The organism is Sphaerisporangium sp. NPDC004334 (assembly GCF_053602655.1).
The window spans coordinates 170,399-226,568 of record NZ_JBSGDZ010000012.1; the positions used below are offsets into that span (position 1 = coordinate 170,399).

At 72.7% G+C, this 56,170-nt stretch carries 51 protein-coding genes (2 of these 51 cut by a window edge); 18 read left to right on the forward strand and 33 right to left on the reverse strand.

Annotated elements, in window-relative coordinates; translation table 11 throughout:
* Together ACWEN6_RS17585 and ACWEN6_RS17590 are read right to left on the reverse strand one after the other, a co-directional pair.
* Window positions 1–182, reverse strand: the 5' end (the start) of a protein-coding gene (locus tag ACWEN6_RS17585) for a ribonuclease activity regulator RraA (protein ID WP_452571129.1). Its footprint begins 592 nt before the window's first position; 182 of the gene's 774 nt are visible here — the first part of the coding sequence; it begins with the start codon at window positions 180–182; the stop codon falls past the left edge of the window.
* Between the two features lie 62 nt (window positions 183–244).
* Window positions 245–1,156, reverse strand: a complete 912-nt coding sequence (locus tag ACWEN6_RS17590; protein ID WP_452571130.1) for a dihydrodipicolinate synthase family protein — start codon at window positions 1,154–1,156, stop codon at window positions 245–247.
* A 172-nt stretch (window positions 1,157–1,328) separates the two neighbouring features.
* Here ACWEN6_RS17590 and ACWEN6_RS17595 point away from each other — a divergent pair, with 172 nt between their 5' ends.
* From ACWEN6_RS17595 to ACWEN6_RS17610, 4 genes are read left to right on the forward strand one after another with little or no spacing between them, the layout of a single operon-like run.
* Window positions 1,329–2,540 (forward strand): extracellular solute-binding protein, encoded by a 1,212-nt coding sequence (locus ACWEN6_RS17595; RefSeq protein WP_452571131.1) that lies wholly within the window; start codon window positions 1,329–1,331, stop codon window positions 2,538–2,540.
* A complete protein-coding gene (locus ACWEN6_RS17600) occupies window positions 2,537–3,766 on the forward strand; it encodes an ABC transporter ATP-binding protein (RefSeq protein ID WP_452571132.1) in 1,230 nt (409 codons plus the stop codon). Before ACWEN6_RS17595 ends, ACWEN6_RS17600 begins: the two co-directional genes overlap by 4 nt.
* Entirely contained in the window at window positions 3,766–4,665 is a 900-nt protein-coding gene (locus ACWEN6_RS17605) for an ABC transporter permease (RefSeq protein WP_452571133.1), read from the forward strand. The genes ACWEN6_RS17600 and ACWEN6_RS17605 overlap by 1 nt, the downstream gene beginning before the upstream one ends.
* A complete protein-coding gene (locus tag ACWEN6_RS17610) occupies window positions 4,662–5,510 on the forward strand; it encodes an ABC transporter permease (RefSeq protein WP_452571134.1) in 849 nt (282 codons plus the stop codon). Before ACWEN6_RS17605 ends, ACWEN6_RS17610 begins: the two co-directional genes overlap by 4 nt.
* Window positions 5,511–5,632: 122 nt before the next feature.
* On the opposite strand, the gene ACWEN6_RS17615 is transcribed toward ACWEN6_RS17610, so the two are convergent.
* A complete protein-coding gene (locus ACWEN6_RS17615) occupies window positions 5,633–6,571 on the reverse strand; it encodes a LysR family transcriptional regulator (protein WP_452571135.1) in 939 nt (312 codons plus the stop codon).
* 115 nt (window positions 6,572–6,686) lie between these two features.
* Between ACWEN6_RS17615 and ACWEN6_RS17620 the strand changes: the two genes are divergently transcribed.
* Window positions 6,687–7,811 carry an NAD(P)H-binding protein gene (locus tag ACWEN6_RS17620; protein ID WP_452571136.1) on the forward strand — a complete coding sequence of 375 codons (1,125 nt, stop codon included), beginning with the start codon at window positions 6,687–6,689 and terminating at the stop codon, window positions 7,809–7,811.
* Between the two features lie 137 nt (window positions 7,812–7,948).
* Here ACWEN6_RS17620 and arfA read toward each other — a convergent pair whose 3' ends face one another.
* Complete coding sequence (gene arfA / locus ACWEN6_RS17625) at window positions 7,949–9,451, reverse strand: arabinosylfuranosidase ArfA (RefSeq protein WP_452571137.1); 1,503 nt, start codon at window positions 9,449–9,451, stop codon at window positions 7,949–7,951.
* Window positions 9,452–9,708: 257 nt separating this feature from the next.
* On the opposite strand from arfA, the gene ACWEN6_RS17630 reads away from it, so the two are divergent.
* Window positions 9,709–10,899, forward strand: a complete 1,191-nt coding sequence (locus tag ACWEN6_RS17630; RefSeq protein ID WP_452571138.1) for a TIGR03118 family protein — start codon at window positions 9,709–9,711, stop codon at window positions 10,897–10,899.
* Between the two features lie 366 nt (window positions 10,900–11,265).
* Here the strand turns inward: ACWEN6_RS17630 and ACWEN6_RS17635 are convergent, their stop codons facing one another.
* From ACWEN6_RS17635 to ACWEN6_RS17655, 5 genes are all read right to left on the reverse strand, one after another.
* Window positions 11,266–12,309 carry a LacI family DNA-binding transcriptional regulator gene (locus tag ACWEN6_RS17635; RefSeq protein WP_452571139.1) on the reverse strand — a complete coding sequence of 348 codons (1,044 nt, stop codon included), beginning with the start codon at window positions 12,307–12,309 and terminating at the stop codon, window positions 11,266–11,268.
* 64 nt (window positions 12,310–12,373) lie between these two features.
* Entirely contained in the window at window positions 12,374–13,267 is an 894-nt protein-coding gene (locus ACWEN6_RS17640) for a hypothetical protein (RefSeq protein ID WP_452571140.1), read from the reverse strand.
* The gene (locus ACWEN6_RS17645) at window positions 13,267–14,034 is read right to left on the reverse strand and encodes a bestrophin-like domain (RefSeq protein ID WP_452571141.1); all 768 of its coding nucleotides are present in this window, start codon (window positions 14,032–14,034) and stop codon (window positions 13,267–13,269) included. The genes ACWEN6_RS17640 and ACWEN6_RS17645 overlap by 1 nt, the downstream gene beginning before the upstream one ends.
* A gap of 563 nt (window positions 14,035–14,597) precedes the next feature.
* Entirely contained in the window at window positions 14,598–16,112 is a 1,515-nt protein-coding gene (locus ACWEN6_RS17650; protein ID WP_452571142.1) for a PQQ-dependent sugar dehydrogenase, read from the reverse strand.
* 357 nt (window positions 16,113–16,469) lie between these two features.
* On the reverse strand, window positions 16,470–17,675 hold the full coding sequence (locus ACWEN6_RS17655) for a phosphotransferase enzyme family protein (RefSeq protein WP_452571143.1): 1,206 nt from the start codon (window positions 17,673–17,675) through the stop codon (window positions 16,470–16,472).
* A 223-nt stretch (window positions 17,676–17,898) separates the two neighbouring features.
* On the opposite strand from ACWEN6_RS17655, the gene ACWEN6_RS17660 reads away from it, so the two are divergent.
* On the forward strand, window positions 17,899–18,645 hold the full coding sequence (locus tag ACWEN6_RS17660) for an SDR family NAD(P)-dependent oxidoreductase (RefSeq protein ID WP_452571144.1): 747 nt from the start codon (window positions 17,899–17,901) through the stop codon (window positions 18,643–18,645).
* A 25-nt stretch (window positions 18,646–18,670) separates the two neighbouring features.
* On the opposite strand, the gene ACWEN6_RS17665 is transcribed toward ACWEN6_RS17660, so the two are convergent.
* The 12 genes from ACWEN6_RS17665 to ACWEN6_RS17720 form a co-directional block, all read right to left on the reverse strand.
* A complete protein-coding gene (locus ACWEN6_RS17665) occupies window positions 18,671–19,495 on the reverse strand; it encodes an HpcH/HpaI aldolase/citrate lyase family protein (RefSeq protein WP_452571145.1) in 825 nt (274 codons plus the stop codon).
* A gap of 38 nt (window positions 19,496–19,533) precedes the next feature.
* Window positions 19,534–20,706, reverse strand: a complete 1,173-nt coding sequence (locus tag ACWEN6_RS17670) for a CaiB/BaiF CoA transferase family protein (protein ID WP_354839637.1) — start codon at window positions 20,704–20,706, stop codon at window positions 19,534–19,536.
* Window positions 20,707–20,983: 277 nt separating this feature from the next.
* A complete protein-coding gene (locus tag ACWEN6_RS17675) occupies window positions 20,984–21,859 on the reverse strand; it encodes a ribokinase (protein WP_452571146.1) in 876 nt (291 codons plus the stop codon).
* A 172-nt stretch (window positions 21,860–22,031) separates the two neighbouring features.
* Window positions 22,032–23,465 (reverse strand): ADP-ribosylglycohydrolase family protein, encoded by a 1,434-nt coding sequence (locus ACWEN6_RS17680; protein WP_452571147.1) that lies wholly within the window; start codon window positions 23,463–23,465, stop codon window positions 22,032–22,034.
* On the reverse strand, window positions 23,462–24,634 hold the full coding sequence (locus tag ACWEN6_RS17685; RefSeq protein ID WP_354839631.1) for an ADP-ribosylglycohydrolase family protein: 1,173 nt from the start codon (window positions 24,632–24,634) through the stop codon (window positions 23,462–23,464). The genes ACWEN6_RS17680 and ACWEN6_RS17685 overlap by 4 nt, the downstream gene beginning before the upstream one ends.
* Window positions 24,631–25,656: an ADP-ribosylglycohydrolase family protein gene (locus tag ACWEN6_RS17690; protein ID WP_452571148.1), complete on the reverse strand. Its 1,026-nt coding sequence runs from the start codon at window positions 25,654–25,656 to the stop codon at window positions 24,631–24,633. Before ACWEN6_RS17690 ends, ACWEN6_RS17685 begins: the two co-directional genes overlap by 4 nt.
* Window positions 25,657–25,692: 36 nt before the next feature.
* Window positions 25,693–26,679: an ADP-ribosylglycohydrolase family protein gene (locus tag ACWEN6_RS17695; RefSeq protein WP_452571149.1), complete on the reverse strand. Its 987-nt coding sequence runs from the start codon at window positions 26,677–26,679 to the stop codon at window positions 25,693–25,695.
* Entirely contained in the window at window positions 26,676–27,983 is a 1,308-nt protein-coding gene (locus tag ACWEN6_RS17700) for an ABC transporter substrate-binding protein (protein ID WP_452571150.1), read from the reverse strand. The genes ACWEN6_RS17695 and ACWEN6_RS17700 overlap by 4 nt, the downstream gene beginning before the upstream one ends.
* A 78-nt stretch (window positions 27,984–28,061) precedes the next feature.
* Window positions 28,062–28,880 (reverse strand): carbohydrate ABC transporter permease, encoded by an 819-nt coding sequence (locus ACWEN6_RS17705; RefSeq protein ID WP_452571151.1) that lies wholly within the window; start codon window positions 28,878–28,880, stop codon window positions 28,062–28,064.
* Between the two features lie 3 nt (window positions 28,881–28,883).
* Window positions 28,884–29,816 carry a carbohydrate ABC transporter permease gene (locus tag ACWEN6_RS17710; RefSeq protein ID WP_452571152.1) on the reverse strand — a complete coding sequence of 311 codons (933 nt, stop codon included), beginning with the start codon at window positions 29,814–29,816 and terminating at the stop codon, window positions 28,884–28,886.
* Window positions 29,813–30,940 (reverse strand): LacI family DNA-binding transcriptional regulator, encoded by a 1,128-nt coding sequence (locus tag ACWEN6_RS17715; protein WP_452571153.1) that lies wholly within the window; start codon window positions 30,938–30,940, stop codon window positions 29,813–29,815. The genes ACWEN6_RS17710 and ACWEN6_RS17715 overlap by 4 nt, the downstream gene beginning before the upstream one ends.
* Before the next feature lie 164 nt (window positions 30,941–31,104).
* Window positions 31,105–31,962 carry a helix-turn-helix transcriptional regulator gene (locus ACWEN6_RS17720; RefSeq protein ID WP_452571154.1) on the reverse strand — a complete coding sequence of 286 codons (858 nt, stop codon included), beginning with the start codon at window positions 31,960–31,962 and terminating at the stop codon, window positions 31,105–31,107.
* Window positions 31,963–32,064: 102 nt separating this feature from the next.
* On the opposite strand from ACWEN6_RS17720, the gene ACWEN6_RS17725 reads away from it, so the two are divergent.
* Complete coding sequence (locus tag ACWEN6_RS17725) at window positions 32,065–33,465, forward strand: MFS transporter (protein ID WP_452571155.1); 1,401 nt, start codon at window positions 32,065–32,067, stop codon at window positions 33,463–33,465.
* On the opposite strand, the gene ACWEN6_RS17730 is transcribed toward ACWEN6_RS17725, so the two are convergent.
* A complete protein-coding gene (locus ACWEN6_RS17730) occupies window positions 33,462–34,448 on the reverse strand; it encodes a GNAT family N-acetyltransferase (protein ID WP_452571156.1) in 987 nt (328 codons plus the stop codon). The two genes, ACWEN6_RS17725 and ACWEN6_RS17730, sit on opposite strands and share 4 nt — an antisense overlap.
* A gap of 94 nt (window positions 34,449–34,542) precedes the next feature.
* Between ACWEN6_RS17730 and ACWEN6_RS17735 the strand changes: the two genes are divergently transcribed.
* Complete coding sequence (locus tag ACWEN6_RS17735) at window positions 34,543–34,872, forward strand: spore germination protein GerW family protein (RefSeq protein WP_452571157.1); 330 nt, start codon at window positions 34,543–34,545, stop codon at window positions 34,870–34,872.
* Window positions 34,873–34,895: 23 nt separating this feature from the next.
* On the forward strand, window positions 34,896–35,870 hold the full coding sequence (locus ACWEN6_RS17740; RefSeq protein ID WP_452571158.1) for a magnesium transporter CorA family protein: 975 nt from the start codon (window positions 34,896–34,898) through the stop codon (window positions 35,868–35,870).
* A gap of 174 nt (window positions 35,871–36,044) precedes the next feature.
* On the opposite strand, the gene ACWEN6_RS17745 is transcribed toward ACWEN6_RS17740, so the two are convergent.
* Window positions 36,045–37,190, reverse strand: a complete 1,146-nt coding sequence (locus ACWEN6_RS17745) for an ROK family protein (protein WP_452571159.1) — start codon at window positions 37,188–37,190, stop codon at window positions 36,045–36,047.
* 112 nt (window positions 37,191–37,302) lie between these two features.
* On the opposite strand from ACWEN6_RS17745, the gene ACWEN6_RS17750 reads away from it, so the two are divergent.
* From ACWEN6_RS17750 to ACWEN6_RS17765, 4 genes are all read left to right on the forward strand, one after another.
* Complete coding sequence (locus ACWEN6_RS17750) at window positions 37,303–38,271, forward strand: glutamate ABC transporter substrate-binding protein (RefSeq protein ID WP_452571160.1); 969 nt, start codon at window positions 37,303–37,305, stop codon at window positions 38,269–38,271.
* A gap of 12 nt (window positions 38,272–38,283) precedes the next feature.
* On the forward strand, window positions 38,284–38,928 hold the full coding sequence (locus tag ACWEN6_RS17755; RefSeq protein WP_452571161.1) for an amino acid ABC transporter permease: 645 nt from the start codon (window positions 38,284–38,286) through the stop codon (window positions 38,926–38,928).
* 106 nt (window positions 38,929–39,034) lie between these two features.
* A complete protein-coding gene (locus ACWEN6_RS17760; protein ID WP_452571162.1) occupies window positions 39,035–39,886 on the forward strand; it encodes an amino acid ABC transporter permease in 852 nt (283 codons plus the stop codon).
* A gap of 44 nt (window positions 39,887–39,930) precedes the next feature.
* Window positions 39,931–40,869 carry an asparaginase gene (locus ACWEN6_RS17765; protein ID WP_452571163.1) on the forward strand — a complete coding sequence of 313 codons (939 nt, stop codon included), beginning with the start codon at window positions 39,931–39,933 and terminating at the stop codon, window positions 40,867–40,869.
* On the opposite strand, the gene ACWEN6_RS17770 is transcribed toward ACWEN6_RS17765, so the two are convergent.
* Window positions 40,870–41,217, reverse strand: coding sequence for a hypothetical protein (locus ACWEN6_RS17770; RefSeq protein ID WP_452571164.1), 348 nt, complete (start codon window positions 41,215–41,217; stop codon window positions 40,870–40,872).
* Between the two features lie 189 nt (window positions 41,218–41,406).
* Complete coding sequence (locus tag ACWEN6_RS17775; RefSeq protein WP_452571165.1) at window positions 41,407–41,898, reverse strand: glyoxalase; 492 nt, start codon at window positions 41,896–41,898, stop codon at window positions 41,407–41,409.
* Between the two features lie 164 nt (window positions 41,899–42,062).
* On the opposite strand from ACWEN6_RS17775, the gene ACWEN6_RS17780 reads away from it, so the two are divergent.
* From ACWEN6_RS17780 to ACWEN6_RS17790, 3 genes are all read left to right on the forward strand, one after another.
* Window positions 42,063–43,037: an aldo/keto reductase gene (locus ACWEN6_RS17780; protein WP_452571166.1), complete on the forward strand. Its 975-nt coding sequence runs from the start codon at window positions 42,063–42,065 to the stop codon at window positions 43,035–43,037.
* 139 nt (window positions 43,038–43,176) lie between these two features.
* On the forward strand, window positions 43,177–44,862 hold the full coding sequence (gene polX, locus ACWEN6_RS17785) for a DNA polymerase/3'-5' exonuclease PolX (RefSeq protein ID WP_452571167.1): 1,686 nt from the start codon (window positions 43,177–43,179) through the stop codon (window positions 44,860–44,862).
* Window positions 44,863–44,978: 116 nt separating this feature from the next.
* Window positions 44,979–46,196: a sulfite oxidase gene (locus tag ACWEN6_RS17790; protein WP_452571168.1), complete on the forward strand. Its 1,218-nt coding sequence runs from the start codon at window positions 44,979–44,981 to the stop codon at window positions 46,194–46,196.
* Window positions 46,197–46,338: 142 nt separating this feature from the next.
* On the opposite strand, the gene ACWEN6_RS17795 is transcribed toward ACWEN6_RS17790, so the two are convergent.
* From ACWEN6_RS17795 to ACWEN6_RS17825, 7 genes are all read right to left on the reverse strand, one after another.
* A complete protein-coding gene (locus ACWEN6_RS17795) occupies window positions 46,339–47,949 on the reverse strand; it encodes a solute symporter family protein (RefSeq protein ID WP_452571169.1) in 1,611 nt (536 codons plus the stop codon).
* Window positions 47,942–48,274, reverse strand: coding sequence for a DUF485 domain-containing protein (locus ACWEN6_RS17800; RefSeq protein WP_354839570.1), 333 nt, complete (start codon window positions 48,272–48,274; stop codon window positions 47,942–47,944). The genes ACWEN6_RS17795 and ACWEN6_RS17800 overlap by 8 nt, the downstream gene beginning before the upstream one ends.
* Before the next feature lie 240 nt (window positions 48,275–48,514).
* Window positions 48,515–50,218 (reverse strand): sodium/solute symporter, encoded by a 1,704-nt coding sequence (locus ACWEN6_RS17805; RefSeq protein ID WP_452571170.1) that lies wholly within the window; start codon window positions 50,216–50,218, stop codon window positions 48,515–48,517.
* A 70-nt stretch (window positions 50,219–50,288) separates the two neighbouring features.
* Window positions 50,289–50,831 carry a hypothetical protein gene (locus ACWEN6_RS17810; RefSeq protein WP_452571171.1) on the reverse strand — a complete coding sequence of 181 codons (543 nt, stop codon included), beginning with the start codon at window positions 50,829–50,831 and terminating at the stop codon, window positions 50,289–50,291.
* Entirely contained in the window at window positions 50,828–51,601 is a 774-nt protein-coding gene (locus tag ACWEN6_RS17815; protein ID WP_452571221.1) for a LytR/AlgR family response regulator transcription factor, read from the reverse strand. Before ACWEN6_RS17815 ends, ACWEN6_RS17810 begins: the two co-directional genes overlap by 4 nt.
* 150 nt (window positions 51,602–51,751) lie before the next feature.
* A complete protein-coding gene (locus ACWEN6_RS17820; RefSeq protein WP_452571172.1) occupies window positions 51,752–52,945 on the reverse strand; it encodes a sensor histidine kinase in 1,194 nt (397 codons plus the stop codon).
* A 352-nt stretch (window positions 52,946–53,297) separates the two neighbouring features.
* Window positions 53,298–54,380 carry a radical SAM protein gene (locus ACWEN6_RS17825; RefSeq protein WP_452571173.1) on the reverse strand — a complete coding sequence of 361 codons (1,083 nt, stop codon included), beginning with the start codon at window positions 54,378–54,380 and terminating at the stop codon, window positions 53,298–53,300.
* A 584-nt stretch (window positions 54,381–54,964) separates the two neighbouring features.
* On the opposite strand from ACWEN6_RS17825, the gene ACWEN6_RS17830 reads away from it, so the two are divergent.
* Entirely contained in the window at window positions 54,965–55,912 is a 948-nt protein-coding gene (locus ACWEN6_RS17830) for a helix-turn-helix domain-containing protein (protein WP_452571174.1), read from the forward strand.
* Between the two features lie 114 nt (window positions 55,913–56,026).
* Here the strand turns inward: ACWEN6_RS17830 and ACWEN6_RS17835 are convergent, their stop codons facing one another.
* On the reverse strand, window positions 56,027–56,170 hold the end of the coding sequence (locus tag ACWEN6_RS17835; protein WP_452571175.1) for a hypothetical protein. Its footprint extends 438 nt past the window's final position; only the last 144 of its 582 coding nucleotides appear in the window; the start codon falls outside the window, past its right edge; its stop codon occupies window positions 56,027–56,029.

Sequence of the window (56,170 nt, forward strand, 5' to 3'; positions counted from 1 at the left end):
CCGGCCAGGAAGGTGTTGCGCAGGCCGCGGCCGAAGAGCTGGGTGGTGATCGTCGCCGTCGACACCCGCCTCAGCGCCTCGAAGACCTCGGGCGCGATCACCTCGCGGCCGTCCTGCCCCCCCGTCGCCCCCGCGCCCTTCGCCCCCGCGCCCTCCGCGCCGTTCCGCCGTTCCTCGCCCACGTTCTCCGCTCCTGTCGCCTCGGTACCGCTCCGCCGGTCATGTCCATGATCTCCTGGCCGCGTCACCCCGTGCCGGCCGGGAGGTCCAGGGAGCGCAGGATGGCGGCGACCTCCTCGCGCTCCGCGGCCCGCAGCGGGGAGATGGGAGGGCGGACGTCCCGGCGGCACAGGCCGAGCTGGGCCAGCGCCTCCTTGAGCACCGAGACGTTGCCGGCGTTGCCGTGCCGGGCGCGCAGGTCCTCGATGGGCTTGAGCCGCGCCCACAGCCGCATCGCGCCCCGGGCGTCGCCGGCCTCGAGCAGGCGGTGCAGGTCGAGCGACAGCTCAGGGACGATGGCGGCCAGGCCGGAGGTGAACCCGCGAGCCCCGCCCATCCAGTAGAACGGCGCCCAGCTCTCGGCCAGCCCGCACACCCAGGTCACCTCGGGCACCCCGGCCGCCATCTCGGCGAAGCGCACCGGGTCGGGGTGCGCGTACTTGACCCCGGTCACGTTGGGGCACGCGCTCACCAGTGCCCGCAACGTCCCGGCCGTGATCAGGGGCGAGCGCAGGTAGCAGACGACCGCGAGCTCGGGGACGGCCTCGGCGACGGCCCGGTGGTAGTCGACCCAGCCCTCTTCCGACTGGTAGGGATGCACGGGCTGGTGGACCATGACGGCGTGCGCCCCGAGCCGGGCGGCGCCGGCGGCGAGCAGGGCGGCCTGCCGGGCGTCGTGCCCGACCCCGGCGATGACGCGCGCCGGGCCCGCCGACTCCACCGCGAGCGCGACCGCGCGGTCGAGCTCCTGCGGTGACAGCGAGTAGAACTCCCCGGTGTTGCCGTTCGGCGTGACGGCGGCGATGCCCGCCGCGGTCATCCGCGAGACCACGGCGGCGTAGGCCTTCTCGTCGATGCGGCCGGTGTCGTCGAACGGGGTGACCGGTACGGCCACCACCGACGCGAGCGCCCGCCTGACGTCATCCAGCATCGCCATCTTCCCTTTCATGAGCGCGTGGCACGGCTCCCGGCACCAGTCCTGGTATATCAGTACATCGACGTGCCGACCTATTGACATATTTCATCAGACGTTTTCATTCTGGTGTGCGCCCTGAAACGTCGCCTCCGAAAGTCCCGGCGCTCCCCGGCCCACTAAGGAGGATCACCCCATGAGATCTCCCCGACTCACCGTCCTGGCCGGCTGTCTCGTCCTGGGCCTGGTCGCGTGCGGCGCGCCCGACGCGGGCCAGGCCTTCGCCCCCGAGCCCGCCGCGGCCGACGTGAAGATGCCGCAGTCACCGGTGACACTGAACATCGTGGACGTCGCCGGAAACCTGCAGCTCACCCAGCAGATCTTCGACAACTACAAGGCTTCGCACCCCAAGGCCGTCAGCAAGATCACCTACTCCAAGGTGACCGCCCCGGAACTGGCCGGCAAGATCAAGGCGCAGCAGGACGCGCAGCGCCTGGACATCGACCTGGTGCTCACCGGCACCGACGGCCTGTCCGCCGGGCTGGAGCAGAACCTGTGGGTGGACCTGGCAGGGAAGTACGGCGACAAGCTGCCCGACCTCGGCGCCTACCTGGAACCGGCCGCCAAGATGCAGGAGCTCGCGCGGGGCAAGGGCGTCGTCGTCACCTACTACCCCTCCGGGCCGCTCATCGAGTACAACCCGGCCAAGGTGCCGAACCCGCCCAAGACCGCCGAAGAGCTGCTCGCCTGGGCCAAGGCGCACCCGAAGAAGCTGGAGTACGCCCGGCCGGCCAACTCCGGGCCCGGCCGCACCTTCCTCATGGGCCTGCCGTACATCCTCAAGGACCGCGACCCCAAGGACCCGGTCGACGGCTGGGCCAACACCTGGAAGTACCTCAAGGACCTCGGCCGGTACGTCGAGTACTACCCCACCGGCACCTCCCAGACGATGCAGGAGCTCGGCGAGGGCACCCGCGACATCATCGTCACCACCACCGGCTGGGACATCAACCCGCGGGTGCTCGGCCAGGTGCCCAAGGACTTCCAGACCGCCACGCTGGAAGGCTTCACCTGGGTGACCGACGCGCACTACATGGTGGTCCCCAAGGGCGTCACCGGCGAGAAGCTGGCCGTGGTCCTCGACCTGATGAAGTTCGCGCTCACCCCGCAGCAGCAGGCCATCACCTACGACAAGGGCTACTTCTACCCCGGGCCGGCGGTGAAGGGCGTCACCATCGACATGGCTCCGCCGGAGAGCCGGCAGGCGATCAAGGACTTCGGCCGGCCGGAGTACGACCGGCTCATCGAGCAGAACCCCAAGGCCGTGCCGCTGGAGGCCAAGGCGCTGGTGACGGCGTTCGACAAGTGGGACAAGGAGATCGGCGGCGACAAGGTGCGCAAATCATGACCGGCGCCGCACCGGCCGCGGGCACCGGCGAGGCGGCGCCGGCCGTGCGGGGGCGGGGAGCGTTCGGCACGCTGCGCATGGAGGGGGTGTCCCGGCGGTTCGGCTCGGCCACCGCCCTGGACCGGCTGGACCTGACCATCGAGGGGGGCGAGTTCCTCGCCCTCCTCGGGCCCTCCGGCTGCGGCAAGTCCACCGCGCTCAACTGCCTGGCCGGGCTGCTGCCGCTGAGCGGCGGCAGCATCCGGCTGGACGACGAGCGCATCGACACCCTGCCGCCCGAGAAGCGCGGGTTCGGCATGGTGTTCCAGAACTACGCGCTGTTCCCGCACCTGACCGTGCGCAAGAACGTCGGCTTCGGGCTGGCCGTCCGCGGCACGCCGAAGGCGGAGATGGCGCGGCGGGTGGACGAGGCGCTCGCGCTGGTCGAGCTGTCCGACCACGCGCACAAGCTGCCCGGCCGGCTGTCCGGCGGCCAGCAGCAGCGGGTGGCGATCGCCCGCGCCGTGGTGATCCGCCCGCGGCTGGTGCTCATGGACGAGCCGCTGTCCAACCTCGACGCCAAACTGCGCCTGCAGATGCGCACCGAGATCCGCAAGCTGCACCAGTCACTCGGGCTGACCACCGTCTACGTCACCCACGACCAGGAGGAGGCGCTGGCGCTGGCCGACCGCGTCGTCGTGCTGCGCCACGGCGTGGTGGAGCAGATCGGCACGCCCGAGCAGGTCTACACCTTCCCGCGCAACACCTACGTGGCGGGCTTCATGGGCTACCGCAACCTGCTGGAGCTGCCGGTGGCCTCCCGCGAGGGCCGGCGCGTGGTGCTGGAGGAGCCGGGCCTGCGGCTCACGGGCGTGGCGCAGGAGGACCTGGACGGGACGAGCGCCGTGGCGGCGGTGCGGCCCGACGACTTCACGGTGGGCCGCGGCGGGCCGAACACGGTGCGGGTGAGCGTGGAGGTCGCCGAGTTCCACGGCAGGGAGATGGCGGTGGAGGGCGTCACCGAGTCGGGGCGGGTGGTCCACTTCCGCTCCCCCGAGCGGATGGCGCCCGGCGACAAGGTGGACCTCGGCGTCCCGGCGGACCGCGTCCTGGTGTTCGCCACCGGCGGCGCTACCGGCGGCACGTCAAGGGGCGCTTCCGATAGCGCTACCGGGGGCGGTTCCGATGGCGCTTCCGGGGGCACGTCCGGCGGCGTGTCCGGGGGCGTGTCCGGGGGCGAGGGGTGATGGCGGTCACCGAGGCGCCGCGGCTCGTGCTGCGGCACCGGCTGGCCGAGCGCGGCATCGACCGGGTGCTGGTGCTGCTCGTCCCGGCGGTGCTGGTGCTGGTCGCGCTGTTCCTGTACCCGATGCTGTACGGGGTCGGCCTGTCGTTGCAGCCGCGTTCCGGGGGCGGCATGCTCGCCAACTACCGGGCCTTCTTCGGCGACGCCTACCAGAGTTCGACGATCTGGAAGACCACGCGCCTCGCGCTGCCGGCCGCGCTGCTCAACGTGGGGCTGTCGGTGCCGATCGCCTACCGGCTGCGCGGCCGGTTCCGGGGGCGCAGGCTGCTGACCGCCGTCCTGGTGCTGCCGGTGACGCTGGGCACCGTGCTGGTGGCCGACGGGCTGCTGCGCTACCTCGGGCCCAAGGGCTGGTTCAACCGGGTGCTGCTGGACCTCGGCCTGGTGGACGAGCCGGTCCGCCTGATCTACAACTACTGGGGCGTGCTGTTCTCGCTGCTCATCACCGGGTTCCCGTTCGCCTTCCTGCTCGTCATGTCGTACATGTCGGGCATCGACCCGACGTTGGAGCGGGCCGCGGCGACGCTGGGCGCCGGACCGTGGCAGCGGGTCAGGCACATCACGCTGCCGCTGCTCGCGCCCGGCCTCGCCACCACGTTCATCCTGGCGTTCGTGCTGGCCTTCTCGGTGTTCCCCTCGGCCAACCTCGTCGGCGAGCCGGCGGGCGAGACGCGCGTGATGGCCATCGCGGCCTACCAGGCGGCCTTCGAGAAGTACGACTACTCGATGGCCTCGACCATCGCCGTCCTCATGGGCGTCTTCGAGCTGCTGGTCATCGGCCTGGTGATGCTGTGGCGGGGACGGTTCTACACCGGTTCGACGGGAGGCAAGGGCGCGTGACCGTTCTCACTTCCCTGCGCGGACGGTGGCGGCCGCGTGCCTGGATCGTCCCGATCGGGGTTGGCTTCTTCCTGCTCAACCTGGCCGCGCTGATCGTGTCGGTGCTGGTCAACTCCTTCGCGGTGAACTGGTTCGGCACCTGGCTGCCGTCGGCGTTCACGGCGTCCTGGTACGGGGACGCCTGGACGGAGTTCGGGCTGGCCGAGGTGCTGCAGGTGACCCTGCTGGTCGCCCTGGCCGTGGTCGGGCTGGCCCTGCTGCTCGGCGTGCCGGCCGCGTACGCGCTCGCGCGGCGCGACTTCGCGGGCAAGCGGGCGGTGACGCTGCTGCTCCTGCTGCCGGTGCTGCTGCCGCCGATCACCTACGGCATCCCGCTGGCCACCGTGCTGTACAAGTTCCATCTGGCCGGGACGATGGCCGGGGTGATCGCCGCCAACCTGGTGCCGGCGCTGCCGTTCGTCGTGCTGGTCATGACGCCGTTCATCGAGCAGATCGACACCGACATCGAGTCGGCGGCCCGCATGTGCGGCGCCGGCACCCGGCAGGTGTTCACCCGGGTGCTGATCCCGCTGCTCATCCCCGGCATCCTCGCGGCCGGCGTCCTGGTGCTGGTACGCACGGTGGCGATGTTCGAGCTGACGTTCCTGGTCGCCGGCCCCGACAGCCAGACGCTCATCGTCGCCCTCTACAGCGCGGCCTTCACCCCCGGCATCCGCGCCTCCCAGGCGATCGACGCGATGGCCGTCATCTACACGCTGCTGTCGTCGGCCCTGCTGGTGCTCGCCCTGATGTTCGTCAACCCCACCCAGATCGTCGCCCAGGTCAAGGAGGTCGCTCCCGACTAGGCGACGAACATGTCGCCCTGCCAGGCGCCGGTGGCGACGACCGGGCGGCCGAGCGGCGAGCACTCCCGCCATTCGCGGTGGCCGACGGCGACCTTGAGGGACGGCCCGACCGGCGCCGTGGGCTATTCCTCCCGGGCCGGACGGAGTACCCGGCGCACGGCGCCGCGCAGCCACTGGTGGGCCCCGTCGGCGGTGTGGCGCGGGTGCCAGGCCATGCCGATCGTCAGTGGTGGCAACGGCAGCGGGATGTCCAGCAGGCGTAGTCCCAGCGCGTACGCCGCGTTGCTGAGTGGCGAAGGGGGCTCGCCCGGCAGCGCGGTCGGCACCAGGCAGACCACGTCCCCGACAGCGGCCAGCGCCATCGCCGCGAGATGTCCGGGCAGGACGGCGCTGACCCGCCGGCTGAGTCCTTGCTCGGCCAAGGCCGCGTCCAGCGGGCCGGTGAAGCGTCCCCGGCGGCTGACCGCCACGTGCTCGGCCGCGGCCAGGCCGGCGGGCGTCAGGGGTCCTTCGGCGAGCGGGTGCCCGGCCCTGACGCCGGCCGCCATCCGTAGCGTGACCAGCTCTTCGACCCGGGTCTCCGGGTCGACGTGGTCGATGGCCCCGATCTCCAGATCGATCCGGCCCTCGCGCAGCGCGGGACCCGCTTCCCATTCCTCGGCCAGCACTCGCAGACAGACGCCCGGCGCCCGGCGCCGGGCCAGCCCGAGCAGTCCCGGCGCCAGCGCCGCGCCGGCCAGGTCCGAGGCCTGGACGGTGAAGGTGCGCCGCAGTGCGGCGGGGTCGATCCCGCCGCTCGGGGTGAGCAATGCCTCCAGCCGGCGCACCACCGCGGCGGCCTCGTCTCGCAGCGCCTCGGCGCGGGGGGTAGGCACCATCGCCTGTCCTGCCCGCACCAGCAGCGGGTCCTGGAGCACACGGCGCAGCCGGGCCAGGGTACGGCTCATCGCCGCGGGAGAGGTACGCAGCCGCGCGGCGGCACGGGTGACGCTCTGCTCGGTCAGCAGGGCGTCGAGGGCTACGGCGAGGTTGGCGTCGAGGCTCGGGTCTAGGCTGCTCACGGGCATTATTCCATTTCAGGCAATGATTGGATGCTCAAGTTCCCATTGTGGCAATGCGGTCCGGGCCGCACCATCAAGGAGCCGTACCGATCCGACACAAGACCTCGAGGTTCTCATGATCGTCATTACCGCCCCCACCGGGAACATCGGCCGGCAGCTGCTCTCGCTGCTGGTCGAGGCCGCGCCCGCACGCGGAGAGGAGGTACGGGTCGTGGTCCGCGACCCTGCCCGGCTCCCCGAGTCCGTGCAAGGACGGGTCGAAGTGGTCACCGGCTCGCACGGCGACGCCGCGACCGTCGAGCGCGCCTTCACCGGGGCCGACGCCGTCTTCTGGCTCGTGCCGCCGGACGCCTCGGCCACGCCCGACGAGGCGTTCAGCGGCTTCACCCGCCCGGCCGCGCGGGCGTTCGCCGCCGGCGGCGTCGGCCATGTCGTCGGCGTCTCGGCGCTCGGCCGCGGCACCCCGTACGCCGCCCAGGCCGGGCTGGTCACCGCCTCCCTGGCCATGGACGACCTGATCGCCGGTTCCGGCGTCGCCTACCGTGCCCTGGCCTGTCCGTCCTTCTTCGAGAACCTGCTGGAGGAGGCCGGCTCGATCCGCGAGAACGGCGTCTTCACCGACACCGTCGCCGCGGACCGTCCGGCCCCGCTGGTGGCCGTCGCCGACATCGCCGCGACGGCGGCAGGGCTGCTGCTGGACCGCTCCTGGACCGGCGTCGGCAGTGTTCCGGTGCTCGGCCCGCAGGCCCTGTCGCCCGACGACCTGGCCCGCATCATGACCGAGGAGCTGGGCCGTCCGGTCCGCTACCAGCGCCAGCCGCTCGACGAACTGCGGTCCACCCTGCTCGGCTACGGCCCCATCACCGATCTACGAGAACGCGCCCAGGCGTACCCGCCCGCGCTGAGCACGGCGCTCGTGGACGGGCTGTGGGAAGCGATCTTCTCCGTGGACCTGGCGCGGTGCGGAGCCGCCGGCACCGACCCTGCCTATGCGGCGGGCTGCCTGTTCCGCGCCATCGGCGTCGCCTGCCAGGCACTGCACGGTCACGCGGACCAGTGGCTGATCAACGAAAAGGGCATGCTCACCTCGGCCGACCGGCTGCCCGTGGCCCCGCGGAACTTCGCCGCCCGCGCTCAGAGGCTGCTCAGCCACATCGGCGAGTCCGCCCAGCGGATCGAGCACACCGTCAACGAAGCGGCCACCCTGGTCGATGAGGTCAAGACAGCCCTCGGCCGCTGATCTCCATGGAGCCGGCGTTGGACATGGCGGACGCGGACGCCTGGGATGGCGCCGAACGGGCCATCCGCCGCGACCTCAAGCCCTGGACCCGGGCATCGCCCGCGGCCCGGGTCCAGAAGGCCGCCTTGGCCGCCGGATCAGAGGGCGAGGCGGATGACGTTCCAGGAGACCGGGGGCAGGACGACGCGCAGGGGGTCGGTGTCGACGTCCGGGTTCGGGCGGGGGGCGATGCGGTCCGGGTCGTCGGCGGAGTTGTAGGCATAGACGTCGGAGTCGGTGAGGGTGGTGGCCTCGACGACGCGGACGTCGCCGAGGGCGCGGGCGTCCAGGGTGAGCTCCAGCGGGCGGTCGGTGGACCGGTTGACCGCGAAGACCGTGGTGGCCTCGTCGTCGTGGGTGGCGACGGCGTGCAGCAGCGGGACCTCGCCGTACTGGGCGGTCTCGTGCACCGGGGAATCGGGCTCCAGCCGCAGCACGTCCCCCGAGGCGTACCGGGACGCCTGGGCGAAGGGGTGGAAGATGGTCTGGCGCCAGGCGCGGCCGCCCGGCTCGGTCATGATGGGGCCGATGACGTTGACGAGCTGGGCCTGGCAGGCGGCGGTGACCCGGTCGCTGTTGCGCAGCAGCGTGATGAGCAGCCCGCCGACGGCCACGGCGTCGGCCAGGTGGTAGCGGTCCTCCAGCAGCGGCGGGGCGACCGGCCAGTCCTTCGGCGGCTCGCTGGACTGCTCGGCCTGGAAGCGGCTGAGGTACCAGACGTTCCACTCGTCGAAGGACACGTTGATGCGCTTGGTGCCGCGCAGCTTGGCCCGCACGTGGTCGGCGGTGGCGACGACCGAGGCGATGAAGCTCTCCATGTCGGTGGAGCAGGCGAGGAAGCTCGCCAGGTCGCGGTCCTTCTCCTCGTAGTAGGCGTGGCAGGAGATGTAGTCGACCTGCTCGTAGGCCTCCTCCAGGACCTCGGCCTCCCAGGCGCCGAAGGTCGGCATGGAGGAGCCCGAGCTGCCGCAGGCCACCAGTTCCAGACCCGGGTCGATCATGCGCATGGCGCGGGCCGTCTCGGCGGCGAGCCTGCCGTACTCGCGTGCGGTCTTGTGGCCGATCTGCCAGGGGCCGTCCATCTCGTTGCCCAGGCACCACATCCGGATGCCGTGCGGTTCCTTGGACCCGTTGGCGGCGCGCAGGTCCGACCAGTGCGTGCCGGAGTCGAGGTTGCAGTACTCCAGAATGTCCAGGGCCTCCTGGACGCCGCGGGTGCCCAGGTTGACGGCCATCATGGGTTCGACGCCCGCCTTGCGGGCCCAGCGGGCGAACTCGTCCAGGCCGACCTGGTTGGGCTCGGTGCAGTGCCAGGCCAGGTCGAGCCGGGCGGGGCGCGAGGAGACGGGCCCGATGCCGTCCTCCCAGCGGTAGCCGGAGACGAAGTTGCCGCCTGGATAGCGCACGGTGCTGACGCCGAGCTCGCGGGTGAGCTCGAGGACGTCGCGGCGGAAGCCGTCCTCGTCGGCGGTGGGGTGGCCGGGCTCGTAGATGCCGGTGTAGACGCAGCGGCCGAGGTGCTCGACGAAGGAGCCGAACGTGCGGCGCTGTACGGGGGCCACACGGAAGGCGGGGTCGATCGTGAGGGATGCCTGGTGCACGGTGCTCCTGCCCGCCTTCGCGGAGGTCGGTGACGCCGGGTTCGGTTGCGCCGATTGTCAGCACTCCCATGCCCGCAGTCAAGGACGGGCATGGGGACGATCGGATCCGCCCCGAGCCATGCTCGTCGGCCCCGCCCTCACCTGGGAGCCACAGCGCCGTTCCGCCGCCAAAGGAAGATTACAAATCGGTTTGAACCGGGTCTGGGGCCGCCGCGTACCTCCGTCCGTACGCACATGCAGACGACATAGGAGGCCTGATGCGGTCGCGCATCGTCACGCTCTGCGCTGCGGCACTCGTCCTGGGCATTTCCACCGGCACGATCCCGGCGCACGCTGAGTCCACGCAGTCCAAGGAGTCCACCAGGTCCACCACTCATAACAAGAACCGATTCGCCGAGATCCCCCTCATCTCGGACGTGGCCGGCAAGGCGGACGTCACCGACGCCAAGGTGGTCAACCCCTGGGGCCTGGCGATGGGCAAGACGCTGTGGGTCTCCAACGCGGGCACCGGGACGGCGACCGTGTACTCGGGCGGCGCGAGCCAGCTCACCAAGGAGAAGACCGAGGTCTGGATCCCCGGCGGCACACCGACCGGCCAGATCTTCAACGACTCCGGCGAGGGCTTCGAGATCTCCAGCAAGGGGGCCTCCGGCCCGGCGACGTTCATCTTCGCCAGCCCCAGCGGCGCCATCACCGGCTGGAACGCCGAGGTGAACCCGAGCAACGCCATCATCGCGGCCTTCACCCGTCACGCCGACTACAAGGGCCTGGCCCTGATGCCGACCAACCGGGGACGCTTCCTGCTCGCCGCCGACTTCGCCCACAACCGGGTCGACGTCTTCGACGACGACTTCAGCAGGGTGCGGCTGTCGAAGTGGGCTTTCCGCGACCGCGGCCTGCCGCGTGACTACTCCGCCTTCAACGTCGAGATCGTGGGCAACGCCGTCTACGTCGCCTACGCCAAGCGCGACCCCGAAACCGGCAAGTCGGTCGCGGGACGCGGCTTCGGCTTCATCAGCCGCTTCACCGCCTCGGGTCGCTTCGCCGGCCGCGTGGCCGCCCGCGGCGCCCTGAACGCGCCCTGGGCGATGATCAAGGCCCCCGCGAGCTTCGGCGCCTATGCCGGCGCGCTGCTGGTGGGCAACTTCGGTGACGGCTGGATCAACGCCTACCGCAACGGCCGCTACCTCGGCCCGCTGCGCAAGGCCGACGGCAAGGCGATCGCCATCGAGGGCCTGTGGGACCTTGAGCCCGGCACCGCGGCCATCGGCGGCGAGAACGCCCTGTGGTTCTCCGCCGGCGTCCAGAAGGCGCAGCACGGCCTGATCGGACTGATCATGCCGGCCGACGCCGCCGGCGGCTCCTCCACCCCCGCGCCGAGCGCGTCGGCCAGCCCGTCGGCCTCGCCGACCTCCAACTCCAATTCCAACAACAACTCCGGCTACTGATCACGACGGGAGGTGAGCGACCACCGGGCCCTGCGATGACCGAGGGCTCCCGCGAAACGAGGATTCACCATCTTTTCTGAAGATCAACACGACCCGCCCGAATGAGCGGAAGTCGGCTGCGGGGTGGCGCGCCCCGCAGCCGGCTTTCGGTTGTTCGAACATCCCCGCCCCCTCGGCGGGGAGGTCCGTCCCGGCGCCTCCCCGCCGGGTGCGCCCGTCTCATGGCCCGGACACATCCTGCGCCCCCGGGCCATGAGACGGCGCCCGGTCAGGCCACCGAGCCCCGGGGCTATGAGACGGCGCCCCGTCTGGCCACCGAGCGGACGGTCCCGCCGGGAGCGTACGGGTGTGGCCGCGAGGTCGCGCTCACGCGCGGGAGGGCGGGGCGGTGCTCTCGCGGACGATCAGCTCGGTCGCCAGTTCGACCCGGTGGTGCTCGAGTCGCTCTCCCGCGGCCAGGGCGGCGATCATGCGGGCGGCGGTGGCGCCCATCTGGACCAGCGGCTGGCGCACGGTGGTCAGCGGCGGGCCGGCCCACTGGGTGAACGGCAGGTCGTCGAAGCCGATCACGCTCAGGTCGTCGGGAATGCGCGCGCCCGCCCGCCTCGCCGCCTCGTAGACGCCGAACGCCTGCAGGTCGTTGGCGGTGAAGATGGCCGTGGGCGGGTCGGGCAGCCTCAGCAGCTCGGCGCCGTCCTGCAGGCCGCCCTCGACGTACAGGGTGCTGACGCGGACCAGGTCAGGGTCCACCGGGACGCCGGCGGCGTCCATCGCGGCGCGGAAGCCGTCCAGCCGCGCCCGGCAGCACGGCCACTGCGTCGGCCCGCTCAGCATGCCGATGCGGCGGTGGCCGAGGTCGAGCAGGTGGCGGGTGGCGGCCATCCCGCCGCTCCAGTTGGTGGCGCCGACGGAGGGCGTCTGGTGCAGCGGCTCGCCGGTCGGGTCGATGACGACCAGCGGGATCGAGCGGGTGGCGAGCTGCGACTGCTGCTGCACGGTCAGCTCGGAGAACACCGTGATGACACCGCTCGGACGCCGGGCGAGCACCTGCTCGGTCCAGGCCTTTCCAGGAGTGAGCCTGCCCTGCATCTCGGTGAGCACGACGGCCAGCTCGCGCTCGCGGGCGGCCTGCTCGACGCCGCGGATGATCTCCAGGGCCCACAGGCTCTCGAGGGCGTGGAAGACCAGCTCGACGATGGCGATGGAGGTGTTGGTGTCGCGGCGGCGGTAGCCGTGCTCACGGAGCACCGCCTCGACCCGCTGCCGCGTGCCGAGCGCGACCCCGGCCTGGCCGTTGATCACCCGGGACACCGTGGGCGCCGACACCCCGGCAAGTTTCGCGATCTTCGCCACCGTCAGGTCATGGCGCGCTGAATCGCCTGCGGCGAGCCCGGCATCCGTCGCGGTCACCGCCCCAGTCTACGCACCTTCCCCTCATTCACAGGGATACCGGCCCCACCCCGGCCCTCATGGGTCAGCGGACGGTGCCGAAGGCGAGGCCGGCGGCGAGGGCGATGATCAGCGACAGGACCACCATGACCATCACCGTCGCCAGCGGCTGCGGACGGCGCGGCCGCGGGACCTCCGCCCGGAGCCGGCGCTCGACGGCGGACGGGACGGCGGACGGGACGACGGCCGGTGGCGTGGGCCTGCCCGTCGGCGGTGAGGGCGTCGGTGTGACCTCCGTCCGGGACGGCGCCGGGCGAGGCGCCGCCTGGGGCCGGCCGGGTGGGACCGCGGGGGCGGAGGGCCGGGACGACGGCGCCCGGGAGGACGTGACGGCGGGGGTGGGAGCCGGCGAGGCCGGCGTGCGCGGGGGCGGCGTTGGCGGTGTGCGCGTGGGCGGCGGGGCCGGGGTGGGGGGCGGCGTGGGAGCGGGGGCGGGTGCGGGCGGGGCGGCCGGACGCCGGCAGACGGGCGGGCCGCCGATGGTGATGCCGACCCGCAGGCTCACCACCAGGTCGACGTCCAGGCAGAGACCGACGCCCGGGAGGACGCCGAGCCGGTCGCCGTCGTCGTCCGACAGGCGCAAAGCGGCGTCGGCGACCCCTGGACCGGAACGCGCCCCCGCCCCGGCCTCGACTTCGACGCCGACCCCCCTCGCGGTACGGGACGTCCTGCTCGGCATGGCCGGTGCGCTGGGTCTCGACGCTTCCGGTGCATGGTTCGGGGCTTCGGCCGGGGGCCGGGGTGTGGGGTACGGCGTGGGGGTGGGGTGGTGGGAAGGCTTCTTCAAGGAGTCGGGCGGGGCGGGGTGGACGGCTTCGGCGCTGGAGGGAGGGGTGGGGGCGGCGATGAGGACGCCCGCGAGCGACGCGGTGGCGAGCGGCACCGCCAGCAGGGCGGTGGCGCGGGAACCCGGCGCCATCATCCGCTCCACGGGATGCGCTGGAACTCGTCCAAAGCGGACCGGAACGCCTCGGGACCCACCGACAGGCCACTGGAGAACACGTGGGAGATCTGCCAGGTGAGGTAGATGCCGAACCCGAGCAGCCCGGCCATGATGAACAGCGGCACGAGCGTCTTGCCGCGCGGACGGGCGCCGGCCAGGAACGGGTAGAGGATGACGATCGACCCGGTCAGGATCGTCAGCGGCAGCACACCGGCGGGCGGTCTGGCCTGGGCGTCCGCACCTCTCTGGCGTCGCGCCGCCGACACCTCCCTCAGTTCGTCCAGGGTCGCGCTCTTCGCGGCCCTCGCGTCGTCACCGGTGACGATCAGGCCCACCACTTGAGTGCGCAGCGCGTCCAGCCGCGAGGCGCCCTCCAGGCTGAGCCGCCCGTCGGCCATGAGCGGCCATTCCTTCTGCACGACGTACTGGACGTAGTCGCGAACCTGCTGCTGCACCTGGGCGCCCACTGGGACCGGAAGCCCGGCCGCGGCCCAGTAGGTCTCCACGGCGGCGCGGCTCTCGGTGTAGGTGTTCTGCCGGGCGGAGTCGGCCGTGGTCCACGGCACCACGACCGCGATGGCGAAGACCAGCAGGAACAGGGACGACAGCATGGAGCCGGCGTGGCCGGCGGCGGGGCCGTTGGGGAGCACGTCGTCGGTGCCGTGATCGAGCTTGCGGAAAAGAAAGGCGGCGGCGGCCACCACCCCGACCGCGGCCGCAACCGCCAGGACGCTGACGAGCATTACCATCTCCATAGCGTTGTGCGGGCGGTCGCACACCACCCGTTACCGATCGCATGCCGTCACATAGCTATCACATTACGTGACCATGGCGGGCATTGATCGAAAAGGTGGCTCCAGCTTCCTTGCCGAAGGCCGCCACGGCAGGAGCCAGGCCCACGGAACGCCGACAGGGCAGCGGTTCGCGGCCCGTTCGCGGCCCGCACGGCGTGGAGCGCGCACGCCCGGCACGCCTCTCAGAGATACCCGCGGGCCCGGAAGGCGGGTGGAGGTCCGTTCGGCCGCCGAAGACGCCATTCGTCCCACCGGCGCCGTCCCGGGCCTGATCGGTCGGCGCGGTGGGCGAAGGACCGAACGACCATCACCGGCGGCGACCACGGGACCGTGAGATGCCGCGGATGCCGCCGGTGTCCGGAGGATGACGGCGGAGGCGGCGTCGCGGGACGCCGCCTCCGCGAGTGTGGTCCAGGGAGTTCAGTGACCGCTCGCAGGCGCCGAGCCCGCCTGGTCAGCCCACCCGGCGCCTGCTTTCAGCGCATCAGGTCACCCCCTATCACCGCACCAGGTCAGCCGGCGGAGCAGGTCAGGGTGGCCGGCACGCCGTTCGCCCCGGTCCAACCGGCGTTGAAGCCGGCGGTGGTCGACCCGTTCGGCTGAAGCGTGCCGTTCCAGGACTCGTTGCGCATCGTCACGGCGGAGCCGGACTGGGTGTACCGGCCGCCCCACGCCTGGCTGATGGTCTGCCCGTTGGGGAAGGTGAAAGTGACCGTCCACGACGCGATGGCGGAGGTCCCCGAGTTGCGCACCGCGATCTCGCCCTGGAACCCGTTCGACCACTGGTTGACGACCCGGTAGGTGGCCGCGCAGGCGCGTCCCACCGTGGGAGTGGGAGTGGGCGTGACCGTGGGCGTGGGGGTGGGGGTCGGCGTCACCGTGGGCGTCGGCGTCACCGTCGGGGTGGCGGTCGGCGTCGGGGAGGGCGTGGTGCCCGACGGAGGGACGCGGATGATGCGGTCGTCGGTGCTCGCCGGGGTCCCCCGGCCGTCACGGTTGCTCGTGGTCACCCACAGCCAGCCGTCGGGGCCGACCGCGACCGCGCGCAGCCGTCCGTAGGTCCCCTGCAACTCGGCGACCGGGGAGCCGACGGTCGAGCCGCCGTTGACCCCGACCGTCCACAGTCGCGTGCCCCGCAGCGCCGCGGCGAACAGCGTGCCGTTGGCGTAGGCCAGGCCGCTCGGCGACGCCTGGTCCGTGGTCCAGGTCACCAACGGGTTGCGGAAGGAGGAGTTGTTGCACATGCCCTCGCAGGTGGGCCAGCCGTAGTTGCCACCGGCGACGATGTAGTTGAGCTCGTCGTAGGTGTCCTGGCCGAACTCGCTGGCGTACATCCGCCCCTGCGGGTCCCAGGCGATGCCCTGGACGTTGCGGTGCCCCAGCGTGTAGACGAGCGAGTTGGGGAAGGGGTTGCCCGACGACGGCACCCCGCCGGTCGGCGTCATGCGCAGGATCTTGCCGCCGAGGCTGTTCTGGTTCTGGGCGTTGGAGGTGGTCCCGCCGTCGCCGGTGGTCACGTACAGCATGCCGTCGGGACCGAAGGCGAGACGCCCGCCGTTGTGGTAGCTGTTCTTCGGGATGCCGGAGACGAGCACCTGCTGGGTGCCCGGCGCGTTCAGACGGAAGCGGACCACGCGGTTGTCGGCGCTGGCCGAGTAGTACGCGTAGATGTACTGGTCCTGCGCGTAGGTGGGTGAGACCGCGATGCCGAGCAGGCCGCCCTCGCCGGACGGCACGACGTTCGGCACGGTGGCCACGGCCGTGGGCGTGGCCCCGGGGCGCACCTGCATGATGCGGGCGGTGCCGCGCTCGGAGACCAGCCCGCTGCCATCGGGCAGGAAGGCCAGCCCCCAGGGCACCTGCAGCCCGGTGTTGGCGACCGTCGCGCGGGTGAAGTCGAAACCGCCGGTCGCGAGGGCTCCGGCGGGGATCGGGCGGGTCACGACGAGAACGGCGGCCGCGGCGACGGCGGCGGTGACGGTCAGGATGGAGGTAAAGCGCCTGCGCTTCACCGGTACAACGGTCATCACGTGCTCCCTACGCCGTGTAAGGCACGGTGTCAAAGCCTGGTCCACGACCGTATGCGGCTGGCGCGAGGGCGGGCAATCATGGTCGCAGCGCGGACGCGCGAGCCACCGCCCTGGCCTGCGCGTAGGCCCGGCGGCCCCGCGCCGGCGTTCCCGTCCGGCTGGAAACTTTCATCGTACGTCTGCAACTTTCCGCCGCCCGGCGGCCCCCGGCCGTCCATGGTCGCGGTGCGCCGACGCCCCCGTTCGCGGCGGCCGGCGGCGGATCCACCGCGATCGCGGGCGGGAGGTGCGCACGGTCCGGGTCCGGCCGTGGGGCAGGCCGCCGGTTCGCTTCGCCTTGCTCGAAGCCGGGTGTCAGATCGAGGCGAGGTAGCGCTCGGCCAGGGCGCAGGTGCCCTCGGTGTACCCCGCGCCCAGCTCGCGGGCGATGTCCACGGCCGGGTGCGAGCCGATCCAGGCGACCAGCAGCAGCCGGCGCAGCATGATGAAGGTCCAGATCTCCCGCTCGTCCTCGCGCGGCAGATCGAGGACGGTGCGGTAGCCGCCCGCCCACGACTCGGCCATCTCGGGGACGTCCGGGTGGTGCTCGATGAAGCTGAGCGCGGCCCCGAGGTCGTACAGATACCACCCGAAGCCACAGTCGTCGAAGTCGATGACCGTCACGCCCGCCGTTCCCGGGTCGACCGGCCGAGCATCGGGGGACGGTACGGCCGCCCCGGCGGTGGACTCTCCGGGGTGACCCGCGCCGCCGGGCGGTGCGGCCGTGGCCGCCCGTCCCCCGCTCGCGGCGCCGCCTACCAGGAGGTTGGCCAGGCGCAGGTCGGCGTGGATCAGTCCGTACCGTTCGGGGCCCTTGCCGAACCGGGTCAGCCGGTCGCGCAGGGCGGCCTCCAGCCTGCCGAGCACCGCGTGCTCCTCACGGCCGACGCCGGCGCCGTCCTGCCAGCGGCCCCAGCGGGGGCGCGGGCCGAAGGCGGCGTCCTCGTCCCAGTGGAACCGGGTGAACGAGGCCGGCCGCCGCCAGCGGCGGGCGTGCAGGTGCATGCGCGCGGTGATCGCACCGAGCGGCCCGAAGTGCTCGCCCAGGCGGTGCTCGGCGGGTTCGGCGCCGGGAACATGGGCGAACATCACGCAGTCGCGCGGGGCCGCGCCCGGGTCGGCGACGCCGACCACGCGCGAGCCGTCCAGCGCGGGGACGACCCGCGGGGTCGGCACGCCCGCCTCCTCGCGCAGCGCGGTGAGCCAGTCGAGTTCGGAGGCGATCGCCTGGCGCGAGTGGTAGCCGAGACGGTGCACCCGCAGGATCAGCCGGCGTCCCGCGTCGGCGACGAGGAACGTCGCGTTCTCCGACACGTTGATCAGCGTGACCTCGGCGTCCGGCCCGACGTCGTAGCGCCGCAACGCCCGCCGGGCCACCCGCTCGACCCGGCCGAGTACGCCGCCCCCGGCCGAAAGGTCGTGAAGATCCCGCCCCGGCAGGGCGTCGTCCGGCGGATCGTGGCGGGTGGGCCCGGCGTGCGCGAGCGCATCCTCCGCGTCCGGCAGGTCGTGGACCTCCATGCGTTCTCCTCGTGGGGCGGGCCGGCGGAACGGCCGACCATCATAGGGACGGCGCCCTCCGGCCCGGCCCGCCGGGATCGTCGGACCGCCCGGCCGCCATCGCCGGGCCATTGTGGGGAGCGGACCGGACGGACGGTGACGGCCCGGCCGTACCGTGGTGCGGACGAACTCGGCGTACCGCCCGGCGGTGGGCCGGCCGGGCGAAGTTGCTAGCTTGTGCGAAATGAGCGGACGAGCAGTGTTGGTGACCGGGGCGTCGCGGGGCATCGGACGTGCGGTGGCCGCCGCGTTCGCGGGCGAGGGCGACCGCGTGGCCGTCCACCACCGGGATTCGGCCGAGCTGGCCGAGCGGACGCGCGCCGGGCTGCCGGGCGGCGGGCACGTGGTCGTCCAGGCCGACATCGCCGACCCCGAGCAGGTCCGGCGCATGGTGGACGAGGCGGCCGACGGGCTGGGCGGCATCGACGTGCTGGTCAACAACGCCGGCGTCTTCCTTCCCCACCCGATCACCGAGGTGTCCTACGAAGAGTGGCAGGAGGCGTGGCGGCGCACGCTGGACCTGAACCTGCTGGGCGCGGCCAACCTCACCTGGTGCGCCGTGCCCCACATGCCGTCCGGGGGGCGCATCGTCAACGTGTCCTCGCGCGGGGCCTTCCGCGGGGAGCCGCACGCTCCGGCGTACGCGGCGAGCAAGGCGGGCATGAACGCCCTCGGCCAGTCACTGGCCATCTTCCTCGCCCCGCACGGCATCTCCGTGGGCACCGTCGCGCCCGGCTTCGTCGAGACCGACATGACCAACGAGCACCTGAAGGCTCCGCGCGGCGACGCGATCCGCGCCCAGAGCCCGTTCGGCCGGGTGGCCCGTCCGGAGGAGATCGCCGCCGCCGTGCTTTATCTGGCCTCGCCCACCGCCGAGTGGGCGAGCGGCGCCATCATCGACCTCAACGGCGCCTCCTACCTGCGCAGCTGACCCCTTCCCGCGCACGTGACCCGGATCAGGCCGTGCCGGCGGGGATGGCGCCGGGCGGGCGGGCGGCGTCGGCGAGCAGGGCCCTGGCCTGGCGGACGACGGCCTCGTCGACGAAGCGGCCGTCCGGGAGGGCGACGGCGCCGGCGCCTGCCGCGGCCACTACCTGGTCGGCCGCCGCGATCTCCTCCTCGGTGGGGCGGTAGGCGGCCTCGATGACCGGCAACTGGGCGGGGTGGATGGCCGCGCGGCCCCGGAACCCCATGGCGCGGCCGGCGCGGCAGGAGGCGGCCAGCCCTTCCAGGTCGCGGAAGGCGGTGTAGACCGACTGGGCGGGAGCGGGCAGCCCCGCGGCGCGGGCGGCGACCACGATCCGGGACCGCGCCCACGCCAGACCGGTCTCGTCGGCGACGCCGAGATCAGCGCGCAGGTCCGCCTCGCCGAGCCCGATGCTCGCGACCGCCGGGCAGGCCGTGGCGATCTCGTAGGCCAGCTCGAGGCCGAGGGCCGACTCGACCAGCGGATGGAGCGCGACGCCGGGAGCCGCGAGGGCGATCTCGCGCAGTCCGGCGGCCGACTCGGTCTTCGGCACGCGGATGCCCGCGGTGCCGGCGCACAGGGGCCCGATGGCCCGCAGGTCGGCCTGCCCGCACGGGGTGCGCACGTCGTTGATCCGGATCTGGACGCGCGGGCTCGGGGTCGCGAGCAGCGCGACGACCTCGGCGCGCGCCCGGTCCTTGTCGCCGGGCGCGACGGCGTCCTCCAGGTCGACGATCACCACGCCGGCCGGGCCTGCGAGGGCCTTGGCGACGAGCGCGGGCCGGTCCGCGGGCGCGTACAACCAGGTCGGCATCAGATCACTCCCTCAGATGTCGGGTGGGCGACGGCGCGCTAGACGACGCCCTTGTCCCGCAGGGCCGCCACGTCCGCGTCGGACAGGCCCAGCTCCGCCAGGACGGCGGCGGTGTCGGCGCCGTGGGGGCGGCCGGGCCAGCGGATCTCGCCCGGCGTGGCGGACAGGCGGAACATGACGTTCTGCATGCGCAGCGGGCCGAGACCGGGGTCCTCGACGGTGGTGACCGCGTCCAGGGCGGCGAGCTGCGGGTCGGACATGACATCGCGCACGTCGTAGATGGGGGCGACCGCCGCCTGGGCGCGCTCGAAGGCGTCCAGCACCTCCTCGCGGGTGCGCGCGCCGACCCACGCGGCGACGGCCTGGTCCAGCTCGTCGGCGTGCTCGACGCGTCCGGCGCCGGTGGCGAACCACGGCTCCTGGACGTACTCGGGCCGGCCGACCAGGCGCATGACCCGCTCGGCGATGTTCTGGGCGGAGGTGGAGACGGCCACCCAGGTGCCGTCGGCGCAGCGGTAGGTGTTGCGCGGCGCGTTGTTGACCGAGCGGTTCCCCGTGCGCGGCGGCACCACGCCGAGCCGGTCGTAGATGGTCGGCTGGGCGCCGAGCACGGTGAGGATCGGCTCGATGATCGACATGTCGACCACCTGGCCGGCCCCGGTGCCCTCACGCGCGTGGAGGGCGGCCATGACGGCGTAGGCGGTGGCGAGGGCGCAGATGCCGTCCGCCAGCCCGAACGGGGGCAGGGTGGGCGGCCCGTCCGGTTCGCCGGTCATCGCGGCGAACCCGCTCATCGCCTCGGCGAGGGTGCCGAACCCGGGACGCCGCGCGTACGGGCCGAACTGGCCGAACCCGGTGACGCGGGCCAGCACCAAGCGGGGGTTGGCCTCGCGGAGACGGTCGTAGGACAGGTTCCAGCGCTCGAGGGTGCCGGGCCTGAAGTTCTCGATGACCACGTCGGCGTCGCGGGCGAGCGCGAGCAGCACCCGCTGCCCCTCGGCCGTCGACAGGTCCAGGGTCATGGCCCGTTTGTTGCGGCCCAGCACCTTCCACCACAGGCCGCCCGGACCGTGACCGCGGGAGGGGTCGGGCTTGGCCGGGTGCTCGACCTTGACCACCTCGGCGCCGAAGTCGCCGAGCAGCATCGCGGCCATCGGCCCGGCGAACAGCGTCGCCAGGTCCAGGACGCGGACGCCTTCCAGGGCTTTCATGTTTGATCCTCCGTGGTCCTGCGTGACGACTCCCCCGGGGTCCCGTGTGACGACTCCCCCGGGGTCCCGTGTGACGACTCCTCCGGGGTCCCGTGTGACGACTCCTCCGGGATCCCGTGTGACGACTCCTCCGGGATCCCGTGTGACGACTCCTCCAGGGTCCTGCGTGACGACTGCTCCGTGGTCCGCCTGACGACTCCCCCGCGAACCTCCTCGGCGGTTCCTCGGTGGTCCCGTGTGGTGACGACGGTCGCCGCCGCGGGTGGCTCCGGCCCGGTCACGCGAGGGCCGCCTCGATCTCGGGGCGCGTGGGCATCGAGGTGCTCGCGCCGGGACGCTGGACCGACAGCGCGGCGGCCGTGGCGGCGAATCGCAGGGCCTGCTCCTGCGGCCGGCCCTCGGCGCGGGCCACGGCGAGCGCGCCGACGAAGGTGTCGCCGGCCGCAGTGGTGTCGACGGCCCGCACCGGCACCGCCGGCACCCGCAGCGGGCGGCCCGTCCGTGCGCCGTACAGCGCCCCCTCCGCACCGAGGGTGATCACCGCCTCGGGGACGAGGTCGAGCAGCGCCTTCAGCGCCTCCTCGGGGTCGGCCAGGCCGGTGATCGCCGCGGCCTCGTGCTCGTTGGGAACGATGAGGTCGACGGCGTCGAGCAGTTCGCGGGGCAGGTCCTGGACCGGGGCGGGGGTGAGGACGACCGGGACCCTGGCCCGGCGCGCGGCGGCCACCACGGCCTCCATGGGCAGCTCCAGTTGCAGCAGCAGCGCGTCGGAGCGGTCGATGACGGCGAGGTCCTCGTCGGACGGGGCGGTGATCGTGCCGTTCGCGCCGGGGATGACGATGATGGAGTTGCCGCCGTCGTCGTCCACGACGATGTGCGCGATGCCCGACGACCCGGGCACCACCCGCAGGCGGCTCACGTCGACGCCGGCCCCGGCGAGCGTGTCGCGCATGACGGGGCCGAACGCGTCGTCTCCGACCGCGCCGACGAAGCAGGCGGCCGCTCCGGCGCGCGCCGCCGCGACGGCCTGGTTCGCGCCCTTGCCTCCCGGGATCGTGCGGAAGGCGTGCCCGGTGACGGTCTCGCCGCGCCCGGGCACGACCGCGGTGTAGGCCACCAGGTCCATGTTCGCGCTGCCGAATACCGAGATCATGGTCTGTCCTCTCCCCTGCCCCACACCTCAGTGAGGCTCCGCCCGTCCGGCACCTCACTGCGGGTTCGCGCGTCCGGCGCCGCTGTACCGATCGCCCTGTCCGGCACTTCAGTGCGGCTCCGGCCGTCCGGCACCGCTATGAGGGTCCGCCCGTCCGGCGCCGCTGTGGTGGTCACGATGCCACGGCGAGCGTGCGGCGGGTGAGTTCGTCGAGGCCGATGCCGTCGAAGCCGCGCACGCTGCTCGCCAGCCGGTCGCCGAGCGCCCACCCGGACGGGATGCGCGAGGCGCCCAGCAGGCCGCCGGCGATGGAGCCCACCGTGGCGCCGGCCGAGTCGGTGTCCCATCCGGCGGCGACCGCGCCCGCGACCGAGGCGGTGAAGTCGCCGCGGCCGTGCGTCAGCGCGGCGGCCACCAGGGCGGCGTTGTTGACGGTGTGCACCCAGTGCAGCCCGCCGTGCCGCTCGTACAGGCGGTCGACGACCCGCTCGAAGTCGGGTTCGGCGCGCGCGTCGGCGACGGCGTCCCGGACGGCCCGGGCGAGCCGGGAACCGGCGGGGACGACCGACAGTCCGGCGGCCACGACCTCCTCCACCGCCGCGGCCGGGTCGCCGGAGGGCACGACCAGGGACCAGGCGCACATGGCGGCGACCATCATCGCGCCGTAGAGGCCGTTGGCGGTGTGGCTGAGGCGCGCGTCCCGCCAGGCGAACTCCGCCGCCGTGCGCACGTCGCCGGGGTTGGCCCAGCCGTACACGTCGGCCCTGATCAGCGCGCCGATCCACTCCCTGAACGGGTTGCGCCACGTGGCCGTGCGCGGCGGTTCCAGTCCGTCGAGCAGGTTGCGGTAGGCCACGCGCTCGGCGGTGAAGACGCGGCCGGCGGGCAGCTCCTGCAGCCACAGGGCGGCGACGTCGGCCGTGGTGAACCCGCGGCCGTGCCGCTCCAGCAGGGACAGGGCCAGCAGGGGGAAGTTCAGGTCGTCGTCCTCGGGGACGCCGTCGAGGGTCTCGGCGAGGGAGGTGGCGGCGCTGCGCCGGTTCCACGGCCAGCGGGCCGCCACCTCGGCCGGCAGCCCCTCGGCGGTGAACCAGCCGCGGATCGGCCAGTTGCCGGTCGCCTCGGCGATCTCCCTGATGCCCTGGCGGGGGATCTTCTCCACCGGCTTGCCCAGCACGCACCCCGCCGCGCGTCCGCGCCACGCTCCCAGCAGCCGCTCGCCCAGCTCATCGGGGTGGGCCCCCGGACGCTCCGGAGCGCCGGACCCCGCCCGGGCAAGGGTGGCCGCGCTGTCCGGAGCACCGGACCCCGCCCAGGCGGAAGCGGCCGCGCGGATACCGGCGAGGCCGGACGGCTCGGGCAGCGGGGAAGGGATGGCCGCCAGCTCGTCGAGCAGCTCGGCGGCCAGCGCTCGCAGCTCGGGGGTGGGCGGCTCGGGCGAGGCCCCGGCGCGGGGCGGCGCGTCGTGCCCTCCGGCGGCGTGCCACCGGTCGGCGATCGGGGCGGCCTGCGCGCCCCGGCCGTCCTCGCCGGCCTGCCGCAGCTCGTGTCCCACCAGATCCTCCGGCTGCACCCAGGTCAGCCTGATCGCCCGGTCGCCGCTCATGACGGGAGTCCGGGGGTGTTGTCCCAGGTCAGGGCGGTGAAGGCGGCCTCGTGGGCGCGGCGGGCGGCGAGGTCGCCGGCGTGGACGCGGCGGGCGACCTCGGCGATGGCCAGGCCAGGGGCGACCAGGTCCATGCGGCTGGCCTCGGACACCGGGTCGAGCCATTCGGCGGGCACCGCCTTGGCTCCGCCGAGGGCGCCGGCGATCGCGCCGCCCATGCTGGCGATGGAGTCGGCGTCGCGCCCGTAGTTGACGCCGCCGAGCACGGTGTCGCGATAGTCGCCCTTGGCGATGACCAGGAAGGCGAGCGCCAGCGGCAGTTCCTCGATGCTGTGCAGCCGGCTCGGCCGCCGCGCCCCGAGGCCCTGGTCGCGGTAGGTGTCGGCGACGGTGTCGTAGGGCTTGACGGCCTCGCGGAGCGCGTCGAACGACCCCTCCCAGTGGTCCAGGCCGCGGGCCCGCTCGCACACGGCGTCGATGGCGGCGCGGGTGCCGTCGCGGGCCAGCCGCAGGCAGGTGGCCACGACCGAGTCGGCGCTCGCGCCGGGACGCATCGCCTCGGCGACGGCGGCGGCCAGCACCCCGGCCGCCTCCCGGCCGTAGCTGGACTGGTGGGCGCCCGCCAGGTCGACGGCCTCGGCGTACGCGCCGTCGGGGTTGGCGGCGTTGACGATGCCGGCCGGCGCCATGTACATCGCGGCGCCGCAGTTGACGATGTTGCCCACCCCGGCCTCGCGCGGGTCGATGTGCCCGTAGTGCAGGCGCAGGACCAGCCACTTCTCGGCGAGGAAGACCCGTTGCAGGGGCAGTGCCTCGGCCTCCAGCTCGGGGATCCAGCGCTTCTCGCCCATCATCTCCGGCACCAGGTGGTCGGCGGCGGCGTAGGCGTCCAGGTGACCGCCGACCTTCTCGTACACGCGGATGAGGGCGTGCGTCATGAGGGTGTCGTCGGTGATGTGGCCGTCGCCCTTGTGATAGGGCGCGATGGGGCGTGCGTTGCGCCAGTCCTCGAAGTACGGCGGGACGATGCCCGTCACGTACCCGTCGTACCGTTCCTGGATCTGGCCGGGCGTCCAGCCTTCGGTGGCGCCGCCGATGGCGTCGCCGACCGCCGCGCCCGTCACGCATCCGACGGCCTTGTCGGTCAGCAGGTCCTCCAGCGGCGTCATGCCAGTCCTCCAGCGATGTCGATGAGATCGGCTCCGGCCAGCTCGGGGAGGCCGCAGCCGGTGAGTGTGCGCGCCGCGGCGCACCAGCCCTCGGGGAGCGCCCGGAGCCCGGTGCGGGCGCCGGTGAGCGCGCCGGTGAGGGCCGGGGCGGAGTCGGCGAGCGATGACAGGCAGGCGGCGGCGGGGACGGCCGCGGTGAGCGAGCCGCCGGACACCTCCGCGAGCGCGAGCGCCGCGGGAACCGTCTGCGCGGCGGCGACCCCGTAGCTGTAGACGTGGTCGACCAGCGCGGCGTCCAGGGCCGGGACGGCCGCGAACGGGTCGCCCGCCCGGCGGGCCGCCGCGAGGGCCGCCCTGGCGGCGTGGCCGATGGCGGTGTCCCCGGGCAGCTCGGCCAGCGCCGCCTCCACGGCCGCGCCCATCGTCCCGCCCGCGACGAGCACCGCGACCGCGGCGGCCATCGCGAGCGCGCCGAGGACCCCGTCCCCTGCGTTGGTGACCGAGGCGTCGGCCCGCACGAGGTCCGGCAGGGCGGCGGAGCGGGGAGCGGCGGCGGCGAAGGCCACGGCGCGCACGGCGGCGGCGTCGTCGAAGTGGTGCGGGTTGTCGTGGCCGCTGACCGGGGGCGGCTTGCCCGCGGCCAGGTTGGCGAGGGCCGAGCGCACCGAGATGCGCACCCGCAGGTCCGAGCGTCCCGCGAGGGCGGTGAAGGCCTCGGCGCGGTCCTGGTGGAGGGTCAGCGCGGTCCAGGCGAGCCATTCGGCGTCGTCGGACGGGCCGAGGGCGAGCGGCTCGACGGGCTGGTTCAGCGTGAACGGCACGGGGAGCGTGGTGAGGCGGTGCTCCTCGGCGAAGGCGTCCAGCTCGCGTTCCAGCCGCCTGGTCCACGGCGCGAGCAGCGCGGAGCGGTGGCGCGCGGACGGCCACCCGGCGGCGTCGCCGATGGCCAGCCCGACGAAGGCGCCCGCGACCCGGTCCGCGGCCGGGTCGGGCGCGTCCTTGGTCCTGTCCCCCGATTGCATGTCTCTCCTCTATCCCGATCTATCCCGCCGAAGCGGTCATCGCGGGGCCTCGTCGTCGGGTGCGTGGGCGTTCCGGGATGCCGCGTACAGCGCGGTGGCGACGTCCAGGACGTGGCGGCCGGCGACGACGGGGAGGCAGCGGCCGGTGGCGGGGCCGATCTCCCTGGCCCAGCGCGCGGGGACGGCGGCCTCGCCGCGCCCCGCCCCCGCGAGGGCGCCGGCGATGGCCGCGGTGGTGTCGGCGTCCCGGCCCAGGTTGGCGGCCGACACGACCGACTCCTCCACCTCGCCGGCGCCCATGAGGTAGCCGGCGAAGGCGAGCGCGACGGCCTCGGGCGCGAGGTCCGTCCACGGGTAGTGGCGCACGACGACGGCCGCGTACAGCCGCTCCACCGACCCGGCGGCGACGGCGTCCACCGCCGCGCGCAAGTTCCGGGAGGTCCAGGAGTCCGCGGGGACGGCGGCGAGCCCCGCCTGGACGACCTCGGCGGGCGCGGCGCCGGTCATCGCGACGGCGACCGCGGCGGCGACCGCCTGGCCGCCGTACACGCCCTCGACGCCGTTGCTCACCACTCCGTCCACCGCCACCAGCCGCGCCGCCTCCCCCGGGTCGCCGGCCGCGAAGATGCCGTAGGGCGCGGCGCGCATGGCCAGGCCGTCGGACCAGCCGTGCTGGTGCCACTCGCCCGACATCGGCGGCGCCAGGCCGCGGCGCAGAGCCTGGACGGCGCCGAGCTCGGAGAACCCGGCGCCGCGCATGGGCCCGTCGATGGACGGGATGATCTGCTCGCGGTACTCCCTGGCCACGTCCGCCGGGGTCATGGCCGCGCCGTACCGGCACAGCAGCGACGCGGCGAAGATGGTGTACTCGGTGTCGTCGGTGCCGCCCTTGCCCGGTTCGATCTCGGTGAGGCGGCCGTGACGCCGGGCGATCTCCTCGGGCGGGAGGTTCTCGGCGGGCCGCCCGAGGGCGTCGCCGGCCGCCAGGCCGAGCAGGCACCCCCGGGCGCGGGTCAGGCTCATCTGCTGTACCGCTCCAGCACCTTGTTGCCCTCGTCGGTGAGGGTCTTCGCCGCCTGGTCGAGGGTGATCTTGTCGGCGAAGTACTGCTGCAGGGTGGGGGTGGCCACCTTGCTCTTCCACTCGTCGAAGCCGTTGACCTTCAGGTACGGCGCGACGACGAGGTTCCTGGCCGAGGCGGTGGCGACGTCCCAGCCGTTCTCCTTGGTCGTCATGGACGGGTCGCTCGCCGCCTTGACGCTGGTGGGCAGCAGCCAGTCGCCCTTGGCGAGCCTCGCCTGGTTGGCGCTGTCGAGGAAGAAGGAGATGAACTTCGTCGCCTGCTCGGGGTACTCGCTGTCGGCGGCGACCGACAGCGTCTGGGAGGTGGCGCCCTGCTCGGAGGTGGTGCCCTTGAGCGGCGGGATGGTGATCCAGTCGAAGTCCTCCGGCGCCTGCTCGGCGACCTGCTGGCGCAGGTAGACGCCTGCGGGCAGCAGGGCGTACTTGCCGGCGTAGAAGCCGGGCAGCGGGTCGGCGGTGCCCATGCCGAGCGCGGAGGGGTCGGCCGACTTGTCCTTGTAGAGCTGGTCGTGGATGCGCTGCATGACCTCGCGCTCGCCGGGGCCCACCTTGACGGTGGCCTTGGCGCCGTCCACCTGGAAGAAGGTGCCGCCGAAGTTGAGCGCCAGGTTGAGCACCTTGTTGACCGGGGACTTCAGCGGCCAGGCGACGCCGTAGTTCCCGCCCTTGGTGAGCTTCTTGCTGATCTCGGCGAACTCGTCCCAGGTCCAGGGGGCGTCCGGGGTGGGGATGCGCACCTTGGCGGCGTCGAGCAGCTTCTTGTTGCCGATCAGCACCTGCGACTCCTGCAGGAACGGCACCCCGTACACGCCCTGGCCGCCCTTGCCGTCGCCGAAGGTGACGGTGTCCCACGCGGGCTGGGGGATGTCGTTCTTGAGGTCGGGGGGCAGCTTGGCCGACAGGTCGAGCAGGTAGCCGCGCGAGGCGAACCCGGCGAGCGCCGGGGAGTCGTCGTGGATGACGTCCGGAGGGTCGCCGCCCTCGAAGGAGGTGACGAGCTGGTCGTTGACGTTGTCCCAGCTTCCCTGGACGTACTCGACCCTGGTGGCGGGGTTGGCCTTGTTCCACTCGTCGACGATCTGCTTGTTGGCGGCGATGGACTCCTTCTGCCAGGCGAGGCTGAGGAACTTCAGGGTCACCGTCCCGCCGTCGCCGCCGGTGGTGGTGCCGGCGCCGGACGAACAGCCGGCCGTCAGCGCGGCGATCGCGGCCGCCGCCGCCGCGAGTGCGGTTCTGGTGCGCAAGAGACTCTCCTATCAGGGGGGTGGCATGGCCGCGGGCTCCGCCTCACGCGGGTCTGGCTCGGATGGGGGGATGGCCGGTCATCCCTTGACGGCGCCGGCCATGAGGCCGGATCTCAGCCGCCGCTGGATGATCGCGAAGAAGGCCAGGCTCGGGATCGTGGCGAGCAGCGAGGCCGCCGCGAGCGGGCCGAGGCGCACGACGCCTTCCGCGCCGGTGAACTTCACCAGGGTCAGGGGCAGCGTGGCCACGCCGGGGTCCTTGAGGACGACCAGCGCGAACAGGAACTCGTTCCAGGAGGAGATGAACGCGAACAGCGCCGTCGCCACCACGCCGGGGGCCAGCAGCGGCGCGACGACCCGGACGATGGCGCGCACCCGCCCGGCGCCGTCGACGGCCGCGGCCTCCTCCAGCTCGCGGGGCACCGCGCGCACGTAGCCCTGGAGCATCCACAGCGCGAACGGCAGGACGAAGGTGACGTGGACGATGGTGAGGCCGGGCAGCGTGTTGACCAGGTCCAGGGTCCGCAGCACCATGAACAGCGGGATGATGATCAGAATGAACGGGAAGACCTGGCTGACCAGCACCCACCCGACGGCGAGCCGGTTGAGCAGCGAGCGGTGGCGGGCCATCGCGTACGCGGCGGGCAGCGCGAGCACGATCGTCAGCAGCGAGGTGGCGACGGCGACGCCGAGGCTGCGCAGGGCGCTGCCGACGATGTCCTGCTCGGCGAAGGCGTCGGCGAAGTTGCTCAGCACGGGGTGGCGCGGGATCCACGCCGGGGTGAGGCTCGCCATCTCGCGCGAGGTCTTCAGCGCCGTGGACAGCAACCAGACCAGCGGGAACGCCAGGAAGACCATGTAGGCCAGCAGGGCGAGGTACTGCAGGGGCCTGCGCATCTCTTACTCCGCCTCCCGCAGTCGCCGGCCGATGTACAGGCTCAGCAGGGCCAGCACGACGATGACGAAGGCGACGCCGAGCGTGGCGGCGTAGCCGAAGAAGCCGTAGCGGAACGCCTCCTCGTAGGCGAACAGCATCGGCAGCCGCGTCCGCCCGCCGGGGCCGCCCTGGGTGAGCACGTACACCAGGCCGAACTGGTTGATGTTCCAGACGAAGTCCAGCGAGGTGATGGTGACGATGATCGGGCGCAGCTGGGGCAGGGTGATGCTCCAGAAGCGGCGGAAGGTGGAGGCGCCGTCCATGTGGCCGGCCTCGTGCAGTTCGCCGGGGACGTTCTGCAGGCCTGCCAGCAGGACGACGGTGGTCTGCGGCATGCCGGTCCACACGCCGACGACGATCACCGCGGGCAGCGCGATGGAGAAGTCGTTGAGCCAGTCGATGTTGTGGTCCAGCAGGCCGGCCTGCTGCAGGACGCTGTTGAGTATGCCCGCGTTCGGGTGGTAGACCAGGCGCCACATCAGGCCGATGACGACCGGCGGCATGGCCCAGGGCACCAGGGCGAGCACCCGGGCGAACGCCCGGAACCGCAGGTTCTCGTTGAGCAGCAGCGCCAGCCCGAGAGAGGCGGCGAACTGCAGCACGGTCACCGAGACGGCCCAGACCAGCCCGATGCGGAACGACTCCCAGAAGTCGCCATCGGCGAACAGGTCGCCGAAGTTGGCGAGGCCCACGAACGAGGTCACCGAGTTGCGCCCGGAGCGGGCGTCGGTGAAGGCGAGGAAGATGCCGTAGAGCAACGGGCCGACGCTGAACACCAGCACCGGGACCAGGGCGGGCAGCATGAGGGCGAGCGTCTCGCGCCCGCGCCGGGCCTCGCCGCCGCCGGCGCGCCGGCCCGCCGCGGGCCGCCGGGTCGTCCGCGTGGTCAGGGTCACGGCGCCTCCCGCCCCGAGTCGCCGACGCCCTCTTCGACGGCGGAGGCGTCGCGGCCCGGGACATCGCGAGCCGGGGTGTCTACGGCCGAGGCGTCGACGGCGGGGGGCTCGCCGGGGGCGTCGTCGCCCGCGGTGGAGGCGCGGACGACCAGGCGGGGCTCGACGGTGACGACGCGGGGCTCGCGGTCCCTGCTGGCCAGCCGGTCCAGCAGCAGCTCGGCGGCGGCGCGGCCGCGTTCGGGCGAGCCGAGCGACACGCTGGTCAGCGGGGGCCAGGCGAGCGTGGCCAGGTCGGTGTCGTCCATGCCGGCCACGGCGACGTCCTGCGGCACCCGGCGTCCCTCGCGGCGCAGGACGTCCAGTGCGCCGAGCGCGATCAGGTCGTTGGCGCACAGCAGCGCGTCCACGTCCGGCGCGCGTTCGAGCAGCCGGGCGGTGGCGCGGGCGCCGTCGGCGCGGTAGAAGTCGCCGACCTCGGCCAGCGCGGGGTCGTGCGGCAGGCCGAGGGCGCGCACCGCCTCGGCGTAGGCCGCGGCGCGGGCGGCGCCGGGCACGGTGTCCAGCGGGCCGTTGACGAAGCCGATGCGCCGGCGGCCGAGCCCGTGCAGGTGCTCGACGGCCAGCCGCACGCCCTCGCGGGAATCGGTGCGCACGTTGTCGACCGGGGTGCCCTCGGGGACCGAGCCGATGACGACGACGGGCGCGCGGGCCGCGGCGAACATCTTCAGGTGCTCGCCGGTCACCCGCAGCGGGATCATGATGAGCCCGTCGATGTACCGCTCGCCGAGCCCGCGCAGCACGTCGATCTCGTCATCGGTGTCGGCGTTGGTGGAGTGCAGGACCAGGCGGTAGCCGGCCGCCCTCAGCACGGGCTGGATCTCGCGGATCATCGCCAGGTACACCGGGTTGCCTATGTCGGCCATGGCGAACCCGAGCTGGTTGCTGCGGCGGGACTTCAGCGACCTGGCCACCGAGTTCGGCACGTAGCCGAGCTCGCGGGCGGCGCTCATCACCCGCCGTTCGGTCTCGGCCTTGGTGGGCAGGCCGTTGAGGACGCGCGACACCGAGGCGATGGAGACGCCGGCGCGCTGGGCGATCGTCGTGATGGTCGGCCCGTCACTCACGTGTCACCTCGGTCCATGGGGAAAGTAAACGTTTACAGCTCTCCGGAAAGACCACTGAAAACGTTTACGGGGGTAGGTTCATGTAACTCGCGCGTCACATCCGCCGTCAAGTCACGATCGGATAAACCACGACAGACCCGACACCGGCCGCCGGTTCTCCCCGGTCAGTGGGTGTGGTCGCCGGCCGGGACGTCCGGGTGCGCGCGAAGCCACTCGATGCGCCCGCGGCTCTCGTCGTCCATGGGCGTGTACACGACGACGCGGGTCTCCGGGGGCGTGGCCAGGGTCAGGCTGGTGGAGGCCATGCGGACCAGGCCGACGCCGGACCGCTGGAAGATCTTCATGCGCGTGCCCGGCTTGGCCACGTCGTGGCTGGCCCACATCCGGGCGAAGGTGGGGCTGGCCGCCGAGAGCCTGCGGACGAAGCCGACCCACGACGGCTCGCCGAGGTGGCGCCCGAAGGCCGCGCGCAGCATGCCCACCATGAGGCCGCGCTCGTCCTGGAGGTTGCGCACCGGGTTGCAGCAGTCGGGACAGGTGAAGCACTGCCAGATGGCGTTGCGCTCGGGCAGGTCGCCGCGGACCAGCATCGGGAACAGCAGCGCGTAAGTGGAGTTCCAGGCGAGCACGTCGTAGCGGCTGTTGTAGACCACGGCCGCGAGCGGGTCGAGGTTCTCCAGGATGGTGTGCACCTCGGGCTCCAGCCGGCCGCAGCCCTCGTTCTGCGGCACCTCTGGCACATCGGCGAGCCGGTAGAGGTGCTCACGCTCGGCCGTGTCGAATCTCAGCGTGCGGGCGATGGCGTCCAGCACCTGGACGCTGGCGTTGATCGGCCGCCCCTGCTCCAGCCAGGTGTACCAGGTGACGCCGACCCCGGCGAGCTGGGCCACCTCCTCGCGCCGCAGCCCCGGCGTGCGGCGGCGCAGGCCCGGCGGCAGGCCCACGTCGGCCGGGGCGATGCGCTCACGCCGGCTGCGCAGGAACGCCGCGAGCTCCCCCCGCCTGGAAACCGTCCTCGTCACGGGTCCATGATGGCGCGGAGGGCGGCGTCTTGCCAGGTAGTGCCGCTACCAGGATCGGCAGGCTCTCGTTACCGGTACCGGAACGGCCCGACGATTCCTGGCATGACCTCCGTAGCAACGCTCGCCCCCGCCGTCCCGCGGTCCAGGCGCGGCCCGGGATGGACGCTCGCCGTGGTCCTGGCGGGACAGTTCATGGCGATCCTCGACGTGTCGATCGTCAACGTCGCCGCCCCGACGATCCGCGCCGCCCTCGGCGCCTCGGGCTCCGGCCTGCAACTGATCATCTCCGGCTACACCATCGCCTACGCCATGCTGCTCATCACCGGGGCCCGGCTGGGCGGCCTGTCGGGCCCGCGCCGGATGTTCCTGCTCGGCCTGGCCCTGTTCACCGCCGCGTCCCTGGCCTGCGGACTGGCCGGCTCCGAGGGCGCGCTGATCGGGTTCCGCCTGGCGCAGGGCGCGGGCGCCGCCTTCATGGTGCCCCAGGTGCTCAGCATCATCCAGCTCAACTTCGCGGGCGCCGCGCGGGCCAGGGCGCTCAGCGCCTACTCGGCGGTGCTGGCGGGCGGCATCGTCGCCGGGCAGGTGCTCGGCGGCCTGCTGGTGACCGCCGACCTGTTCGGCACCCAGTGGCGCCCGGTCTTCCTGGTCAACGTGCCGATCGGCCTCGCGCTGCTCGCCGCCGGCGCGCGGATGCTGCCCTCCGACCACGTGCCGCGCGACCAGGGGCTCGACCTGCCCGGACTGCTCTCCCTGTCGGCGGCGGTGTCGCTGCTGGTGATCCCCCTGGTCCTCGGGCACGAGCAGCACTGGCCGCTGTGGGGCTGGTGCTCGATGGCGGCCGGCGTGGCGCTGCTCGGCGTCTTCGCCGTCGCGGAGCGGCGCGCCCGGCATCCCCTGGTGCCCGGCCGGCTCCTGCGCGCCCCCGGCCTGCTCCCCGGCGTGCTCGGCGTCTTCTTCGCGATGGTGACCTGGGGCGGGTTCCTGTTCACCGTGGCGCTGCACCTGCAGGGCGGGATCGGCGACGGGCCGCTGCGCGCGGGCCTGACCTTCGTGCCCGGCGCGGCGGGGTTCGCGGTCGTGAGCCTCACCTGGCGGCGTCTGCCCGCCCGGCTGCACCGCGGCCTGATCCTCGCCGGGTTCGCGCTCGCGGCCCTCGGCTACGCGGGACTGTCCCCGGTGTTCGGCGGCGGCGGCCGGGGCGAGCCGCTGCTGGAGATCCTGCTCGCCGTGACCGGCGCCGGTCTCGGGCTGGCCTACAGCCCGCTGTTCACCGTCGCCCTGGCCGGCGTGGAGCCGCGGGACGCGCCGGACGCGAGCGGGCTGATGTCCACGACACTCCAGCTCGGCCAGGTGATGGGCGTGGCGACCTTCGGCTCGGTGTACTTGAGCCTCTCCCCTTCCTCGCACGCGATCGGGGTGACCGGGTTCGGCCTGGCCGCCTGCGCGCTGGTGGGCGCGGCGTGCGTGCTGCCCCTGCTGCGCCGCTCCCGCGTTTCCTAGAGGGCGCGGCGCCAGACGTCGATGGCCAGGACGGGGCGCATGCCGACCGACAGGTACAGGTCGAGCGCCGGGGTGGTGTTGCCCGCGTCCACGTGCAGGTACGTCCCGGCCCTCCCGCGGCGCGCGTCGGCGGCGAAGGCCCGCTTGAGCAGCAGCCGGCCGAGCCCCCGCCCGCGGAACTCCGGCAGCACCGACAGGATGCGGACGTACCCGCAGTTCTCGTCGGTGGCGAACATGTCCGACCCGAGCAGCATCGCCGCCGGCACGCCGTCCACCTCGGCGAGCAGGAGCTGGGACCAGTCGTGGGTGCTGGAGGCCTCGAAGTCGGCCTTCCAGCGGGCGTACTCCTTGGGGACGAACCCGAAATGCTCCGCGAAACCCTCCTGGTGGACGCGGTGGGCGGCGCGCATCCGCTCCTCCGCCCCTGCCGCCGGGTGGACGGTGACGCCGGGGAGGGAGCCCGGGTCCACCTCGGCGTGGTCGGCGCGCAGCCGGTGGAAGCTCGTCGCCGGCGCGAACCCGCGCGCGGCGGCCTCGGCCCGCTTGGCCTCGTCCTGCCGGTAGACCGCGATCTCGGCCTCCGCCCGGCCTTCCTCGGCGGTGACGCGCCGGGCGCGGTCGAGCGCGGTGTCCCACAGCCAGGCCCGGACCTCCTCCTCGCGGGAGCAGACCTCGATCTCGACGACCTCCTCCCCCTGGCGCAGGGCGTACGCCCAGCCGGCCGGGCCACCGTCCTCGCGCCGGAGGACCAGCCAGGCGTCGTGTTCCAGGTCGAGCGCCGGGTCGGCCAGCACGTCGGCCACGTCGTCGGGCGTCATGTCGGGATGCCCCAGCACCGCGGTGTCGCAGGCCGACACCACCTCGTAGACGGCGGGGGCGTCGTGCGGCGCCGGCCGGCGGATCTCGTACGCGCGCGTGAAGGCGCCGTCCCCGGACCCTGGTACCCCTGGGCGGACGCCGTCCGCGTTCTCGTGCTCGTTCACATCCCCCTTTCTAGCGGTACCGGCTCGACTCCGACCAAGTGCGGGTTTGGAGAGGCATGATGACCTGAGAGCGGATTCGATCACGGAGGCGGGCATGGAACTGCGAGAGTTCTTCGAGCACCTTTCCGGGGCGCAGCGGGTGTACGGGCAGCCGTACGAGAAGGACGGCGCCACCGTCATCCCGGCGGTCTCGGTACGCGCCGGCGGCGGTTTCGGGCAGGGCGACGTGGGGAGCCAGGTGCGCGGCGGCATGGGCGGTGGCGGCGGCGCGATCGCCCGCCCGGTCGGCGCGTACGTCGTCAGAGACGGCGAGGTGTCGTGGCAGCCGGCCGTGGACGTCAACCGCATCGTGCTCGGCGCGCAGATCCTCGCCGGGCTGGCCCTGATCGTCTTCGTGTTGCGGGCCGGTCTGCGCCGCTCTTGACGTGCGGGTCTAAGGTGACGGGCATGGTGCGCACCCGCCTGTACCGCAATGGCGTTCTGGAGGCCGAGGGGTTCCCCTACGCCGATGTCTCCGAGCACCTCAAGGACCCCTCGGCGACCGTGTGGTTCGACCTGCTGTCGCCCACACCGGAGAAGCTCGCGGTCATCAGCGAGGAGCTCGGGCTGCACGAGCTCGCCGTCGAGGACGTCCTGCACCCCCACCAGCGGCCCAAGCTGGACGTCTACGACACCCACCTGTTCCTCACGCTGTACGCCGTCCGGCTGGGAGAGGACGCGACGGCCCTGCACCTCACCGAGCTGTCTGTCTTCGTGACCAAGAACGCGCTGGTCACCGTGCGCTCGGACGACTCGTGCGACATCGACGCGATCACCGCGCGCTGGGACGCCAGCCCGGGCAAGGCGGGGCATGGGGTGTCCTTCCTGCTGCACACCCTGCTGGACTACGTGGTGGACGGCCACTTCGACGTCGCCCAGGCGCTCGACGACCGGGTGGAGGCGCTGGAGGACGAGCTGTTCACCGAGCGCCCGGGCAACCACCGGGGCATGCAGCGGCGCATGTTCGACATCCGCCGCACCACCGTGCGGTTCCGGCGGGTCGTGCTGCCGATGCGCGAGGTGCTCACCAGCCTGATGCGCCGCGACCTGGGCGTGGTGGAGTCCGAGATGGCCCCCTACTACCAGGACGTCTACGACCACGTGCTGCGGGTGTCCGAATGGACCGAGTCGCTGCGCGACCTGGTGGGCAACGTCTACGAGACCCATCTGAACCTGCAGGGCTACCGCATGAACGACATCATGAAGCGGGTGACGAGCTGGGCGGCGATCATCGCCGTGCCCACGCTGATCACCGGCTTCTACGGGCAGAACATCCCCTTCCCGGGGTTCTCCCACGCCGAGGGCTTCTGGACCTCCAGCCTGCTGATCGTGGTGGCGTCGGCGATCCTGTACGTCGTGTTCCGCAAGAAGGACTGGATCTAGTGCGCCGTCCGGCGACGTTCACCGGCACCGGCTCGGGCGCCGTACGCCGGCGCCGGCATCGCCGTACCCCGGCCCGCCGACCCGGCGCCGATCACTCCCGGCACATGGCCGGAGCGGAGAGCCGCACCCGGTGAAGGTATGTGGTCACCGCACCGACGACCGTCGCGGGGCCGGTCAGGGGCGGGCGGCGGCCTCCTCGACCCAGTCGCCCGACAGCACCACGTCGCGCAGCAGCGACCCCGCACCGAGGATGGCGGCGTTCGGACCGGCGCGGGTGACGTCGATCCGCAGGTCGCGCGTGGCCAGGGGCAGGCACCGCTCGTAGACCGCTCCCCGCACGGCGGCGATGAGCTGCTCGGCCGCCGACAGGCTGCCCCCGATCACGACGGCGTCGGGGTTGAAGAAGTTGACCAGCGCGGTGAGGACGTCGCCGATGAGGCGCCCGGCGCCGCGCACGAGGTTGGTGGCCTGGGGGACGCCGTCGGCGGCCAGACGGGCGATGCGGGCCGGATGGTCCACCTCGATGCCCTGGCCGGCCAGGGCGGCCATCAGCGCGGCGCCGCTGGCGTAGGCCTCCAGGCAGTCGGAGTGCCCGCAGGAGCACATCACCGAGCGGTCGGCGCGCACGCTGACGTGGCTGATGTCGCCGGCGGCCCCGCGCCCGCGATGCAGCCTGCCGTCCGCGATGATGCCGCAGCCGATGCCGGTGCCCACCTTGAGCACCATCAGGTTCGCGCATCCCGGCCAGGCCAGGTGCTCGCCCGCGGCCATCAGGTTGGCGTCGTTCTCCACCAGGACGGGGACGTCGAACCGCTCGGCCAGATGGGCGCCGACGGGGAACTCGTTCCAGCCGGGCATGCGGGACGGGGAGATCACCGTGCCGTCCACCGGATCGACCGGGCCGGGAAGCCCGACGCCGACGCCCCGCACCGGCAGACCGCCGCCGGAGGCGGCGACGAGCTCCTCCACCCGGGCGGCGAGCCAGTCGAGGGTGGGGGCCGCCCCGGCCCCTATGTCGCAGGCGTGCTCGACGACGGCGAGCGGGGTGCCGGCGAGGTCGACCAGGCCGAGCCGGGCGTGGTGGCTGCCGAGGTCGGCGACGGCGAGCAGCCCTGCCTTGGGGGCGAGCTTGAGGCGCCGGGGCCGCCGGCCGCCGGTGGACAGCCCGGCGCCCTCCTCCTGGAGCAGGCCGGCGTCGATGAGCTCCTCCACCCGCAGCGACACGCTGGAGGGGGCGAGGCCGGAATGCCGGGCCAGCTCGGCGCGGGACTCGGCCTGACCTAGCGCGACGAGACGGAGCAGATCTCCTTTGCCTGACACAACGAGATGAATACCACGATGTTACTTAATGCGGCAATCGATTGACTTCGGCCGACATCGACCTCTATCGTCCGATCAAAATTCGATTCCGAATGAAGTCGGATGGTAAGTGATGATCCAGCTGCGCGGAAACGCCTCAGCACTGTCCCGCACGCGCCGCGCGGCGCTCACCGTCATGGCCGTGGCGTCGCTGGCCGGGGCGGCGGCCTGCTCCGGCGGCGACGGCTCGCCCGCCGTCCCGCCCGCTCCCGGGGGCGACGCCGGCGCCCAGGCGGGCGACCCCTATCCCTCGGCACCGGTCGCGACGGCCGCCGACATCCCGGCCGGCTCCACGATGGACACGATCAAGAAGCGCGGCGAGCTGCTGGTCGGCGGCTCGCTGGACGCGCCGCTGCTCTCCCAGCAGAACCCGGCGACCGGCCAGGTCGAGGGCTTCGACGCCGACCTGGGCAAGATGCTGGCCAAGTACATCATCGGCAAGCCCAGCGTCAAGATCGTCAACTCGGCGTCGGAGACCCGCGAGGCGCTGCTGTCCAACGGCACCGTGGACGTGGTCTTCCAGACCTACACGATCACTCCCGAGCGCGCCCGGCAGGTCGCCTTCGCCGGGCCGTACTACACCTCCGGCCTGGCCGTCGCGGTGAAGAAGGGCACGACGGGCATCGCCAAGCCCGAGGACCTCGACGGCAAGACCGTCATCGCCGGCGCCAACACCCCGGCCATCCCCGCCATCAAGAAGGTCGCCCCGAATGCCAAGATCGTGACCTTCGGCAGCGACCCCGAGTGCATCCAGGCCCTCAAGCAGGACCGCGGCGTCGCCTACGTCCAGGACCAGTCGCTGCTGGTCGCCGACGGCAAGAGCGACCCCGAGGTGCAGGTGGTCGGCGAGCCGTTCACCACCGACCCCTACGGCATCGGGCTCAAGCACGGCGACGACCAGATGAAGAAGTTCGTCAACGACTGGCTGAAGAAGATCCAGGACGCCGGGCTGTGGCAGGAGGCGTGGAAGAAGTCCATCGGCACGGTCGTGCAGGGCGAGCCGCCGGCGCCGCCGGCCATCGGCTCGGTCCCCGGCTCCTAGGCGCCGCCGCCGATGGACGCCCTGACCGGCAACCTCCCGGCGCTGTGGGACGGCCTGCTCGTGACCCTGCAGCTCACGCTGCTCGCGTTCGCGGGCGCGTCCGTGGCCGGGACCCTCGTCGCCGCCGCGCGCGTCAGCCCGGTACCGGTGCTGCGCGCGGCGGGGACGGTCTACGTGGAGACGCTGCAGAACATCCCGCTGCTGGTGCTGCTGATCCTGGCGGTCTTCGGGCTGCCGGAGATCGGCGTGCAGGCGGGGCTGTTCACGACGGCCGTGGTGGTGATCGCGCTGTACCAGGCCGCGTACGTCGCCGAGGCGCTGCGTTCGGGGATCAACGCCGTGCCCTCCGGGCAGGGCGAGGCCGCGCGGGCGCTGGGGCTGGGGTTCACCGGGTCGCTGCGCCACGTGGTGCTCCCCCAGGCGCTCGGCACGGTCGTCCAGCCGCTCGGCAACATCTTCATCATGCTCACGATGAACACCTCGCTGGCGGCGGCGGTCGGCGTGGTGGAGCTGACCGCCGCCGCCAACCGGGTCAACCTCGTCGAGGCCCGGCCGATCCCGATCTTCGTGGGAGCCGGAGTGGCCTACATGCTGCTGTCGTCGCTGGCCGGCTTCACCACCGGCGTGCTCGAACGCAGACTGGCGGTGCACCGATGAGCGGCCTCACCTCGACGTCGCGCGAAGCGTCGCCCGTCCGCCGCCGAGCGGACGCGCTCCCGGCCCGCCGAGCGGACGCGCTCCCGGCCCGGCGGGCGGTGCGCCGATGAGCGGCCGCCTGCTGTTCGACGAGCCCGGGCCGCGCGCCCGGCGACGCACCCGCGCCGCCACCTACCTCACGGCGCTCGCGCTGCTGGCCCTGCTCGCGCTGGCCGTGCGCCAGTTCGCCGCCAACGGCCAGCTCGACGCCGCCCGCTGGCAGCCCTACGCCACCTGGCCGATGTGGCGCTACCTGCTCGGCGGCCTGTGGTCCACCGTCCTGGCGGCCGCGGTCTGCGCCGTCCTGGCCATGGCCGGCGGGCTGGTGCTCGCGCTCGGGCGGCTGTCGCCGCGGCGCCCGGTGCGCTGGGCCGCGGGGGGCTACGTCGAGGTCGTCCGGACGATCCCGGCGCTGCTGCTGGTCTACGTGGTGCTGTTCGCGCTCCCCCGGTACGGGCTGGACCTGCCGCTGTTCTGGAAGCTCGCGGTGCCGCTGTCGGTGTCCAACGCGGCGGCCTTCGCCGAGATCTTCCGGGCGGGCATCCTGTCGGTGGAGCGCGGCCAGAGCGAGGCGGGCTTCGCGGTCGGGCTGACGCGCGGGCAGACCATGCGCCTCATCGTGCTGCCCCAGGCGGCCCGGCGCGTGCTGCCGTCCATCGTCAGCCAGTCGGTGGGCCTACTCAAGGACACCTCGCTGGGCTTCGTCGTCAGCTACGCCGAACTGCTCTACAGCGGCAAGATCCTGGCCAACTTCAACCACCTGCTCATCCAGACCTACATCGTCGTGGCCCTGGTGTACCTGGTGGTGAACGCCTCGCTGTCCAAGCTGGCCCGTACGCTGGAGGCCCGCCAGGCCGGCGCCGCCCGGCGCGCCGCCGCGGCCGCCTCCGGCGCCCCGGAGGCCGCCCTCCACGCCTGACCGGCGCCCCCCGCCCCCCTTTTCCCCTTCGAGAAAGGCACCACATGTACGCGCGTCTGGCGGAGGTCGTCAGGTCCGGCTTCACCGAGAGCGTCCACTTCGGCAGCGTCGCCGCCCTCGCGCCCGACGGCGCCCTGGCGCTCGCGCGCGGCGCCGTGGACGAGCCGATGCTCCCCCGGTCCTCGGCCAAGCCCTTCCAGGCCCTGGCATGCCTGGAGTCCGGCGCGGCCCTCGCGGGCCCGCGCCTGGCGATCGCCGCCGGGAGCCACACCGGCGAGGACTTCCACGCCGAACTGGTCCGCGCGATGCTCGCCGAGGCCGGACTCGGCCCCTCCGCGCTGGGCTGCCCCGCCGACTGGCCCGAGGACGAGGCCACCCGGCACGCCATGGTCAGGGCCGGTGAGGACCGCGCCAGGGTGCGGATGAACTGTTCGGGCAAACACGCGGCGATGCTCATGGCCTGCGCCGCCGCGGGCTGGGACGCCGCCTCCTACCTCACCGCCGCCCACCCCCTCCAGCGGCGGGCGCGCTCGGCCGTCGAGCGGCTGTCGGGCGAGAAGAGCCCGCACACGGCCGTGGACGGCTGCGGCGCCCCGCTGTTCGCGCTCTCCCTGGCCGGCCTGGCCCGCGCCGTGCGGGCGCTCGCCGTCGCCCCGCAGGGCACACCCGAGCGCGCCGTGGCCGACGCCATGCGCGCCCACCCCGAGTACGTCGGGGGCACCGGGCACGTCAACACCGAGCTGATGCGCGCCCTGCCGGGGACCGTGGTGAAGGGCGGCGCGGAGGGAGTGCTGGTGGCCGCCACCTCGGAGGGGCACGCGGTGGCCGTCAAGGTGATCGACGGCGGGCCGCGCGCGACCTCGGCGATCGCCCTGGCCGCCCTGGCGGAGATCGGCGCCGCGACCGCCGGCGCCGAGTCCCTCACCACCGCTCCCGTCCTCGGCGGCGGCCGCCCCGTCGGGGAGGTCCACGCCACCCTCTGATCAGCGGAAGGCCGGGGCCGTCGCGGGGGCCGGCTCGGGCCGGGAGGGGGCGGGGGCCGGCTCGGGTGAGGAGGGGGCGGGGCGGCCGTGGCGGAGGGTGGTGTACCGGTCGGCGACGCGGCGGGCGGCGGTCACCGGGTCGCCGGCCGGGCCCCGGTCGGTCCAGGCCACCAGGTCCACGCAGACCGACACGAGCGCGAGGCCCCTGCCCTCGTGGACCTCGGCGGTGATGCCGTGCCGCTCCAGCGTCCGGCACAGCCGGTGGGCGGCTCGCGCCGCCGGATGCCGCCGTAATCGCTCGCCGCCACGTCCAGGACCGGCACTGTCGGGCTCACCAGGAAGACTCATGGAACGAAGCTAGAAATATCGCACCAAATCCGGCAACGATGTTTCGCCGAGTTGCTCCGGGCCGCCGAGCCAGGCCACTCGCAGCGTGATGGCCAGGGCCGGAGGCCGGCTCCGCCGTACCCGGGCACCGTCGCCTCGACGCGGCGAGAGGGGCGGGCGCGCCGGCCGGTGGCGACGGAGGGCCGGGCGTCAGCCGGTGCGGGGAGTGAGGAACTCCAGGCGGTTGCGGTGGCAGTCGGCGGCGTAGAAGCGGCGGTACCCGGGAAAGGCGTCGTCCCAGGTGATGGCGACGCCGTGGGCGGTGAGCCGTTCGGCCAGCGCGTCCAGGTCGGCCACCAGGATGCCGGGATGCGCCTTGAGCGCCGGCCGGAAGTCCTGCTCGACCCCCAGGTGGATCTCCAGCGCGTCCGCGCGCACCCACAGCCCGCCCCGGCCGGCCAGCTCCGGCGGCTTCTTCACCTCCGTCATGCCGAGCACGCCCACGTAGAACCCCCGGCACACCTCCTCCTCCCCCGGCGGCGACGCGAGCTGCACATGGTGCAACCCGAGCCCGAAGGCGGTGGCCGCGGCGGCTGCGCTCTCCGCGGACGACACCGGCCCGGACGACACCGGCCCGGACGGGACCGGCTCCGGCCGTAGCGGCTCGGAGGGGCTCACCGCTCGCGGACCTTCGGTCGTCATGACACCTCGCTCGGCTTCCCCGGCATGTTGACCATGCCATGGTAGCGATCAGTCTCATGCCCGCCCCGGCGTCAGCGGTACCACGGAGCGATGCCGCGAAGGTCGGCGATGGTGGCCGACCTTCCGGGCGTTCGTGGTGAGATGTCCAAGAGGAGGGATCGATTATGGAATATGTCAGGCTTGGCACGACCGGGCTGAAGGTTTCGCGCATCTGCCTCGGGATGATGAGCTACGGGGATCCGGCGCGCTGGCAGGACTGGGTGCTGGACGAGGAGCACAGCGAGCCGCTGGTGCGCAGGGCCGCCGAGGCCGGCGTGACGTTCTTCGACACCGCCGACACCTACTCGCAGGGCGCCAGCGAGGAGGTCACCGGCAAACTGCTGCGCACGATCTTCCCGCGCCGCGAGGACTACGTGCTGGCCACCAAGGTCTTCTTCCCCATGGGGCAGGGGCCCAACGACGGCGGGCTGTCGCGCAAGCACATCCTGGACGGCATCGACGCCTCGCTGCGGCGGCTCGGCACCGACCACGTGGACCTGTACCAGATCCACCGGTGGGACGACTTCACCCCCATCGAGGAGACCATGGAGGCGCTGCACGACGTCGTGCGGTCGGGCAAGGCGCGCTACATCGGCGCCTCCACCATGTACGCCTGGCAGTTCGCCAAGGCCCAGCACGTGGCCGAGGTCAACGGCTGGACGAAGTTCGTGACCATGCAGAACCACTACAACCTCCTCTACCGGGAGGAGGAGCGGGAGATGATCCCGCTCTGCCTGGACCAGGGGGTCGGGCTGATCCCGTGGAGCCCGCTGGCGCGCGGGCTGCTGGCGCGGGCGGACGTGCCGCAGGAGGGGACGACGCGCTCGGGCGTCGACTGGCGCATCGGGCACCTGTACGGCGGGCCGGGCGACGCCGAGGTCCTCACCCGGGTGGCCGAGACGGCGGGCAAGCGCGGCGTCCCCGCGGCACGGGTGGCGCTGGCCTGGCTGCTCTCCCAGCCCGGTGTGACCGCCCCGATCGTCGGCGCGACCAAGGAGCACCACCTGGACGACGCCGTCGCGGCGGTCGAGCTGAAGCTCACCGAAGAGGAACTGGCCCACCTCGCCGAGCCCTACATCACCCGCTCGGTGATCCACTGACGTCGCATGGGTGACGCTCCCGCCGGACGTCCCCCGAGCCCGCCTCCCCTGGGGAGGCGGGCTCGGCCGTGGAAGGCCCAAGGCGCGCCGGCGGGTCCCGGGGGCGGAATTGTCGGGGGGCCTTCGTAAGCTGGCCCCCATGGGGCGGGCCAACGACGCCGCTGCGGCGGCGCTTGAGGAGTATGCCGATCTTTTCGCGATGACCGGCGGCGACGCCTTCCGGGTGCGCAGCTACCAGAAGGCCGCCAAGGCCATCGCCGGCCATCCCGGGGACATCTCGCGGGTGAACGTCCGCGAGGTGCCCGGCGTCGGCGAGGCGATCGCGAAGAAGGTCGAGGAGTTCCTGCAGCGGGGCAGCTTCCGCCAGCTCGACGCCCTGCGCGCCGAGGTGCCCGAGGGGGTGCGCCTGCTCACGCGCATCGCCTCCCTCGGGCCCAAGAAGGCCGTGTTCCTCTTCCGCGAGCTCGGCATCGACTCGCCCGAGGCGCTGGCGGAGGCGATCGAGCAGGGCCGGCTCGCGGGCCTTCGCGGGTTCGGCGCCAAGACCGAGGAGAACCTCCTCAAGGGCATCGAGCAGCTCAGGCGGGCCGGCGAGCGGGTGCACGCCGGGGTGGCGATGGAGCTGGCCGAGCGGGTCATCGCCTCGCTCCCGGCCGCCGAGCAGATCGCCTTCGCCGGGTCGCTGCGCCGCATGAAAGAGACGGTCGGCGACATCGACGTCCTCGCGGTGGGCCCCGAGTCGCTGATGGCCGACTTCAAGGCGCAGCCGTACGTGGCGGAGGTCATCGCGAGCGGGGCGCTGAAGACCTCGGTGCGCACGACGCAGGGCCTCCAGGTGGACCTCCGCCTGGTGCCCGCCGAGTCGTGGGGCGCGGCGATGCAGTACTTCACCGGTTCCAAGGAGCACAACGTGCGGCTGCGCGAGATGTGCGTCAAGCGCGGCTGGAAGCTGTCGGAGTACGGCCTGTTCGAGGGCGAGACGGTGATCGCCGCCAAGTCCGAGGAGGACATCTACGCGGCGCTCGGCATGCAGTGGGTGCCGCCCCCGCTGCGCGAGGACGGCGGGGAGGTCGAGGCGGCCCTGCGCGGCGCGCTGCCCGAGCTGGTCACGCTTTCGGACCTCAAGGGCGACCTGCACACCCACACCGACCTGACCGACGGCATCGCGACACTGGAAGAGATGGTCGCGGCGGCGGCGCGGCGCGGGTACGCCTACTACGCGGTGACCGACCACGCGCCGAACCTGTTCATGCAGCGGATGACCTTGGAGAAGATGCTGGAGCAGCGCGAGCGGCTGCGCCGGCTCCAGGACGAGCATCCGGGCATGCGGTTGCTGCACGGCACCGAGCTGAACATCGCGCCCGACGGCACGGTCGACTGGCCGGCCGAGGTGCTTTCGGGCTTCGACATCTGCGTCGCCTCGGTGCACTCGCACTTCACCCAGTCGCGCGAAGAGATGACCCGCAGGTTCGTCGCCGCCTGCGAGAACCCGCACGTGCACGTCATCGGCCATCCGACCACCCGCAAGATCGGCAAGCGCCCGCCGGTGGACGCCGACTGGGAGGCCGTCTTCGCGGCGGCGGCCCGCACGGGGACGGCGCTGGAGATCGACGCCTATCCCGACCGGGCCGATCTGCCCTCCGACCTGGTGCGGCTGGCCCGCCACCACGGGGTCCGGTTCAGCATCGACAGCGACTCCCACGCCGTGCCGCACATGGACAATCTGCGCTTCGGCGTCGGCATCGCCCAGCGGGCGGGGCTGACCGGCGACGACGTGATCAACACCTGGCCGCTGGACCGGCTGCTGGAGTTCCTCGGGCGCTGAGCGCCCGCTCCGCGCCCGAGGGCCTCCCGCCGGAGGCGCGCGCGGAGTAGACTGGACCTATAACATGGTTTCCTGGTAGGAAATTGGTACAAGTTTGACCGGACGGGGGGTCCCCCATGGAACTCGAAGACCGGACCGGCGAGGCCACCAGGACCAGACCCGCCCCGGGACACGCGAGGAGCGCCGCGCCGGTCCCGCGGATGCGCCGCGCGCCCTCAGCGCCCCCCGTGGAGGCGCCGGCGGCGTTCCCCGAGGCGCCGGAGCCCATCGTCAAGCCGCTGCCGCCCGACCTGTTCATCACCTACGGCTCCAGCGCCGAGACCCGCTGGGAGGCCATGCACGGTCAGGGGTACCACACCCCGAACGACCGCTTCTTCGTCCGCAACCACACCACCACGCCGCTCATCGACGCGCGTACCTGGCGGCTGCGGCTGCACGGGGACGGGCTGCGCGCCCCCCGCACCCTGACCTACGAGGACCTGCTGGCCCTGCCCGCGACGACCGCGGACGTCGCCATCGAGTGCGCCGGCAACGGGCGGGCCTTCTTCGACCTCCAGCAGGACCAGCGCATGGCGGGCATCCCCTGGCGGCTCGGCGCCATCGGCGTCGCCCGGTGGCGCGGCGTGCCGCTGTCGACGCTGCTGGACCTGGCCGGAGTGCGCGCCGACGCGGTCGACGTCATGCCCCGGGGCCTCGACCCGGTGTACGTCGAGGACGGCGTCGACCACGGGCACGTGCGCCGTCCGCTGCCCATCGCCAAGGCGCTGTCGGACGTTCTGGTGGCCTACGAGATGAACGACCGGCCGCTGCCGCCCGACCACGGGTTCCCCGCCCGCCTGGTGGTGCCCGGCTGGAGCGGCGTGGCCTCGATCAAGTGGCTCGGCGACATCGAGGTCGCCACCACCGCGCTCTCCTCGCCGTGGAACACCCGCTTCTACCGCATGTTCGGGCCCGGCCACCCGCCCGGCGGCGCCCCGCTGAGCGACCAGGTGGTCAAGAGCGCCTTCGAGCTGCCGTGGGGCGCCACGCTGCGGGCCGGGCGGCAGCACATCCTGCGCGGCCGCTCCTGGTCGGGCGGCGGCCGCGTCGTGCGGGTCGAGGTGAGCGTGGACGGCGGCCTGAGCTGGCGGCGCGCCGAGACCCGCGGGCCCCGTCCGGCGCGGGCGTGGGCGCCCTGGCACCTGGCCTGGGTCCCGAGGCGGCCGGGGACGCACATCCTCATGGCCAGGGCCGTCGACGAGACCGGGGCCACCCAGCCGGCGCGGGCGCGGTTCAACATGCTGGGCTACCACTTCGACGGCGTCGTCCAGCACCCGGTGACGGTCATCGCCTGAAACGGGCGCCGGGCGCCCGCGACGGTGCCGCCACGGTGCCCGGCCGGGGTCTTCCTGGGGGCGGACCCGCGGCCGGGGCGGCTGAGGGAGGATGTCCCCAGCGCTCCGGGGAGGCACCCGAAGGCGCCACCCCGGAGGGTTCTCAGTGGCCGGTCGCCTTCTCGGCGCCGGCGCCGGTGAGCGACCGCACCTCGATCTCGGCGTACTTGGCCGCGTTGTACTCCTTGCTGAGCACCGTCCCGATGTAGCCGGCCAGGAAGCCGATCGGGATCGAGACCAGGCCGGGGTTCTCCAGCGGGAACCAGTTGAAGGCCGCGCCAGGGAACAGCGAGGTCGGCGTGCCCGACACCACCGGCGAGAAGATCACCAGCAGCACGGCCGACGCCAGGCCGCCGTAGATCGCCGAGACCGCGCCCGCGGTGTTGAACCGCTTCCAGAACAGGCTGTAGAGGATCGCGGGCAGGTTGCCCGAGGCGGCGACCGCGAAGGCGAGCGCGACGAGGAAGGCCACGTTCAGGTTCTGCGCGAAGATGCCAAGGACGATCGACACCGCGCCGATGGCGAAGGCGGCGATGCGGGCGACCTTGATCTCCTGCTGCTCGGTGGCGGTGCCCCGCTTGAAGACGTGCGCGTACAGGTCGTGGGCGAAGCTGGAGGAGGAGGCCAGCGTCAGGCCCGCCACCACGGCGAGGATCGTCGCGAACGCCACCGCGGCGATGACCGCGAGCAGGATCGTGCCGCCGACGTCGCCGAAGATGAGCTGGCCGACCTTCTGCGCCAGCTGCGGAGCCGCCGTGTTGCCCGCCTTGTTCTGCGCGGCGATGGCCTTGCTGCCGACCAGCGCGGCGGCGCCGAAGCCGAGCACGAGGGTGAGCAGGTAGAACACGCCGATGATGCCGATGCCCCACAGGACCGACTTGCGGGCGTCCCTGGCGGTCGGCACGGTGTAGAAGCGGATCAGGATGTGCGGCAGGCCGGCGGTGCCGAGCACCAGGGCCAGGCCGAGGCTGATCAGGTCGAGCTTGCTGACCAGGCCCTTGGCCTCGACGCCGTACTTCAGGCCCGGGTTGAGGAAGGCGTCGCCCTTGCCGCTCTGCTGGGCCGCGTTGCCGAGCAGGCTCGACAGGTTGAACCCGAAGTGGCCGAGCACCAGCAGGGTCACCAGGGCGGCGCCGGTCATCAGCAGCACGGCCTTGACGATCTGCACCCAGGTGGTGCCCTTCATACCGCCGACGACCACGTAGATGATCATCAGCAGGCCGACCACCACGATGGTGCCGATCTTGCCGGCGTCGGAGGTGATGCCGAACAGCAGGCCGACCAGCGCGCCGGCGCCGACCATCTGCGCCAGCAGGTAGAAGATGCTGACCGTGATCGTCGACACGCCGGCGGCCGTGCGCACCGGGCGCGGGCTCATCCGGAAGGCCAGCACGTCGGCCATCGTGAACTTGCCGGAGTTGCGCATCAGCTCGGCGACGAGCAACAGCGCCACCAGCCAGGCGACCAGGAAGCCGATCGAGTAGAGGAACCCGTCGTAGCCCGACAGCGCGATGATGCCCGCGATGCCGAGGAAGGACGCGGCCGACATGTAGTCGCCGCCGATGGCCAGGCCGTTCTGCACACCGGTGAACGAGCGTCCGCCCGCGTAGTAGTCGGTGGCGCTCTTGGTGTTGCGGCTCGCCCAGAACGTGATGCCCAGCGTCGCGGCGACGAAGATCACGAAAAGGGTGATCGACAGCGCGTGGTCACTCATGGGTCGTGGTCTCCATCTCGTCGCGCAGCTTGCCCGACAGCGGGTCGAGCTTCTTGTCGGCATGCCGGGCGTACGCCCACGCGATCAGGAACGTCGACACGAACTGCAGCACGCCGAAGATCAGCGCCACGTTGACGTTGCCGAAGACCTTGGTGCCCATGAACCCGCGCGCCCAGCCGGACAGGATCACGTAAAGCAGGTACCAGGCCAGGAAGGCGATGGTCACCGGAAACGCCCAGCTGCGGTAACGGCGGCGCAACTCCTGGAAATCGGCGCCGGCCTGCACCTGTTCGTATTCGGACGACTCGTCTTGTCGAGTGGTCACGAGACCTCCAACGTTGTGATCTGAATCACGCCATACCGTAGAAGCACCCACCCGCCGCTGCGCAGGGGTACGGGGCATGCGGTCGCCAAGTCGTACCGAAGGATCGCTCATCTGGCGCGGACCTGCGCCCAAAGGCGCGATCCCTGCGACGAATGGTCGCCCGCCCCCTTACCCCGGCGAATGGTCCCCTGCGCATGATCGCCCGTACCCCTGGCCCCGGCGGCCGGCCCATGCGGCGGCTCAGGTGGAGCGCGGCCGCCAGTCGCCGCGGTTGACGTCGAGCGTCTCGGGCGTGTGCAGCCGCACCATCGTGCGGGCGACGCCGCGCGGGACGCCTCCGGGCGTCAGCAGCGACACGACGATCATGACGGCGAAGGAGATCGGCACCGTCCAGGCCGCCGGCTGGGCCAGCAGCGCCCCGGTCCAGCCGGTGTACGGGCCGCCGGTGATGACCGCGATCACGGCCGCGCTGGCCAGGCCGCCGCCGGTGAGCAGACCGGCCATCGCCCCCGCGGCGCTCAGCCGCCGCCACCAGATGCCGAGCACCAGCAGCGGGCAGAAGGAGGACGCGGCGACCGCGAAAGCCAGGCCGACCACGTCGGCGACGGCGAGAGATCGGGCGGAGGTCGCCAGCACCAGCGGCACGACCACCGCCATCAGCGTGGCGGCGCGGAACGACTGCACTCCCCCGCGCAGGATGTCCTGGCCGATGACGCCCGCGACCGACACCGCGAGCCCGGAGGAGGTGGACAGGAACGCGGCGAACGCCCCGGCCGTGACCAGCGCGCCGAGCACCTCGCCCGCCGTCCCGCCGACCAGGCGCGCGGGCAGGGTGAGCACCACCGCGTCGGTGCGGCCGGTCATCAGCAGCTCGGGGGTGTAGAGGCGGCCGAGCGCGCCGTAGATGGCGGGCAGCAGGTAGAAGGCCCCGAGCAGGGTCAGCACGACCAGGGTCGTGCGGCGGGCGGCCCGCCCGTCGGGGTTGGTGTAGAAGCGCACCAGGACGTGCGGCAGTCCCATGGTGCCGAGGAAGGTGGCCAGGATGAGCGAGTAGGTCGCGTACAGCGGGTGCTCCCGGCCGTGCAGGGGCAGCGCCCACTCGTGGTCGGTGAGCACCGGCAGGTTCTCGGCGTGCGGCACCAGGGCCCCGGCCGGGAAGCCGAGCGTCGTGTCGGCGGTGACGGTGTGCGGGCCGGGCGCCAGCGTGAGGCGCTCCCCCCGCAGGACGCGGCCGTCCACCCGGCCCCTCGCGGTGACCTCGACCGGCCGCTGGACGCCGATGGTGACGTCGACGCCCATCGTCACGGTGACCGGGGCGGCGAACACCGGAGGCGCGTCCCCCTCGGGCGCGGGCCTGCCGTGCGCGTACCAGGCGAACAGCAGGAACACCACGGGCAGGGCGAGGGCGGTCAGCTTCAGCCAGTACTGGAAGGCCTGGACGAAGGTGATCGAGCGCATCCCGCCGGACAGGACGTTGACCGCGACGACGACGGCCACGAGCAGGCCGCCCACCCACGCGGGGCCGCCGGTGATCGTGCGCAGCACCAGGCCGGCGCTCTGGAACTGCGGCATCAGGTACAGCCAGCCGATCAGCACCACCAGGACGCTCGCCATGCGCCGCACGGCCATCGACTCCAGCCGGGCCTCGGCGAAGTCGGGCAGCGTGTAGGCGCCCGAGCGGCGCAGCGGCGCCGACACCAGCACCAGCAGCACCAGGTAGCCGCCGGTCCAGCCGACCGGGAGCCACAGCATGTCGGCCCCGTAGGCGAGGATCAGCCCGGCGATGCCGAGGAAGGAGGCCGCCGACAGGTACTCCCCGCCGATCGCCGAGGCGTTCCACAGCGGCGATACGGTGCGCGAGGCGACGTAGAAGTCGGAGGTGGTGCGCGACAGCCGCAGGCCGAAAGCCCCGATGAGGATGGCCGCCACCATGACCACCACCACCGCCGTCACCCCGAGCCCGGCGTTCAGCGCCGTGCTCCCCTCTGGACGCGGGAAGGCTTCACACGGCGGGTCATCGGCGCTCGACCAGGTCGGCGAAGTGGCGCTCGTTGCGCTCGGCCTGGCGGACGTACAGCCAGGCGCCGGCCACGAACGCCGGGTAGATGAGCCCGGCCAGCACCAGCCACGGCAGCGGCACGCCGAGCAGGCGCACCTCACGCAGGCCGGGGACCAGCAGGAACAGCAGCGGCAGGCCGCCGATGACGCACGACAGCACCGTGCAGACGAACAGCGCCAGCCGGAACTGGGTGCGCACCAGCGAGCGCATGTAGACCTCGCCGAGGCTGGTCTGCTCGTCGATCTCCCGGGTGACGGGCTGGCGGGGCCTGCGGGCGGCGGTGGTGCGCGGGCTGGTGACCACCTGCCGCCGCGGCCGTTCGGGGGTCTTCGGGGCGATGCGCCGCCACCCGCCGTCCTGCGGCCGGTCCCCGCGAGCGGAGGCCGGCGGCGACGGCTCGCGGTCGGCGCCCACCCGGCGCGGCCGTTCCTCGCGCGGCTCACGGTCGGCGCTCACTCCGCGCGGCCGTTCCTCGCGCGGCTCGTGGTCGGCGTTCATTCGGTGCGGCCCTTCCTGGCGCGGCGGACGAGCAGGTCGCGCAGCTCGCGGGTGTGGCGGCGGCTGACCGGGATCTCGGTGTCGCCGATGCGCACCGTGCAGCGGCCGGAGTCGATGTGCAGCTCGTCGATGTGCTTGACCGCGACCAGGTGGCTGCGGTGCACGCGGATGAACCCGGCGCCGGCCCAGCGCTCCTCCAGCGCGGCCAGCGGGATGCGCACCAGGTGGCTGCCGCTCGCGGTGTGCAGTCGCGCGTAGTCGCCCTGGGCCTCGACGTAGCGGACGTCGGAGCTGGCGACGAACCGGGTCACCCCGGCCAGCTCGACCGGGATGGTGTCGCCCTCGGGCGCCGGACGCGCGGCCTCCTCCCCGGCGCCCGGACCGCCCGGGATGCCGGCGCAGACCCTGCGGATGGCCTCGGCGAGCCGTTCGGGACGCACCGGCTTGAGCAGGTAGTCCTCGGCCTTGATCTCGAAGGCGTCCACCGCGTGCTCTTCGTAGGCGGTGACGAACACCACGCGCGGCGGCCGGGCGAACTGGGCCAGCAGGCGGCCGAGCACGACGCCGTCCAGGCCGCGCATGCGGATGTCCAGGAAGACCGCCTCGACCGGCCTGCCGTCGGCCATCGCCCGGTCGAGCATCTTCAGCGCCGACGCGCCGTCGCGGGCCAGGGCGACCTCGCCGATGCGGGGGTCGGCGCGCAGCAGGTACGCCAGGTCCTCAAGCGCCGGCTGCTCGTCGTCCACCGCGAGCACGCGCAGGCCCGTCACCTCGCCGCTCACCCTGACGCGCCCAGAGGCCGCCGACCCAGGCGGCTCACCTGGCGAAAGTTGCTCCTCATCCCCCTAGAGGGTGGTGAATCGGGCAGGGGAAGTCAACGGGTCAGGCGCCCGGCGCCGATAACTATCCAGCGCCGATGACTAGACGGAGACGCCCGGCCGGTATTTGGGCAGGCGGACGCTCACCTTGGCCCCCGCGCCGACGGCGGTCTCGACCACCAGTCCGTACTCGTCGCCGTACACCTGGCGCAGCCGCTCGTCGACGTTGGCGAGCCCGACGCCGCCGGTGCCCGACCGCTCGTCGGGGTCGCCGGACAGGATGCGCCTCAGCCGCTCGGGGTCCATGCCGATGCCGTCGTCCTCCACGCTGATCAGGCACTCGGCGCCGGCGTCCTCGGCGGTGATGGCGATGCGCCCGACGCCGTCCTTGCTCTCCAGGCCGTGCCGCAAAGCGTTCTCGACCAGGGGTTGCAGGCACAGGAACGGCACGGCGACGGGCAGCACCTCCGGAGCGATGCGCAGCGTGACGCGGAGCTGGTCGCCGAAGCGCGCTCGTTCGAGGGTGAGGTAGCGGTCGATCGAGCGCAGCTCCTCGGCCAGGGTGGTGAACTCGCCGTGCCGCCGGAAGGAGTAGCGGGTGAAGTCGGCGAAGTCCAGCAGCAGCTCTCTGGCTCGTTCAGGGTCGGTGCGCACGAACGAGGCGATGGTGGTCAGCGAGTTGTAGATGAAGTGCGGGGAGATCTGCGCGCGCAGCGCCCGCACCTCGGCCTCCATGAGCAGGGTGCGCGAACGATCCAGCTCGGCCAGTTCGAGCTGGGAGTCCACCCAGGCGGCGACCTCGCCGGTGGCCCTGACCAGCCCGGCGCTGGCGTGGTCGCCGTAGGCGGCAAGGGACCCGACCACCCGGTCGTCGGTGGTCAGCGGGACCACCACGGCGTACCTGACCGGGCACTCCGGCGACGGGCACCACACGACGTCGGGGCCGAGCACCTGGATGCGCCCGTCGCGGAGGGTCTCGGCGGCGTGCGCGAAGGCGTCCTTGGCGTGGTGCTCCCCCGCGCCGTCGTAGACCAGCAGCTCCTCGCCGTTGGTGATGGCGATGCCCGGCGAGCCGAGCAGCTCGCGCAGGTAGCGGGACGCCTTGAGCGCTCCGGCGGCGGTCAGCCCGGCCCGCAGCGGCGGCGCGGCCAGGGAGGCGGTGTGCAGGGTCTCGAAGGTGGCGCGTTCGGCGGGGCTGGTGCCGAGCTCGCGCCGGCCGCGCAGCACCCGCCACAGCACCACGGCCGGCACCCCGACGAGGGCCAGCAGCACCGGCACGGCGAGCAGCGGTTCCACGCCGCCGGAGCCTACCCGCGCCCGCCGGTACCAAATAACCCACCCATCGCCGGACCGCCCTCCCCCTGCGCCGGACGGCACACCCCACGTCACTCTCGCTGCCGAACGTCCTCTGGCGCGGATCGGTCGGGCATTCCTGTCGCGCGGCGCGGCCGGTGGCGTGCAGGGCCGGCCAGAACCGGTTTCCCGGGGTCGCGAAGCTGTGCCCGGCCGCGACGGAGAGCGGCGCGGGATTGATGCCGACGAAGACAACGGTCAGCTTCTCGGCGAGGACGTCCGCCAGTCCTCCGGTGGGGACGTCCGCCATCTGTTGATCACTCATGCTGTCCCTATCCGCCCGGGTTCGGCGTGATCAGAACAGCGTCGCCTGTCGCGGCGGTTCCGGCCGGCCACGTCGGCCGCGCAGGGCGAACTTGTCCTCGGTGGCCTGATCCGGCAACGGCAGCCCGTACCGGGTCAAGAGAGGAAACAGGCGGGCACGCATGTCCTTGCGGTAGTCCGGGAGGACCTCTGAACCCTTCGCGTACAGCGTGGTGTAGGTGTCGAGGAGTTCGGGGTGATGGATGCGCAGCCAGTCGAAGAACACCTCCTTCACACCCGAGGCGAGATACAGCGGTGTCCAGTGCACGCCCGTCGCGCCGGCCTGCGCCACGGCCCGGACCATCTCCTCCAGTTGGGCGGAGCTGTCGCTCAATCCGGGCAGTACCGGGGCGAGGAAGACCGTGCAGTCGAGGCCTGCCTCACGAATCGCCCGCACGGTGTCCAGGCGAGCCCGGGTGGTGGCGGTGCCCGGCTCGACGGACTGCTGCAACTCGACATCCGGCAGGGATACCGAGATGCCCAGGTGCACCGTGGTCACGGCGCTCGCCGTGACCAGCAGGGGCAGGTCCTGGCGGATCAGTGTGCCTTTCGTCAATATCGAGAAAGGCACGCGCGCGGCGGTGAGTGCCCCGATGATGCCGGGCATCAGCCGATAGCGGCCTTCCGCACGCTGGTACACATCGGTGTTCGTGCCGAACGCGACGCGCGGCGGCAGTTTGCGCTTGCGTGCCAGCTCACCTTTGAGCACCTCGACGATGTTCACCTTCACGATGATCTCGCGGTCGAAGTCTTCGGCCACGTTGAGGGCGAGCCGGGTGTGGGTGGGCCTGGCGAAGCAGTACCGGCACGCGTGCGAACAGCCCCGGTAGGGGTTGAGGATCCATTCGCCCGGCAGCATCCGCGCGTCGTCGGGGACCTTGTTCAGCGCGCTCTTGGCCAAGATCTCGTGGAAGGTCACCCCCTGGAATTCCGGGGTGCGCACACTGCGAACCAAGGTCGACAGACGGGCGAGCCCCGGCAGTGCCGCGTCGTCCACAGCGTCCGTGCGCTGGCGATCCCACCGCATCGGCGCGGGCCCGTCACCGCGGGTGTGCTCCTTCTCCGGGGAAGTCATGGTGTCTTCCAACCTCCGCTTTCGGTTCCCGAAGGATGCGCCGATGACGAACCAGACGAGGTGCCGTCCTCTGAGTCGCTCATGCTGTTTCGCAACCGTCGACAGCGACAGACGATTTCTTGATGCCCGTGCTCTTCGACAACCCTGTCGCGTCGTAGATGTTTTCGACGGCCGGGCCGGGAGCCCCTCGGGAGCGCGATGAGCGGAGGACTACAGCGTGTCGAGCTACTCCGACCCTATCGTGCTGGGGAGGGAGGCGATGGCGCGAGAAGTCCTGCGACCACCACCACCGCGAAACCGCATCCTCGCCGAAGACGACCCACTCGAACCGACAGCGTGAACATCAGACTCCCCGGTGCCGTCCGATGCCGTCGCCTGGTTGAGTCTCACGTGAGGTGAGGCCGCATAGTCGTTCACGCCTTCATCTGTTCCTAGGCTTGGGAGTTGCCCATGGCTGCCGCGCGTGCCCGTTGTCGGTCGTCGGCTCAGGTCGTGTTCACTGGCGGCGCCGGCGTCTTCCTTGAGCGGCCGGCCCGGGGGTCGGCCGGTCATGCGGTGCCGGTCGATGAGTGGGGCGGGGCCGCGTGAACGACGATGGCCTTCACACGATCGGCGAGGTGGCCCGGCTGACCGGACTGTCGGTGCCGACGGTTCGCTTCTACTCCGATGAGGGATTGGTGCCGCCGGTGGGCCGGTCACCTGGTGGATACCGTCTCTATGATGACGAGGCGCTGTGTCGGCTGGAACTGGTCCGGACGCTCCGTGATCTCGGTGTCGATCTCGCGACGGTCACCCGGGTGCTCACGCATGCGCAGAGCCTGGCCGATGTCGCCGAGCGGCAGGTCGCGGCCCTGGAGACCCAGATTCGGACTCTGCGGATACGGCAGGCCGTGCTGCGCCAGGTCGCCACTCATGGTGCGGACGCGGCCGGGATCGCGCGCGCCAACCGGCTCGCCCGGCTGACCGCCGAGCAGCGCCGTCAGACGGTGACCGACCTCATAGGCGAGACGACTCGCGGGCTCGACATGGAGCCCGGCTTCGCCGCGCACCTGCGCTCGATGCTGCCGGATCTGCCGGACGACCCCACGGTCGAGCAGATCGAGGCATGGCTGGAGCTGGCGCACCTCGTCAGCGACCCCTCCTTCCGGGATGGCGTTCGCCGGGCGTTCGAGCGACACGCCGCCGACCGTTCCTCCGGTGCCGACCAGGGCGACCCGGAGACTTGGCGAAACGTCGAGCGGACCGTCGCGGAGCTGGCCGGCGGGGCCATGGCCGACGGGATCTCTCCGACCTCTGTACCGGCCCAGGCCATCGTGGAGGAACTGGTCGCCGCGTTCGCCGCCGCCCACCGGCGCGAGGATGACGCCGAGTTCCGGATCTGGCTCGCCGAACGCGTCCGTATCGGGGCCGACCCCCAGGTCTCGCGGTACTGGCGTCTGCTGGCCTTGATCAACGGCCGGCCCCCCAAGTCCGACCCGGTGCCGGCGGCCCGCTGGTTCCTCACCGCACTCGAGGCGGCCGCCGAAGTCTGAACCGATCGCTGGTTCTTTCACCCGGCCGGCCACCGTCTCGGCGCCACTGGTGAAGCATCCCGCCCTCGCCTGTTGTGGGAGGGCGGGATGACTCGGCGAGTCGGGACCATCCTTCTATGGGGTGGGGTGGTGCCGAAGGGCCTCAATGAACCAGTCGAACACCGGTTCCAGGCTCGGTGGCGTCGGCCAGTCGTTGATCGTGGAGAGCAGACCGAAGTACCGCCCGGCTCGCGGGTCGTTCGCGACCTCCAGGCGGGT

Coding starts and splice junctions, on each gene's coding strand:
- ACWEN6_RS17665 (WP_452571145.1), bottom strand. CDS start 19,495: ATGCCGACCTGGTTGTACGCGCCCGCGGACCGGCCCGCGCTCGTCGCC.
- ACWEN6_RS17735 (WP_452571157.1), top strand. CDS start 34,543: ATGGAACTGCGAGAGTTCTTCGAGCACCTTTCCGGGGCGCAGCGGGTG.
- ACWEN6_RS17750 (WP_452571160.1), top strand. CDS start 37,303: ATGATCCAGCTGCGCGGAAACGCCTCAGCACTGTCCCGCACGCGCCGC.
- ACWEN6_RS17590 (WP_452571130.1), bottom strand. CDS start 1,156: ATGGCGATGCTGGATGACGTCAGGCGGGCGCTCGCGTCGGTGGTGGCC.
- ACWEN6_RS17705 (WP_452571151.1), bottom strand. CDS start 28,880: ATGCGCAGGCCCCTGCAGTACCTCGCCCTGCTGGCCTACATGGTCTTC.
- ACWEN6_RS17680 (WP_452571147.1), bottom strand. CDS start 23,465: ATGAGCGGCGACCGGGCGATCAGGCTGACCTGGGTGCAGCCGGAGGAT.
- ACWEN6_RS17595 (WP_452571131.1), top strand. CDS start 1,329: ATGAGATCTCCCCGACTCACCGTCCTGGCCGGCTGTCTCGTCCTGGGC.
- ACWEN6_RS17825 (WP_452571173.1), bottom strand. CDS start 54,380: ATGACTTCCCCGGAGAAGGAGCACACCCGCGGTGACGGGCCCGCGCCG.
- ACWEN6_RS17650 (WP_452571142.1), bottom strand. CDS start 16,112: ATGACCGTTGTACCGGTGAAGCGCAGGCGCTTTACCTCCATCCTGACC.
- ACWEN6_RS17770 (WP_452571164.1), bottom strand. CDS start 41,217: ATGAGTCTTCCTGGTGAGCCCGACAGTGCCGGTCCTGGACGTGGCGGC.
- ACWEN6_RS17810 (WP_452571171.1), bottom strand. CDS start 50,831: ATGAACGCCGACCACGAGCCGCGCGAGGAACGGCCGCGCGGAGTGAGC.
- ACWEN6_RS17790 (WP_452571168.1), top strand. CDS start 44,979: ATGGAACTCGAAGACCGGACCGGCGAGGCCACCAGGACCAGACCCGCC.
- ACWEN6_RS17640 (WP_452571140.1), bottom strand. CDS start 13,267: ATGGCGCCGGGTTCCCGCGCCACCGCCCTGCTGGCGGTGCCGCTCGCC.
- ACWEN6_RS17795 (WP_452571169.1), bottom strand. CDS start 47,949: ATGAGTGACCACGCGCTGTCGATCACCCTTTTCGTGATCTTCGTCGCC.
- ACWEN6_RS17760 (WP_452571162.1), top strand. CDS start 39,035: ATGAGCGGCCGCCTGCTGTTCGACGAGCCCGGGCCGCGCGCCCGGCGA.
- ACWEN6_RS17695 (WP_452571149.1), bottom strand. CDS start 26,679: ATGAGCCTGACCCGCGCCCGGGGGTGCCTGCTCGGCCTGGCGGCCGGC.
- ACWEN6_RS17765 (WP_452571163.1), top strand. CDS start 39,931: ATGTACGCGCGTCTGGCGGAGGTCGTCAGGTCCGGCTTCACCGAGAGC.
- ACWEN6_RS17690 (WP_452571148.1), bottom strand. CDS start 25,656: ATGCAATCGGGGGACAGGACCAAGGACGCGCCCGACCCGGCCGCGGAC.
- ACWEN6_RS17655 (WP_452571143.1), bottom strand. CDS start 17,675: ATGGAGGTCCACGACCTGCCGGACGCGGAGGATGCGCTCGCGCACGCC.
- ACWEN6_RS17740 (WP_452571158.1), top strand. CDS start 34,896: ATGGTGCGCACCCGCCTGTACCGCAATGGCGTTCTGGAGGCCGAGGGG.
- polX (WP_452571167.1), top strand. CDS start 43,177: ATGGGGCGGGCCAACGACGCCGCTGCGGCGGCGCTTGAGGAGTATGCC.
- ACWEN6_RS17645 (WP_452571141.1), bottom strand. CDS start 14,034: ATGCTCGTCAGCGTCCTGGCGGTTGCGGCCGCGGTCGGGGTGGTGGCC.
- ACWEN6_RS17725 (WP_452571155.1), top strand. CDS start 32,065: ATGACCTCCGTAGCAACGCTCGCCCCCGCCGTCCCGCGGTCCAGGCGC.
- ACWEN6_RS17660 (WP_452571144.1), top strand. CDS start 17,899: ATGAGCGGACGAGCAGTGTTGGTGACCGGGGCGTCGCGGGGCATCGGA.
- ACWEN6_RS17675 (WP_452571146.1), bottom strand. CDS start 21,859: ATGATCTCGGTATTCGGCAGCGCGAACATGGACCTGGTGGCCTACACC.
- ACWEN6_RS17600 (WP_452571132.1), top strand. CDS start 2,537: ATGACCGGCGCCGCACCGGCCGCGGGCACCGGCGAGGCGGCGCCGGCC.
- ACWEN6_RS17775 (WP_452571165.1), bottom strand. CDS start 41,898: ATGACGACCGAAGGTCCGCGAGCGGTGAGCCCCTCCGAGCCGCTACGG.
- ACWEN6_RS17620 (WP_452571136.1), top strand. CDS start 6,687: ATGATCGTCATTACCGCCCCCACCGGGAACATCGGCCGGCAGCTGCTC.
- ACWEN6_RS17685 (WP_354839631.1), bottom strand. CDS start 24,634: ATGACGCCGCTGGAGGACCTGCTGACCGACAAGGCCGTCGGATGCGTG.
- ACWEN6_RS17780 (WP_452571166.1), top strand. CDS start 42,063: ATGGAATATGTCAGGCTTGGCACGACCGGGCTGAAGGTTTCGCGCATC.
- ACWEN6_RS17670 (WP_354839637.1), bottom strand. CDS start 20,706: ATGAAAGCCCTGGAAGGCGTCCGCGTCCTGGACCTGGCGACGCTGTTC.
- ACWEN6_RS17630 (WP_452571138.1), top strand. CDS start 9,709: ATGCGGTCGCGCATCGTCACGCTCTGCGCTGCGGCACTCGTCCTGGGC.
- ACWEN6_RS17755 (WP_452571161.1), top strand. CDS start 38,284: ATGGACGCCCTGACCGGCAACCTCCCGGCGCTGTGGGACGGCCTGCTC.
- ACWEN6_RS17605 (WP_452571133.1), top strand. CDS start 3,766: ATGGCGGTCACCGAGGCGCCGCGGCTCGTGCTGCGGCACCGGCTGGCC.